This window comes from Aeromonas sp. MTB, assembly GCF_056632455.1.
The window spans coordinates 875,172-932,842 of sequence record NZ_CP147026.1 but is presented as its reverse complement, the minus strand read 5'-3'; the positions used below and the strand labels follow the sequence as shown (position 1 = coordinate 932,842).

At 59.5% G+C, this 57,671-nt stretch carries 42 protein-coding genes and 2 tRNA genes (2 of these 44 cut by a window edge); 24 read left to right on the top strand and 20 right to left on the bottom strand.

What is annotated here, in order from left to right; all coding sequences use genetic code 11:
* From WBR25_RS04395 to pepE, 8 genes are all read left to right on the top strand, one after another.
* Positions 1-251: the final stretch of a heme/hemin ABC transporter substrate-binding protein gene (locus tag WBR25_RS04395; protein WP_479749467.1), read on the top strand. The gene continues 601 nt to the left of window position 1, outside the view; 251 of the gene's 852 nt are visible here — the last part of the coding sequence; the start codon falls outside the window, past its left edge; its stop codon occupies positions 249-251.
* Positions 248-1,279, top strand: coding sequence for a FecCD family ABC transporter permease (locus WBR25_RS04390; protein ID WP_479749466.1), 1,032 nt, complete (start codon positions 248-250; stop codon positions 1,277-1,279). Before WBR25_RS04395 ends, WBR25_RS04390 begins: the two co-directional genes overlap by 4 nt.
* Positions 1,280-1,290: 11 nt before the next feature.
* Positions 1,291-2,103 (top strand): heme ABC transporter ATP-binding protein, encoded by an 813-nt coding sequence (locus WBR25_RS04385; RefSeq protein ID WP_421321062.1) that lies wholly within the window; start codon positions 1,291-1,293, stop codon positions 2,101-2,103.
* Between the two features lie 230 nt (positions 2,104-2,333).
* Positions 2,334-3,698 carry an endonuclease/exonuclease/phosphatase family protein gene (locus tag WBR25_RS04380; RefSeq protein WP_479749465.1) on the top strand — a complete coding sequence of 455 codons (1,365 nt, stop codon included), beginning with the start codon at positions 2,334-2,336 and terminating at the stop codon, positions 3,696-3,698.
* A 246-nt stretch (positions 3,699-3,944) separates the two neighbouring features.
* Positions 3,945-5,639 (top strand): LytS/YhcK type 5TM receptor domain-containing protein, encoded by a 1,695-nt coding sequence (locus WBR25_RS04375; RefSeq protein WP_479749464.1) that lies wholly within the window; start codon positions 3,945-3,947, stop codon positions 5,637-5,639.
* Entirely contained in the window at positions 5,633-6,370 is a 738-nt protein-coding gene (btsR, locus tag WBR25_RS04370; protein ID WP_129503400.1) for a two-component system response regulator BtsR, read from the top strand. Before WBR25_RS04375 ends, btsR begins: the two co-directional genes overlap by 7 nt.
* A 217-nt stretch (positions 6,371-6,587) precedes the next feature.
* Positions 6,588-8,396, top strand: a complete 1,809-nt coding sequence (locus WBR25_RS04365) for a carbon starvation CstA family protein (RefSeq protein WP_139411038.1) — start codon at positions 6,588-6,590, stop codon at positions 8,394-8,396.
* A 260-nt stretch (positions 8,397-8,656) separates the two neighbouring features.
* The gene (pepE, locus tag WBR25_RS04360; protein ID WP_129503398.1) at positions 8,657-9,394 is read left to right on the top strand and encodes a dipeptidase PepE; all 738 of its coding nucleotides are present in this window, start codon (positions 8,657-8,659) and stop codon (positions 9,392-9,394) included.
* 119 nt (positions 9,395-9,513) lie between these two features.
* Here pepE and WBR25_RS04355 read toward each other — a convergent pair whose 3' ends face one another.
* The 3 genes from WBR25_RS04355 to dnaB form a co-directional block, all read right to left on the bottom strand.
* Entirely contained in the window at positions 9,514-9,933 is a 420-nt protein-coding gene (locus WBR25_RS04355) for a secondary thiamine-phosphate synthase enzyme YjbQ (RefSeq protein ID WP_100653021.1), read from the bottom strand.
* Positions 9,933-11,006 carry an alanine racemase gene (gene alr, locus WBR25_RS04350; protein WP_204419506.1) on the bottom strand — a complete coding sequence of 358 codons (1,074 nt, stop codon included), beginning with the start codon at positions 11,004-11,006 and terminating at the stop codon, positions 9,933-9,935. The genes WBR25_RS04355 and alr overlap by 1 nt, the downstream gene beginning before the upstream one ends.
* Positions 11,007-11,205: 199 nt before the next feature.
* Positions 11,206-12,600 carry a replicative DNA helicase gene (dnaB, locus tag WBR25_RS04345; protein ID WP_026035132.1) on the bottom strand — a complete coding sequence of 465 codons (1,395 nt, stop codon included), beginning with the start codon at positions 12,598-12,600 and terminating at the stop codon, positions 11,206-11,208.
* A 363-nt stretch (positions 12,601-12,963) separates the two neighbouring features.
* Here dnaB and WBR25_RS04340 point away from each other — a divergent pair, with 363 nt between their 5' ends.
* Positions 12,964-13,824 (top strand): Tim44 domain-containing protein, encoded by an 861-nt coding sequence (locus WBR25_RS04340; protein WP_005335275.1) that lies wholly within the window; start codon positions 12,964-12,966, stop codon positions 13,822-13,824.
* 426 nt (positions 13,825-14,250) lie between these two features.
* On the opposite strand, the gene slyD is transcribed toward WBR25_RS04340, so the two are convergent.
* Both slyD and WBR25_RS04330 read right to left on the bottom strand, forming a co-directional pair.
* Positions 14,251-14,940, bottom strand: coding sequence for a peptidylprolyl isomerase (gene slyD / locus WBR25_RS04335; protein ID WP_479749463.1), 690 nt, complete (start codon positions 14,938-14,940; stop codon positions 14,251-14,253).
* A gap of 143 nt (positions 14,941-15,083) precedes the next feature.
* Positions 15,084-15,287 carry a YheV family putative zinc ribbon protein gene (locus tag WBR25_RS04330; RefSeq protein ID WP_005335287.1) on the bottom strand — a complete coding sequence of 68 codons (204 nt, stop codon included), beginning with the start codon at positions 15,285-15,287 and terminating at the stop codon, positions 15,084-15,086.
* A gap of 39 nt (positions 15,288-15,326) precedes the next feature.
* On the opposite strand from WBR25_RS04330, the gene WBR25_RS04325 reads away from it, so the two are divergent.
* The 3 genes from WBR25_RS04325 (at position 15,327) to WBR25_RS04315 (ending at position 18,092) form a co-directional block, all read left to right on the top strand.
* Positions 15,327-15,986 carry a hypothetical protein gene (locus WBR25_RS04325; protein WP_479749462.1) on the top strand — a complete coding sequence of 220 codons (660 nt, stop codon included), beginning with the start codon at positions 15,327-15,329 and terminating at the stop codon, positions 15,984-15,986.
* Positions 15,987-16,139: 153 nt separating this feature from the next.
* Positions 16,140-17,039 carry a chemotaxis protein gene (locus tag WBR25_RS04320; RefSeq protein ID WP_005335289.1) on the top strand — a complete coding sequence of 300 codons (900 nt, stop codon included), beginning with the start codon at positions 16,140-16,142 and terminating at the stop codon, positions 17,037-17,039.
* A gap of 66 nt (positions 17,040-17,105) precedes the next feature.
* Positions 17,106-18,092, top strand: a complete 987-nt coding sequence (locus WBR25_RS04315; RefSeq protein WP_479749461.1) for a hydrolase — start codon at positions 17,106-17,108, stop codon at positions 18,090-18,092.
* Here WBR25_RS04315 and WBR25_RS04310 read toward each other — a convergent pair.
* Entirely contained in the window at positions 18,071-19,222 is a 1,152-nt protein-coding gene (locus WBR25_RS04310; protein WP_429095017.1) for a GGDEF domain-containing protein, read from the bottom strand. The genes WBR25_RS04315 and WBR25_RS04310 overlap by 22 nt on opposite strands.
* Positions 19,223-19,319: 97 nt before the next feature.
* On the opposite strand from WBR25_RS04310, the gene WBR25_RS04305 reads away from it, so the two are divergent.
* From WBR25_RS04305 to WBR25_RS04295, 3 genes are read left to right on the top strand one after another with little or no spacing between them, the layout of a single operon-like run.
* Positions 19,320-19,544, top strand: a complete 225-nt coding sequence (locus WBR25_RS04305) for a YheU family protein (protein WP_005335298.1) — start codon at positions 19,320-19,322, stop codon at positions 19,542-19,544.
* A 52-nt stretch (positions 19,545-19,596) separates the two neighbouring features.
* Complete coding sequence (locus tag WBR25_RS04300) at positions 19,597-20,466, top strand: phosphoribulokinase (RefSeq protein ID WP_479749460.1); 870 nt, start codon at positions 19,597-19,599, stop codon at positions 20,464-20,466.
* Positions 20,467-20,482: 16 nt separating this feature from the next.
* On the top strand, positions 20,483-21,016 hold the full coding sequence (locus WBR25_RS04295; RefSeq protein ID WP_479749459.1) for a DUF4136 domain-containing protein: 534 nt from the start codon (positions 20,483-20,485) through the stop codon (positions 21,014-21,016).
* A gap of 141 nt (positions 21,017-21,157) precedes the next feature.
* On the opposite strand, the gene WBR25_RS04290 is transcribed toward WBR25_RS04295, so the two are convergent.
* The gene (locus WBR25_RS04290; RefSeq protein WP_368195994.1) at positions 21,158-21,454 is read right to left on the bottom strand and encodes an MliC family protein; all 297 of its coding nucleotides are present in this window, start codon (positions 21,452-21,454) and stop codon (positions 21,158-21,160) included.
* A 93-nt stretch (positions 21,455-21,547) separates the two neighbouring features.
* A complete protein-coding gene (locus WBR25_RS04285) occupies positions 21,548-21,952 on the bottom strand; it encodes an OsmC family protein (RefSeq protein ID WP_005362569.1) in 405 nt (134 codons plus the stop codon).
* A 300-nt stretch (positions 21,953-22,252) separates the two neighbouring features.
* Between WBR25_RS04285 and crp the strand changes: the two genes are divergently transcribed.
* From crp to WBR25_RS04265, 4 genes are all read left to right on the top strand, one after another.
* Positions 22,253-22,891: a cAMP-activated global transcriptional regulator CRP gene (gene crp / locus WBR25_RS04280; protein ID WP_005335304.1), complete on the top strand. Its 639-nt coding sequence runs from the start codon at positions 22,253-22,255 to the stop codon at positions 22,889-22,891.
* Positions 22,892-23,016: 125 nt separating this feature from the next.
* Positions 23,017-23,817, top strand: a complete 801-nt coding sequence (locus tag WBR25_RS04275; protein WP_144714282.1) for a putative RNA methyltransferase — start codon at positions 23,017-23,019, stop codon at positions 23,815-23,817.
* Positions 23,818-24,158: 341 nt separating this feature from the next.
* Positions 24,159-25,250 carry a porin gene (locus WBR25_RS04270; RefSeq protein WP_021230797.1) on the top strand — a complete coding sequence of 364 codons (1,092 nt, stop codon included), beginning with the start codon at positions 24,159-24,161 and terminating at the stop codon, positions 25,248-25,250.
* A 174-nt stretch (positions 25,251-25,424) separates the two neighbouring features.
* Complete coding sequence (locus tag WBR25_RS04265; protein WP_088868584.1) at positions 25,425-26,060, top strand: murein L,D-transpeptidase catalytic domain family protein; 636 nt, start codon at positions 25,425-25,427, stop codon at positions 26,058-26,060.
* Between the two features lie 77 nt (positions 26,061-26,137).
* Here the strand turns inward: WBR25_RS04265 and WBR25_RS04260 are convergent, their stop codons facing one another.
* Positions 26,138-26,569 (bottom strand): universal stress protein, encoded by a 432-nt coding sequence (locus tag WBR25_RS04260; protein WP_005335309.1) that lies wholly within the window; start codon positions 26,567-26,569, stop codon positions 26,138-26,140.
* Between the two features lie 188 nt (positions 26,570-26,757).
* Between WBR25_RS04260 and WBR25_RS04255 the strand changes: the two genes are divergently transcribed.
* On the top strand, positions 26,758-27,501 hold the full coding sequence (locus tag WBR25_RS04255; protein WP_479749877.1) for a hypothetical protein: 744 nt from the start codon (positions 26,758-26,760) through the stop codon (positions 27,499-27,501).
* A 120-nt stretch (positions 27,502-27,621) separates the two neighbouring features.
* Here WBR25_RS04255 and WBR25_RS04250 read toward each other — a convergent pair whose 3' ends face one another.
* Positions 27,622-28,074, bottom strand: coding sequence for an RNA methyltransferase (locus WBR25_RS04250; RefSeq protein ID WP_236381877.1), 453 nt, complete (start codon positions 28,072-28,074; stop codon positions 27,622-27,624).
* Positions 28,075-28,278: 204 nt separating this feature from the next.
* Here WBR25_RS04250 and WBR25_RS04245 point away from each other — a divergent pair, with 204 nt between their 5' ends.
* Together WBR25_RS04245 and WBR25_RS04240 are read left to right on the top strand one after the other, a co-directional pair.
* A complete protein-coding gene (locus WBR25_RS04245; protein WP_021230795.1) occupies positions 28,279-29,370 on the top strand; it encodes a PfkB family carbohydrate kinase in 1,092 nt (363 codons plus the stop codon).
* Positions 29,364-30,272, top strand: a complete 909-nt coding sequence (locus WBR25_RS04240) for a pseudouridine-5'-phosphate glycosidase (RefSeq protein ID WP_479749458.1) — start codon at positions 29,364-29,366, stop codon at positions 30,270-30,272. The genes WBR25_RS04245 and WBR25_RS04240 overlap by 7 nt, the downstream gene beginning before the upstream one ends.
* Positions 30,273-30,358: 86 nt before the next feature.
* Here WBR25_RS04240 and WBR25_RS04235 read toward each other — a convergent pair whose 3' ends face one another.
* The 4 genes from WBR25_RS04235 to WBR25_RS04220 all read right to left on the bottom strand — a co-directional run bounded on the left by WBR25_RS04235 (position 30,359) and on the right by WBR25_RS04220 (position 33,300).
* A complete protein-coding gene (locus WBR25_RS04235; protein ID WP_479749875.1) occupies positions 30,359-31,093 on the bottom strand; it encodes a carbonic anhydrase in 735 nt (244 codons plus the stop codon).
* 350 nt (positions 31,094-31,443) lie between these two features.
* Positions 31,444-32,718: an alpha/beta fold hydrolase gene (locus WBR25_RS04230; protein WP_371167972.1), complete on the bottom strand. Its 1,275-nt coding sequence runs from the start codon at positions 32,716-32,718 to the stop codon at positions 31,444-31,446.
* 426 nt (positions 32,719-33,144) lie between these two features.
* Positions 33,145-33,220 (bottom strand) — tRNA-Asn (locus tag WBR25_RS04225).
* A gap of 4 nt (positions 33,221-33,224) precedes the next feature.
* Positions 33,225-33,300 (bottom strand) — tRNA-Phe (locus WBR25_RS04220).
* A 265-nt stretch (positions 33,301-33,565) separates the two neighbouring features.
* On the opposite strand from WBR25_RS04220, the gene rraB reads away from it, so the two are divergent.
* Positions 33,566-33,901 carry a ribonuclease E inhibitor RraB gene (gene rraB / locus WBR25_RS04215; protein ID WP_026034893.1) on the top strand — a complete coding sequence of 112 codons (336 nt, stop codon included), beginning with the start codon at positions 33,566-33,568 and terminating at the stop codon, positions 33,899-33,901.
* A gap of 63 nt (positions 33,902-33,964) precedes the next feature.
* On the opposite strand, the gene WBR25_RS04210 is transcribed toward rraB, so the two are convergent.
* Positions 33,965-35,920: a sensor domain-containing protein gene (locus WBR25_RS04210; protein WP_204484184.1), complete on the bottom strand. Its 1,956-nt coding sequence runs from the start codon at positions 35,918-35,920 to the stop codon at positions 33,965-33,967.
* A 185-nt stretch (positions 35,921-36,105) separates the two neighbouring features.
* Between WBR25_RS04210 and WBR25_RS04205 the strand changes: the two genes are divergently transcribed.
* A complete protein-coding gene (locus WBR25_RS04205; protein WP_421284450.1) occupies positions 36,106-36,600 on the top strand; it encodes a hypothetical protein in 495 nt (164 codons plus the stop codon).
* 70 nt (positions 36,601-36,670) lie between these two features.
* Here WBR25_RS04205 and WBR25_RS04200 read toward each other — a convergent pair whose 3' ends face one another.
* The 5 genes in view from WBR25_RS04200 to WBR25_RS04180 are tightly spaced (each overlapping or abutting the next) and all read right to left on the bottom strand, a layout consistent with a single transcriptional unit that may run on beyond the window.
* On the bottom strand, positions 36,671-41,068 hold the full coding sequence (locus WBR25_RS04200) for a type I secretion C-terminal target domain-containing protein (RefSeq protein ID WP_479749457.1): 4,398 nt from the start codon (positions 41,066-41,068) through the stop codon (positions 36,671-36,673).
* Complete coding sequence (locus tag WBR25_RS04195) at positions 41,065-47,292, bottom strand: beta strand repeat-containing protein (RefSeq protein ID WP_479749456.1); 6,228 nt, start codon at positions 47,290-47,292, stop codon at positions 41,065-41,067. Before WBR25_RS04195 ends, WBR25_RS04200 begins: the two co-directional genes overlap by 4 nt.
* Entirely contained in the window at positions 47,289-56,651 is a 9,363-nt protein-coding gene (locus WBR25_RS04190; RefSeq protein ID WP_479749455.1) for an immunoglobulin-like domain-containing protein, read from the bottom strand. Before WBR25_RS04190 ends, WBR25_RS04195 begins: the two co-directional genes overlap by 4 nt.
* Entirely contained in the window at positions 56,645-56,947 is a 303-nt protein-coding gene (locus tag WBR25_RS04185; RefSeq protein WP_479749454.1) for an immunoglobulin-like domain-containing protein, read from the bottom strand. Before WBR25_RS04185 ends, WBR25_RS04190 begins: the two co-directional genes overlap by 7 nt.
* Positions 56,941-57,671, bottom strand: the end of a protein-coding gene (locus WBR25_RS04180; protein WP_479749453.1) for a retention module-containing protein. Its footprint extends 1,684 nt past the window's final position; 731 of the gene's 2,415 nt are visible here — the last part of the coding sequence; its start codon lies off the right edge, out of view; it ends in the stop codon at positions 56,941-56,943. The genes WBR25_RS04185 and WBR25_RS04180 overlap by 7 nt, the downstream gene beginning before the upstream one ends.

The following is a 57,671-nucleotide window of genomic DNA, read 5'->3' as shown; positions in this document are numbered from 1 at the left end:
ACTACAAGCCGGTATCCGCCGAATCCCTCATCGAGATGCAACCCGATCTGGTGCTGGTCAGCGGTCGTGACTGGCAGCAGTATGCCGATTCGGCCAAGGTGCTGGCAGAAGTGCCCGCCCTGGCGGCTACCCCGGCAGGCAAGCGCAACGCCATTCACGCCATCGACGGTCACGCCCTGCAAGGGGGCCTGAGCCTCAACTCCCTGCAGCAGGCGAACCAGATCGCCTATTGGATCAAGCAGGGGTCATGATGCGCTTGCCCCTCTCCTGGCTGCTGGCCTTCACCACTGCTGCACTGACACTGTTGCTGCTCGGTTCGCTGGCAACCGGCCCCATGACCCTCACCTTGGGCGAGAGTCTGCGGGCGCTGTTTGCCGGACAGGAGAGCGGGATAGAGTCGCACAAGCTGCTGATCGTGCAGGAAATTCGCCTGCCTCGTACCCTGCTCTGCATCGCCGTGGGCGGGATCCTCGGGCTCTGTGGCGCCGTGATGCAGGGGCTGTTTCGCAACCCTCTGGCTGACCCCGGCATCATAGGTGTCTCCGGCGGTGCGGCGCTCGGTGCGGCGCTCGCCATCGTGCTGCTGGCCCCCCTCGGCCAGCAGCTGCAAGCCACCATAGGGGTTGGCCTGCTGCCGCTGCTCGCCTTTCTCGGCGGCGCGCTCACCACCACCCTGGTCTATCTGCTCGGCACCCGTGAGGGCGGCACCTCGGTCACCGTCATGCTGCTGGCCGGGGTCGCCATCACGGCGCTCTCCGGCGCGGTGATCGGCCTGCTCACCTATCTGGCGGACGATCAGATGCTGCGCAACCTGAGCCTGTGGCAGATGGGAACGCTGGCAGCAGGCAAACCGGCCGATGTGGCGCTGGCCCTGCTCACCCTGACGGCCCTGCTGTGGCTCTTTATGCGCGATGCCAATCCCCTCAACGCCCTGCTGCTGGGTGAAGGGGAGGCCCGTCATCTGGGGGTCAATGTGCAATCCCTCAAACGCCGCCTGATCCTGCTCACCGCAGCGGGCGTCGGGGTAGCGGTGGCGGTAGCGGGGATGATCGGCTTCGTCGGGCTGGTAGTGCCCCATCTGGTGCGCCTGCTGGCAGGCCCCAACCACGTCAGGTTGCTGCCGCTCTCAGCCCTGCTTGGTGCCGCCCTGCTGCTGGCGGCCGATATGCTGGCGCGCACCCTGCTGGCCCCTGCCGAGCTGCCGGTGGGCATCATCACCGCCCTGCTCGGCGCCCCCTTCTTCATCTGGCTGCTGGTAAAAGGCCGCCGTGCCCTGTGATACGGACTGTTATGCAACCACTCTCATCCTCACTCTCCGCCCCCCTGTTGAGCTGCAGCCGACTCAGCCTGCGCCGTGGCCAGCGCCAGATCCTGGATGGGCTCAATCTCGACCTCGAGAGCGGAACCCTCACCGCGCTGCTCGGCCCCAACGGGGCGGGCAAGAGCTCACTGCTCAAGTGCCTGACCGGCGAGCTGGAATATGAGGGCGCCATCACCCTGTTTGGCGCGGATCGCCAGCAGTGGGACAGCAGCCAGCTGGCCCACCGGCTCGGGGTATTGCCGCAAAGCTCCTCCCTCAACTTCCCCTTTCTCTGCGAGGAGGTGATCGCCATGGGGCGCTTGCCCCACAGTGAACCGGCGGCGCGGCGTGACGAGATAGTGGCGGCGGCCATGACCCATGCCGGGGTCGAGCATCTGGCCAAGCGGCTCTATCCCGGGCTCTCCGGCGGCGAGCGGCAGCGGGTGCAGTTTGCCCGGGTGCTGGCGCAGATTTGGCAGGCACCCTCTCCGACCGAACAGGCTGAGCAACCCCGCTTGCTGCTGCTCGACGAGCCTACCTCGGCACTGGATCTGAAATACCAGCATCAACTGCTCACCATGGCGCGCGCCCTGGCCAGCCGCAATACTGCAGTGCTGGTGGTGCTGCACGACCTCAATCTGGCGGCGCGCTATGCCGATCGGCTGGTGATGCTGGAACGTGGCAAGCTGATGGCCGATGGCACACCTGCCGAGGTGCTCACCCCTGAGCTGATCGCCCGTCTCTATGACTATCCGGCACAGGTGATCCACCACCCCGAGAGCGGCCTGCCGATGGTGGTGTGACAAACTCAGAGTGCGGTAACGGCAGGAAGCGCGCCATTCATCCCGGAAACTGCAGCATATAAACCGGTTTTTCACACCCCATATCGCCCTGCTAACATTCATCATCGCCAGATATGTGGTGTGAATATCCTCACACTTTGCTCAGGCAAAACCCCCGCAGCATCACCGTCTACTTATAATGGCGCCGCCTCACAGAAGGCATAACTCATTGATGCTACGGAATAATTACAATGAAAAATATCAACAAGACCCTACTGGCTGCCGCCATCTCTCTCGGGATGCTGGCAGGCTGCGACAACGACTCAAAGGCAGCTGATCCCATGGTTCGTTTTGCCACCTTCAACCTCTCTTTTGACCGCACTGCCGCCGGTATGCTGACCGGTGAGCTGGCCTTGACCCGCACCGAGCAGGATGCCCTGCTGGCCCGCCTCGCCGAAGGGAGCCTGAGCGGCGCCACTGAAACCAAAGCCAAGAACGTGCAGCAGATCCGCAACGTGGCGGAGATCATCCAGCGCACCCGTCCGGATGTGTTCCTGCTCAACGAGTTCGACAACGACGGCAAAGGCGAGAGCACCGCCGATCTGAAAGCCTTCAACGACAACTATCTGGCTCACGCCCAGCACGCAGAGGTGACGGCCATCAGCTATCCGGTGATGCAGAACTTCGCCACCAACACCGGCCTGATGAGCGGTTATGACCTCAATCTGGATGGCAAGGTCAACAGCGGCCCCGACGATGCCTGGGGCTTTGGCAACTACCACGGCCAGTACGCCTTTGCGGTGATGTCCAAATACCCCATCGACACCAAGCAGATCCGCACCTTCCAAAACTTCAAGTGGAAGGATATGCCGGGCGAGCAGAACCCCATCATCGATGACTGCAACAATCCCAAGGTCAAGATCCCGGCCAGCCGCCGGTGTGGTGATGCCTGGTATTCAGACGCTGCCTGGCAGCAGTACCCACTCTCCTCCAAGAACCACGCCGATGTGCCGGTGCTGATCAAAACCGAGAAGGGTGAAGAGGTGATCCACTTCCTGATCTCCCACCCGACCCCGCCGATCTTTGCCAACGCGGCGCGTCACACCGTCAAGCACAACCGCGCCGAGATCGCCTTCTGGAACGACTACGTCAAGGGTCTCAACTACATGACCGATGACAAGGGCACCAAGGGTGGGCTGGCCAAAAACGCCAAGTTCGTCATCGCCGGGGATCTCAACGCCGATCCGCTCACCGGTGACGGCGACCTGACCGCCATTCAGGATCTGCTAAACAACCCGCTGATGAATCAGGCCATCACCAATGGCACCCTGATCCCGGTCAGCGAAGGGGGCCCGGAGTGTGTCAGCAAAGGGGCCGACTGCAAACGTAACCTCAATCGCCCCAGCCCGGAACGCATCACCAACTCCAGCGTGCTGCAGCTGGATCACGTCATCCCCTCCGCCAACCTCAACGCGGTCAAGAGCGGCGTCTTCTGGCCGGCCAGCTTCGAGGCCGGTTACCATCTGGTGTACAGCGTTATCGATGGCAAACCCAATATCGCCAAGGGTGTCAGTTCGGATCACCGCATGGTATGGGTCGATCTCAAACTCGATTGAACCACCCACTGACCGTCAATTCGGGGGTCTCTTGGCCCCCTTTTTGTTGCCGCAATATCGCCACGTCTGCCGCTGGCTCAAGCACCATGCTGAGTAACCAGACAGTTAGCGCCTGCCACGGCGGCAGACGATTCGGCAAATCGTGCGCTACGCCACCATTCCGATAACCCTGCCTTGCAAGGGGGTATGGGGTTTGCTAATACTCCGCGTCCATTAAATGACCAACCATTACCGGGGCAACGAGCCGTGGCGTTTGAACAATTCACTCTGGTGATCTCGCTGTTCCAGCAGCTCTGCGTCTATCTGGTGATCGCCTGGCTGCTCTCCAAGACGCCGCTGTTCATGCCGCTGACCCAGGTGACCCTGAGCTGGCCCCACAAGATCCTCTGCTACCTCATCTTCTCCGGCTTCTGCGTCATGGGTACCTACTTTGGCCTGAGGGTCGAGGACTCCATCGCCAATACCCGCGCCATTGGCGCCGTGCTGGGGGGCATAGTCGGCGGCCCGGCCGTGGGACTGCTGGTGGGGCTGACCGGCGGCATTCACCGCTACTCACTGGGGGGCTTTACCGCGCTGGCCTGCACCTTCTCCACCATCGCCGAAGGGCTGCTCGGCGGGCTGGTGCACCGCCACTTCGTCGCCCGCCACCGGCTTGATCTGCTGTTCAGCCCCTGGGTGGTGGGCTCGGTGGCCCTGGTCGCCGAGCTGATGCAGATGGGGATCATATTGCTGGTGGCTCGCCCTCTCGATGACGCCATCCACCTCATCGAGAACATCATCGCCCCCATGCTGGTGGCCAATACGCTGGGGGCCGCCATGTTCATGAGGATGATCCTCGATCACCGCGCCATGCTGGAGAAGTACTCAGTTGCCTTCTCCGCCCGCGCCCTCAAGATCGCCGAGCGGGCGATGCGGGTGCTGGACAAGGGCTTCACTCAGGAGGCGTGCCAGCAGATGGCGCGCATTCTCTACGAGGAGACCGGGGTCGGCGCAGTGGCCATCACCGATCGGGAGAAGCTGCTCGCCTTTATCGGCATCGGCGAGGATCACCACCTGCCGGGCACCGCCATCAACTCCCGGCACACCTTCAAGGCGATCCAGTACAACGAGGTGGTCTATGCCGACGGCAACCTCATCCCCTACAGCTGCACTATCCATCCCGGCTGCAAACTTGGCTCCTCGCTGGTCATTCCGCTGCGGGGGGAAGAGGGCTCCGTGGTGGGCACCATCAAGCTCTACGAGCCCAAGCGCAAGTTCTTCTCCTCCATCAACCGCACCCTGGGAGAGGGGATCGCCCGGCTGCTCTCCGGCCAGATCCTGGCGGGCAAATACAACGAGCAGAAGCGGCTGCTGGCCCAGTCGGAGATAAAGCTGTTGCAGGCGCAGATCAACCCGCACTTCCTGTTCAACGCCCTCAACACCCTGTCGGCGGTGATCCGGCGCGATCCCGAAAGCGCCCGTACTCTGGTGCACAACCTCTCCACCTTCTTTCGCAAGAACCTCAAACGACAGGGGGACGAGGTGACCCTGGCCGACGAGCTGGAGCACGTGAACGCCTACCTGCACATCGAGCAGGCCCGTTTCGCCGAGCACCTGAGCGTGCAGATCGACATTCCAGAGCCGCTGCTGGAGTACCGGCTGCCCACCTTCTCCCTGCAACCCATCGTCGAGAACGCGGTCAAGCACGGCATCTCCCAGATGTTCGAACCCGGCCTGCTGACCCTGACTGCCCGGGTCGAAGCACAGCGGGTGGTGCTGGAGGTGTGCGACAACGCCGGGCTCTATCAGACGAAACAGGAAGGAAGCGGCCTTGGCATGAACATAGTGGATCGGCGCATCAAGGCCCGTTACGGCGCCGAGTACGGGGTCGCCATCGACTGTGTCCCCCATCAATCAACCCGGGTGAGGATCACCCTTCCCCTGCAGGAGAGCCCATGCTGACCGCCCTGATCGTTGACGATGAACCCCTCGCCCGCGAGGAGCTGCGCCTGCTGCTGGAGCAGGCGGGCAATATCCGCCTGCTGGGAGAGTGTGCCCACGCCATGGAGGCGCTGCCCGCCATCCATCGCCTCAAACCCGATCTGCTGTTTCTCGACATCCAGATGCCGCGCATCAACGGGTTGGAGCTGGTGAGCATGCTGGACCCGGACTTGCGCCCCCACATCGTCTTCATCACTGCCTACGACGAGTTTGCCCTGCGCGCGTTCGAGGAGAACGCCCTCGACTACCTGCTCAAACCGGTCACGGCAGAGCGGATGAACAAGGCGCTGGAGCGCATCCAGCGGTTGCTTTCGCCCAAAGGTGAATTAGCTGGCCAACCGCTGCCGGATCCAACCCGCATCGCCCAGCCCCTGCGCAGCATCCCCTGTAGCGGCCACAACCGGATTCTGCTGCTGCCTCTTGGCGAGGTGGAGTTCATCCACAGCGATCTCACCGGTAACCGGGTGATCAGCGGCCAGCAGCAGGGCACCACCGAGCTGACCCTGCGCACCCTGGAAGAGAAGACCGGCTTCGTGCGCTGTCACCGCCAGTACCTGCTCAATCCGGGCCAGATCCGCGAAATCCTGCTGCTGGACGGCGGGCTGGCGGAAGTGGTGACTCAGGGCGGCCACAAGGTGCCGGTGAGTCGCCGCTACCTTAAGCCCCTCAAGGAGCTGCTCGATATTCCCTGATGGCGCGCTATGCTTCACCCCGCTCCCGCTCTGCCAGCGACCACTCACCCGCTGACCACGGCCGTCGACACTCCCGCCAAACCACTCGGGGTCGCTTTTCAGCCACTCGCGGGCAGAACCCGGCCACTGACCTTTTCTTCGCTCCCCTTTCCCCACCGCATGGATAGAGTACAGCCTGAGCCCGGCCAGACTGGCCACAGGAAAAGGAAACTCCCCCATGCAACACGCAATCACTTTTGTCATTGCGGCCCTCTGCATCCTCGCCATCGCATATCGCCTCTACGGCGTGTTCTTTGTGCGCAAGGTGCTGCAGGCTGACGACAAGCAAGTCACCCCCTCCCACCAGCTGGAAGATGGCAAGAACTATGTGCCGACCAACAAGTGGGTCAACTTCGGTCAACACTTTGCCGCCATCGCCGCCGCTGGCCCGCTGGTCGGCCCGGTTCTGGCGGCCCAGTACGGCTACCTGCCGAGCTTTCTCTGGCTGCTGATCGGCTGCGTCATCGGCGGCGCGGTACACGACACCGTGGTGCTGTTCGCCTCCATGAAGCATCAGGGCAAGTCCCTCTCCGAGGTGGCCAAGGCCGAACTCGGTCCCATCGCCGGCTGGTGCACGGGGCTCGCGATGCTGTTCATCATCACCATCACCATGGCGGGTCTCTCCATGGTGGTGGTACACGCACTGGAGCGTAACGCCTGGGGCGTGTTCGCGGTGTTCATGACCATCCCCATCTCCATGGTGGTGGGAATTTGGCACAAGCTGACCGGCAACCTGCAAGCCGCCTCCTGGGTCGGCTTTGCCGCCGTGCTGGCCTGCGTCTTCTTTGGCCCCTACGTGCAGGAAAGCGCCTTCGGTGCCTGGCTGACCCTGCGTGCCGAGACCATCAGTCTGGCGCTGCCCATCTACGCCTTCTTCGCTACCGCGCTGCCGGTCTGGCTGCTGCTCACCCCGCGCGGCTACATCTCCAGCTTTATGAAGATCGGCGTGTTCGGCGCGCTGGTGATCGGCGTTATCTGCATCAACCCGGAGATCCAGTTCCCCGCCATGACCCAGTTTGTCCACGGCGGCGGCCCGGTACTGGGTGGCCCGGTCTGGCCCTTTATCTCTATCACCATCGCCTGTGGCGCCATCTCAGGCTTCCACGCCTTTATCGGCTCAGGCACCACCCCGAAACTGGTGGACAAGTGGAATGACATTCTGCCGGTCGCCTTCGGTGCCATGCTGGCCGAGTGCGTGGTGGGCGTGATGGCGCTGATCGCCGCCACTGCCCTGCACCCGGCTGACTACTTCGCCATCAACGCCACCCCGGAGGCCTTCGCCAAACTGGGGATGCAGGTGGTGGATCTGCCGTTCCTCTCCCAGGAGATCGGTATGGACCTGAACGGCCGCACCGGCGGCGCCGTCACCCTAGCGGTGGGCATGTCCTACATCTTCACCAAGGTGCCCTGGTTCAGTAACCTCGCCTCCTACTTCTTCCAGTTCGTGGTGATGTTCGAAGCAGTCTTTATCTTAACCGCCGTCGACTCCGGCACCCGGGTCTCCCGTTACCTGATCCAGGACTTCTTCGGCGAGTTCTACCCGCCCCTCAAGCGCATCGACTGGATGCCGGGCGCCATCGGGGCCAGCGTGCTCGCCTGTGTGATGTGGGGGTATCTGCTGATGTCCGGTGATATTGGATCTGTGTGGGCGCTATTCGGGGTCTCAAACCAGCTGATGGCATCGGTGGGCCTGATCATCGGTGCCACCATCATCTTGCGACTGGCCAGCAAGCGCCGCTACATGCTGACCTGCCTGATCCCGCTGGCCTATCTGTTCGTCACCGTCAACTACGCCGGTTACTGGATGATGAGCAACGTCTACTTCAACGCCGCGGCCAAGGGCTACAACCCGATGAACGGCATCATCTCCCTCATCATGCTGGTGCTGGGAATGCTGATCCTGCTCTCCGCCCTGCGCAAATGGAGCGAGCTGTGGAAGCTGCGCCAGCAGCCCTCCTACAAGGTGGTTGAAGCGACCGCATCCTGATGGACGAGTGGCTTTTCCCCTGACATGACCCCGCTGCGGCGGGGTCTTTTATTGGCGATGGCAGCGAGCGGAGCGCTGCTTATTAATCCACCACTTGGCAGTGAGTTATCCATCCATAGCTCCTCAATGGCCGTTGAATGGGCCTCGCGATCACAGAACCGCCACGCCAATGGTGGTAGCATGCCCGCTCTTGCCATCCGGCCGCACGGCGGTTCCGGTGGCCCTCCCTCCTCCGCTTTCACTTTTTGAGGACGTATCTGATGGAACTGCTTCTGCTTAGTAACGGTAAAGCCAACGAATTTCCGGGTCTGCTCGGCTGGACCCGGGATCGGGTTCAAAGCCTGCTGGCTCGCAAACAGGTCAAACGCATCCTGCTCATCCCCTACGCGGTGATCCGCAGCGACTGGGATGCCCGTGCCAACGAACTTACCGAGAGCCTCGGGATCGAGACCATCAGCATCCACCACTTCGATGATCCGGTCGAGGCCGTCAATCAGGCCGACGCCATCTTTATCAGCGGCGGCAACACCTGGCGCCTCAACCAGATGTTGCATGAAAACGGCCTGATCGTGCCGATCCAGCGCGCCGTGCGTGAGCGGGGCGTCCCCTATGTGGGCTGGAGCGCCGGTTGCAACGTAGCGACCCCGAGCATCCGCACCACCAACGACATGCCGGTTTGCAGCGCCGCCGTGCTGCCCGCGCTGGGCCTGTTCCCGCTGCAGATCAACCCGCACTATCTGGATGCCAGCATCAGCGGCCACATGGGCGAGACCCGCGACGAGCGTCTGGCGGAGTTCTGCGCCATCAACCCGAGCGAATACGTGGTGGCCCTGCGCGAAGCGAGTCTGCTGCAAATCACCGGAGAAAACGGCAGCGAGCGTCTGGAGTACTGGAGCGCCCGCGAGCAGGACTTCAAGATCTTCAAACACGGCCAGGAGCCGCAAGCCTTTATGGACGCCGCCCCGCTGGCCGAGCTGACCCCCTTCAAGGTCGGCTAAGCCACGAAGAGCGCTTCACTACTGGCAAGCAGATAGCTCGCAAAATCGTAAAAACAAAAGAGGGATGGCTCGGCGCCATCCCTCTTTTTATCTTCATCTTTCAGCTGGTTGCAGCCTGATTACTCACCCTGCAGGGTCACCAACACCTTGCGGGCACCGCCATCGATGCGATGCTCGCCAAGCCAGATCCCCTGCCAGGTGCCGAGCGCCAACTGACCATCGCGAACTGGCAGCAGCAGGCTCACCCCGAGCAGGGAGGATTTGATGTGGGCGGGCATGTCATCCGCCCCCTCATAGGTGTGGCGATAGTAGGGGGCATCTTCCGGCGCCAGCCGGTGCAGATGGGCCTCCATATCGCTGCGCACGCTGGGGTCGCAGTTCTCATTGAGAGTGAGCGAGGCAGAAGTGTGTTGCAGCAGCAGGTGCGCCATGCCAATCCGGTAATCCGCCAGCATCGGCAGCTTGGCCACCAGCTCGTCCGTCACCAGATGAAAGCCCCGCGAACGGGGCTTCAACGTCAGCAGGCACTGCTGCCACATCAGACGTACTCCATAAAGACGCGGGAGGTGAGTTTGGTGATGAGTTCGTAGGGGATGGTGCCAATCTCGTCTGCCACCCGCTCCACCGGCAACCCCTCGCCCCACAGCACCGCTTCGTCGCCGGGCTTGTCGGTCGCGCCCGGGCCCAGATCGACCGTGCTCATATCCATGGAGACACGCCCCACCAGCGGCACGATGCGGCCGTTGATCAGCACGGAAGTACCATTGGGCGCCATGCGCGGATAACCGTCACCGTAGCCGATGGCGATCACCCCGAGCCGGGTATCGCGATCCGACACCCAGTTGGCGCCATAGCCCACCGGCTCGCCCACTTTGTGATCCCGCACCGCAATCAGCTGGGTCTTCAAGGTCATCACCGGCTGCAGGTCGTAATCGGCCGCCACCGTGTTGGGGAAGGGCGACACGCCATAGAGGATGACACCGGGGCGAACCCAGTCGCAGTGGGAGTCTGGCCAGGCCAGAATGCCCGCCGAGTTGGCCATGGCCCGCTCGCCCGCCAGCGGTGCGGTCAACTTGCTGAACAAGTCGATCTGCTCGCGGGTAGTGGGCTGCTCCAGCTCATCGGAACGGCTGAAGTGGGTCATGATGTTGAACGGCTGCACCACGTTCTTGCACTTGCCGAGTCGTTCGATAAAGGCGGGCATCTCGTCGGCCCGCACCCCGAGGCGGTGCATGCCGGTGTCGAGCTTGAGCCAGGCGACCACGGGCGCTGGCAGCTCAACCTGCTCCAGCGCTTCGAGCTGCTCCCAGGTGTGAACCGCCGTCTGCAGATTGTTGGCCGCCAGCACCGGCAGATCATCGGCAGAGAAGAAGCCCTCCAGCAGCACTATGGGCTTGACCACGGCGCAGGAGCGCAGCATCAGCGCCTCTTCGATACGGGCCACAGCGTAGGCATCCGCATCCACCAGGGTGCGGGCGACCGGCAGCAGTCCGTGGCCATAGGCGTTGGCCTTGACCACAGCGATGATCTTGCAAGCGGGGGCGTGGCGCTTGACCACGGCGAGGTTGTGGCGCAAGGCCGCAGTGTTGATTTGGGCAGTAGCCGCTTTCATGGTTTTCCCTTACGAGGGCACAAATGGTCTCCCCCTCATCGGGCCGAAGACCGCCACTCACTTATCGTCGTCGAAGGCCGGACCGGCATAATTGTCGAACCGGGAAAACAGGCTCTGACGGGCTGCCTTGCAGTGAATGGCAAGCGGGTCAGAGCGGTGGTGGCAATCCTGACCACAGGATTGCCATGATTGTTACTTATCAATAATCATCGTCAAACGCAGGACCGGCGTAGTTGTCGAACCGGGAGAACTGACCCTGGAAGGTGAGGCGCACCCGGCCGATAGGGCCGTTACGCTGCTTGCCGATGATGATCTCGGCAATCCCCTTGTCCGGGCTGTCATCGTGATAAACCTCATCACGATAGATAAACATGATCAAATCCGCATCCTGCTCGATGGAGCCCGATTCACGAAGATCCGAGTTGACCGGGCGCTTGTCGGCCCGCTGTTCCAGACTTCGGTTCAGCTGGGAGAGCGCCACCACAGGGCACTGCAACTCTTTCGCCAAGGCCTTGAGGGAGCGGGAGATCTCGCCGATCTCCAGGGTACGGTTATCAGAGAGCGCCGGCACCCGCATCAGCTGCAGGTAGTCCACCATGATCATGGATAGGCCACCGTGCTCGCGCGCCACCCGACGGGCACGGGAGCGCACATCGGTCGGGGTGAGGCCGGAGGCGTCATCGATATACATCTTGCCCTTCTCGAGCAGCAATCCCATGGTGGAGGATAGGCGCGCCCAATCCTCGTCATCGAGCTGACCGGTACGCACCTTGGTCTGATCGATGCGACCGACCGAGGCAAGCATACGCATGATGATCTGCTCGGAGGGCATCTCCAGCGAGAAGATAAGCACCGGCTTGTCGGCAGTGAGGGCCGCATGCTCGCACAGGTTCATGGCAAAGGTGGTCTTGCCCATGGAAGGACGGGCCGCCACGATGATCAAATCCGAACGCTGCAAACCGGCGGTCATCTTGTCGAGATCGTTGTAACCGCTCGATACCCCGGTAACACCGTTGTGCGGCGTCTTGAACAGCTCTTCAATCTTGTCGACAGTCTGCTCGAGGATCAGCTTCAGGGGCTGGGGCCCCTCGTTGGCGCTGGTGCGCTGCTCGGCAATCTTGAATACCTTGCTCTCGGCCAGATCCAGCAGATCGCCTGATGTACGGCCCTGTGGCTCGTAACCCGCTTCGACTATCTCGTTGGCGACCGAGATCATCTCCCGCACCACCGCCCGCTCGCGCACGATTTCGGCGTAGGCGTTGATGTTGGCGGCACTCGGGGTGTTCTTGGCGATCTCCACCAGATAGGCGAAGCCGCCCGCCTCTTCCAGCTGTTCGGAGCGTTCCAGCTCCTCCTGCAGGGTGATGAGGTCAATGGGGTTGCCCGCGTTGGAGAGGCGGGTCATGGCCTGGAAGATCAACCGGTGCGGACGGCTGTAGAAATCCTGATCGATCACCCGTTCGGCAACCCGATCCCAGGCATCGTTATCCAGCATCAGGCCGCCCAGTACGGACTGTTCGGCCTCAAAAGAGTGGGGAGGAACTTTCAGCTGTTGTGTCTTGGCGTCTTTTTTCGCCGTCACTTGCTCTGCCATACACATAAAAACCGCAGCGGGAAGGGGACGGGAATTTTACAAAAGAAAGCCAACTACGGCGAGCCCTATCTGGCGGCTCATACCATCATAAAGGGCCAAACCAGAGTCTGCTCTACCTTGACCATTTTGATTTTGCTTCGCATTTTGCGCTCCTTGCGACTCAATCTTCTGCTTTTCATCCGGTTTACTCCTCTTGTTTGACGCCGTATCGCGGCAACCTCGTTCATGAATAATTCATGCCAGAGGTGATATTGATGAATACAAGCTGCGACACAATTAGGGACAGGCAGCCTGCCATGCGCCTTGCTGAGCTTGCCAAAGCGGAGCATGCCCCACCCACAGACGAGAGTGAAAAGAGTCAAAATGAAAAAGATGCTGACCCTGTTTGCCGTGATCCTGGCCATTGGCCTGGGGGCACCTCACGCCGAAGCCAAGAAATTTGGCGGCGGCAAATCCTTTGGTAAAAGTTACAAAACTGCGCCGGCCCAGCCTGCGGCCAAACCGGTCGACAACAAGAATCCGACACTGAATGCCCAGACTCCGCCGAAAAAGAGCGGCATGATGGGTGGCCTGCTGGGCGGCCTGCTGGCTGGCGGCCTGTTTGCCTACCTGCTGGGCAGCGGTGCCTTTGAAGGTCTGCAAGGAATGGACTTCCTGCTGATCGCCCTGCTGGCGCTGGGTGCCGTCTTCCTGATCCGTACCCTGCGCAAGGGCAAGGTCGCGACGCCACAGCCACAACAGGCGGCCTATGCGGGCTATCAGCCGCCGCAATCTGCTGCCCCGCAGCAGTTTGAGCAGAGCAACAGCGCACCGCAAGCCACCGGCTTTGCCGACAGCGACGTGCCGTTCCGCCTGCCGCCGGGCTTTGACATGAATAGCTTCCTGGCCGGTGCCCGCGATCACTATCGCACTCTGCAAGAGGCGTGGAACAAGAACGATCTGGAAAAAGTGCGCGAATACGTCAGCCCCGAGCTGTTTGAACAGCTCAAAGCCGAGCGCGCCGAACTGACTGGCGACCAGCACACCGAAGTGATGTACGTCGACACCCAGCTGGTACGCGCCGACTACGGCAGCGACTGGGCTCAGGTGAGCGTGCGCTTCAGCGGCCGCTACATGGACCGTCAGGAGCAGGTCGAAGAAGACATCAAAGAGGTGTGGCACCTCGAGCGCGATCTGGCCAAGAACAATGCCCCCTGGCATATCGTCGGTATCGAGCAGCTGTAAGGCTTCGCGCCTATCAGTTAGTCACTAGGCAATAGCCAGTCAGTTAAGCCTGACTGGCTATTTTTTTATGGGGCACAACGAGACCAAATAGAGAGTGACGCTGGCTCGTTATAGCTGTTGGGACATGAAGTAACTTGGTCATATTGTGCTGATGAATACACCGATTTGATGACTCGTTTGTAGATGACGTTTGCGCTACGCGCAAAAGCCCCATCGCGGAACCGAGAGGGAATAATGTTGAGCATTAACCAAAAATAAGCGCCCCTGTTAGCTTGGGAAAAGCCGCGAGCCTATTTGACAGACATAAAAAATCCGAAGCCAGAACAACCGGCTTCGGATTTCATCATCCAAGGAGGCGCAATTAATGAGCATTAATTGCTCGGTATGACTCCTACGGCAGATTTCTTATCATCGGCATGGCCGTGATCAGTGGTGATGGCCCTTGCCACCACAACCGCCGCCACCGCAGCAGCCGCCGTGACCATGGTCGTCACCGTGATCGTGGCCATGATCGTGACCGTGGCCATGATCGTGACCGTGGCCAGCACCGCCGCAGCAACCGCCCTGGCCGTGATCCTCATCGTGGTCGTGACCATGACCGCCACAGCAGCCGCCGTGATCGTGGTCATGACCGTGATCGTGACCGCAACCACCGGCACCGTGAACGTGGCCGTGAGCCAGCTCTTCGGCAGTGGCAGCGCGCACATCCTTGATCTCGACCTTGAAGCCCAGGGTTACGCCTGCCAGCGGATGGTTGCCATCCACCTTGACGAACTCTTCGGACACTTCAACCACGGTCACAGGACGGTGGCCATCGTCGGTTTCAGCCACAAAAGTATCCCCTTCGGAGACTTCCATGCCGTCGAACAGCTCGCCCGGTACTTCTTGTACCAGTGTCTCGTCATATTCGCCGTAGGCCTGGCTCGGTGCCAAAGTCACTTCGAAGGCTTCACCTACCGCGCGACCTTCCAGCTCGGCTTCCAGGCCAGAGACCAGGTAACGGGTGCCGTGCAGATAGACCAGCGGCTCTTTGCCGACAGTGCTGTCGATGACTTCACCGTGCTCGTCGGTGACTGTGTATTCCAGCGTAACCACGCTCAGAGGAGCTACTTTCATGTCAGGATCCTGCGGATAGAAAAAAACGGGCTCAGAATACCCTAAAAAGCGGGCCGCGCATATGCCGTGCCGCGCCACGGAGTGACGAAAAAAACGGCAACAGCGTCAGCGAGGAGACCCGCATTCCACCCGCCGTTCCCTTATCAGGGGCGAAACACCCCGATCACCTCTTCCGCCTCGCGAGTCTGCTTGTCGACCTCGGCAGGCGTTTGTACCTGGGTATCGCCACAGGCGACACAGGTCACCTTCTCGACTCCATGCTCCAGATACAGCATCATGTTGTCCAACTTGCCGCACGCCGGGCAAACTGCACCGGCAATGAAGCGTTTTTTACGTCTGGTTTCCATATTTGTTACCTCCAGGCAGCATCATATCAGGGTTTTTACATGCATCACGCCATCGAGTATCACCATTTTTCCTGCCAGGGCCTGCACGCCGGCAACCGCAAACGGACCCCGGTCGGGCAGCTGTTGCGGATCACCCGGGGCGCCGCGCTGCTGAGACTGGGCCAACATGAGCTGTTGCTGCCGGCAGGCAGCAGCTTCTGGCTCTGCGCCGATGCCCTCGCGGCCTTCAGCCCCCTCAGCGGTTGCGAGTACGATCAGCTGAGCGTCTCTTTGCGCGTGGCTCAGCCGCAGCAGGCAGGCTGGCTGCAGGCCACGCCCCTGCTCGATGCCCTGCTCGGCTCGCTGGCCCGGTGGCAACGTCCAAAAGAGTGGCAAGGGGCCTACGGTCAGCGACTGCAGGTGATCCTGGATGAGCTGCAACAGTGCGCCATCAGCCAGCAGGGCCACGGTGAGCTGCAAGCCTGCTGGCAAGCGCTGGCCAATGGCCAACCGGAGTCTCTGCAACTGTGGGCACAACAAGCCGATGCGCCGGTGGAAGGGAGTGAATTGCAACAACAGTGGCAACTGCTGCAAGCGCTCAGATTGCTCAAGGGCGGCAGCAAACCCGCGCAGGTGGCCAGCAAGCTGGGTTATGCCGATGAGACCGCATTGCAAGCGGCCTGCCAGCAGTGGGGCGTTGGCGAAGATGGTGATCAATAACCGGACGCTGGTGTGAATGCGCGAACTAAATTAGCTGAATGAGTCCAGTTTTTTGCCAGATGGTCGTTAACAAGGAAGGGCCATTCCCCCCGTAATCCTTTATGCTAGAGGCCTGAAGTGACTGCCAACGTTTCGACCAACAGGACATCTGCCATGACGAGCAAAGCCAATCAATCCCAGGGCATGTTGCTGTTTCACCTTTCAGCCAAACAATCCTTTGCCATCGGTACCCTCAAGGTGAAGGAGATAGTGCCCTACACCCAGCTGACGGCAATGCCCCACTCGCACCCGACCGTGTTGGGGGCCGCCAATATGCGCGGCTCCACCATTCCGGTGATCGACATGGCGATGGCGGTGGGCTATCGCCCCATCAGCAAGGAGGAGATGCCCCACTGCTTCATCATAATTACCGACTGCCGCCGCACCCTGGTGGGCTTTCTGGTACGGGGCATCGACAAGATCACCGAGTGCAACTGGCGCGATATCGAATCGCCCCCCGCCTCTCTCGGTCACAATGTGTTCGTAACCGGAGTGACCCGGGTCAATGACCAGCTGATCCAGCTGCTGGATGTGGAGCTGATCCTCTCCCGGGTCTATCCGGATGATCCGAGCCACCTCTACCCGGTGCTGACCGATGTGCAGCGGGAACGGATCAAGCCGATGCGGATCCTGCTGGTTGATGACTCTTCGGTCGCCCGCCGTCAGCTGATGGCCGCGCTGGACTACATCAATATCCCCTATGAGGTCTGCACCAATGGCAAGGATGCACTGACCCTGATGCAGACACGGGCGAGCCAGAAGACCCCGATCGATATTCTGGTGAGCGATATCGAGATGCCAGGGCTCGATGGCTATGAGCTGGCCTTCGAAGTGCAGAGCGACAGCAAACTGGCGGGGGCCTACATCATCCTGCACACCTCGCTCTCCAGCGAGATCAGTGTGGAGCGAGCCCATCAGGTGGGTGCTCATGAGGCGCTGACCAAGTTCGAAGCCAACGAGCTGATCCAGGCCATGCTGCGCGGTGCCGAACATCACGATCGCCTGCTGAAATAAGCCAATGACTGGCGGGAGGAACACTCCTCCCGTCCTCCTTATCTTCGACCCAGACCGACTGACCCCATGCTGACCGAGAGCCACTTCCACGCCCCCTGGTGGGCACGCAATCCTCATCTGCAGACCATATTGCCCAAATGGCTGCGCCGCCCCCCTGCCCGTTTTGTGGCGGAGCGGTTTGAACTGCAGGATGGGGACTTTGTCGACCTCGCCTGGAGCGGGGAAGTCAGCCTTGATGAACGGCCGCTGATAGTGGTGTTTCACGGGCTGGAGGGAAGCATTCACTCCCACTACGCCAAGGGATTGTTCGCCCACCTGCAGCAAGAGGGCAGAGAGGCCGTGCTGATGCACTTTCGCGGTTGCAGTGGCGAGCCCAATCGCCACCTGCAGGCCTATCACTCCGGCTCCATCGGTGATGCGCAGGAGCTGATTGCCGAGCTGAGCCAGCGCTTCCCGGGCAAACCGCTGATCGCCATCGGCTTTTCACTGGGTGGCAATATGCTGGTCAATCTGCTGGCGCGGGGCTGTCCTGCGGCATTGAAAGCGGCGGTGGTGGTCTCGGCCCCGCTGCAACTGGCGAGCTGCGCCGAGCGGGTCAATCAGGGCTTCTCGAAGGTCTATCAGAACTATCTGCTGCGAACCATGCGCCGCAATTTGCTCAGCAAGATCCGCCAGCAGCAGAAAGCGAGTGAACGCTGGCAACCTAGACAAGTGGAACAGATTGCTACCCTGCGCGATTTTGACGAGCTGGTTACCGCGCCTCTGCACGGCTTTCACAGCGCCAGCCACTACTACCAGAGCTGCTCGGGACTACCGCTGCTGGCTCAAATCCCCATCCCTACCCTTATCCTGCACGCCGCCGACGATCCCTTTATGTCACGCGCGGTCATTCCCCGGCCGGAGCAACTCTCGCCCACGGTGCGCTATGAATTGAGCCAGCGCGGCGGCCATGTCGGCTTTCTGCACGGCACGCCCTGGCGGCCACGGTTTTGGCTGGATGAACGGATCAGTCGCTGGATTGCCGAACAGAGTCACTCCGCAACACAGAACTGATTGCGTCCCGACTCCTTGGCCCGATAGAGCGCCTGATCGGCCCGCTCCAGCAACTGGCTCGCCCCTTCGCCGGACACATTGCTGGCAATCCCCTGACTCACCGTCACCCAGGGGGCAACCTCGGACGCCAGATGCTCCAGCCGCAGGCTGGCCAAGCCATCTTGGAGCCGCTGCGCCACGCTGGCCGCCGCCTGACGGTCGGTATTGGGCAGCAGCAGCACAAACTCCTCTCCGCCATAGCGGGCCACCAGATCAGATGGTGTGCGTACCGCACGGTTGAGCGCTTGTGCCACCTCCTTGAGGCACATATCTCCCACCTGATGGCCGTAGTGGTCGTTGAAGCGCTTGAAATAGTCCACATCGATCAGGATGAGCGATAGCGGAGCGCCGCTCTCCTGGCTATAGGCTAACGCGCGATCCAACTCGATATTGAAATGCCGCCGGTTGGCGACACCGGTCAGAGGATCTTGCTTGGCGAGCTGATCAAGTTGGCGCAGAAGCGTCAGATTTTCATGCTCCCGCATGATCGCCAACTCAAACCAGCGGTGCAGCATGCGGCGGCCGACCTCCAGCGCAATCACGCCAAACAACACGCCAAGCAGGTAGATCTGGGGAAAATCGACGCGTAAAAAGAGTTCCAACCCCACACCCACCGTCATCGGGCCCAAGAGATAGCCATACAACACCTTGCGATCGGGATAAAACGCGATGAGCGCGGCCAGCAGGTTGAGCCGCATGATCCCGTTGGCATAGCTGACTCCTCCCCGCAGCTCCACCTGACCAATCGTATAGATATGCAGCGTCCAGAGTCCGCCCCATAGCACCATCACCAGTGCAGCCATCCGTAACCAGAGGCGGTCCTGCAGATGGTCACAAAACAGGCTGACAACAGGTAGCAGCAATAACACCACCATGACCAGGGCCAGCTCACTCTGAAAGCGCCAGGGCAAGCTGTCATCACTGGCTAGCCCGACCTGGCTGTAAACCTCGTAGCGTATCGAAAGAAACAATACCACCAGCCAGTTCAACAACCAGAACCACACCATGCCTCGGGCAATCGCCTCTCGACGTGCGCTGTCCAGATGCTCAGTCAGGGTTAACGGCGCGCTGCGCTGCGCTTCAGACAACATCTCTCAGACTCCGGTGAAAAGGTAAAAAGTGATTGCATTCGCGGGATTCAACACAACAATAGCCTGACGATCACCTCTTTTGCTGTGAGACCTTTAAATGATCATTCCCTGGCAAGAACTGGACGGCGACACCCTGACCAACCTGATCGAACACTTTGTGTTGCAGGAGGGAACAGAATATGGAGAGCAGGATGTACCGCTTGGCGTCAAAGTCGATGCAGTGAGAGAACAATTACAGCAAGGCAAAGCTGTCATCGTCTATAGCGAGCTGCACGAATCGGTGAATATCGTGATGAAAGACCGCTTCATCGAGCAGTCTTGACCCAACCGCAATCCGGACCTTATAACGGAATTCCCAAGGAAGAGAGAATCCCATGTCGGCCAAGCACCCCATTATTGCTGTTACCGGTTCGTCCGGTGCCGGCACCTCCACCTCCACCAACGCCTTTCGCTCCATGTTCCATCAACTGGGATATACCGCGGCTGTGGTGGAAGGTGACAGTTTTCACCGCTACACCCGACCGGAAATGGATGTAGCGATCCGCAAGGCGCGCGAACAGGGGCGTCATATCAGCTATTTTGGCCCTGAGGCCAATGACTTCGGGCTGCTGGAGAGCTTTTTCCAAGGCTATGGGCAGGATGGCAATGGCCAGTATCGCCGCTACCTGCACAGCTTTGACGAGGCGGTGCCCTTCAACCAGATGCCCGGCACCTTTACCCCCTGGCAGCATCTGCCCAGCAATACCGATCTGCTGTTTTATGAAGGGCTGCACGGCGGCGTGGTCACCGAGGCTCACAATGTGGCGCGCCACGTGGATTTTCTGATAGGTGTAGTGCCCATCGTCAACCTAGAGTGGATCCAGAAGCTGATCCGCGATACCTCGGAGCGAGGGCATTCCCGCGAGGCGGTGACCGACTCCATCGTGCGCTCCATGGATGACTACATCAACTTCATCACCCCGCAGTTCTCGCGCACCCATATCAACTTCCAGCGAGTACCGACGGTGGATACCTCCAACCCCTTCAGCGCCAAGGTGATCCCGAGTCTGGACGAGAGTATGCTGGTGATCCGGTTTCGCGGTATCAAGCAGGTGGATTTCCCCTACCTGCTGTCGATGATCGATGGCTCATTCATGTCGCGGATGAACACCATAGTGGTGCCGGGTGGCAAGATGGGCTTTGCGATGGAGCTGATCCTGCGCCCGCTCATCCAGCAATTGATCGAAACCGGCAAAATAACCTGATTCAAAGGAGTTCACGATGCGGCTTGCTTATCTCTCTGTGGCACTGCTCACCCTGCTTGGCGGTTGCAGCAGCGGGCCGGCGGCCCCCACGCTGGAGTCCGGCACCATGCTGGTTCGCCCGATGGGCAACTGGACCTATGGTGCAACCCCGCTCTACGCCCTGGCCGAGCAGTATCAATTTGCCGGTGAGTTGGCGGAAGGGTGGCTGGAGCCAATGCAGCAGGCGGTAAGCCGGGAGCTCAATAGCAAGGGGTGGCAGAGTGCACCGCTCGACGATGCGGATCTGTGGGTCGCCATAGGCGTCGCGGGCGGCAAGGATATGAGTGACGGCGAGATTTTCGCCCGTCTTGGCATGACGCCCGGGGTATATGCCTCGGCCAACCAGCGCAAAGGGTCGCTGGCCATCGTGCTGCTCGATCGCAAAACCCAGAAAGCGGTCTGGAGCAGCATCATCCAGCTGACCAGCGATGTGAACATTGCAGACAGCCAGCGTCAGGCACTCAGCCAGCAGCTCGCTGCCGAGCTGCTCAATCGCGTCCCCACCAACTAGCGCTTGTTTAGTGATAACGGATGGATAGAAAAACGGCTTGCCTCCCGGCAAGCCGTTTTTTGTGGTCTCAACCTCTTGACCCCATCCGGCCTAGGCCAGACCCGGGCACAAAGCCGCACACCTTCAGCTACCTGTGGTCACTTATTTAAGCGTACAGGTCAGCAGTGTAACCCCTTTCTGGGTGAGGAGAGCTTGTTTCTCCTGATTCCAGAAAGTGGTGACGCTGTCGGAATATTTGGCGCCAGATTCAGACTCAACACGCGTCAGCTTGTGGTAAACCCCGGCATAGGGAAACTGCACCATGTCAGCCTGGGCATCATAGGTAACGGCCAGCATCTCTTCGCCACACTGGTATTGGCTGTATTGATACTGGGTAGGTTGCGGGCTGCTGCATGCCGCCAGACCCAAAAGGGGAAGCAGAGCGATCAATTTTTTCATTGCACTTTCCTTATGTAATGGCTTTATGTCATGGCCTTGTGCAGTGGCCTTACGTAACGGCCTTATGCCAGGGTACCAACGAAACTATCGTTATCAAGCTTCAACAATTTGATAACTATGGGTAATTTGTACCGCTTTTTCCAACATCAGGGAAACAGAACAGTATTTTTCCATCGACAGATCGACCGCTCTGGCAACCTGTTTCTCTGCCAATCCCTTGCCCGTCACCACGAAGTGCAGATTAATCTTCTCGAAAACCCGGGGCACGCTATCGACCCGTTCGCCACTGACATCGACATGGCATGCGGTTACCGACTGGCGCGCTTTTTCGAGGATGGAAACCACATCAATGGAGCTGCAGCCACCGACCGCCAGCAGGATCATCTCCATCGGGCTGGCTCCCTCACCGGGGTTGGCACCATCCAGGATCACCTTGTGACCGGATTCACTCTCACCCACAAACTTCATCCCTTCCACCCAGCTGACCTTGGCTTTCATCTCGCACTCTCTCCTGTTAATCATGATGATGGATCCCTAGCATAACCCAGTCGCTTATCTCTGCCGAACAGGGCGAGTTGGGATGGAAATAGATCAAAATCAACATCTCCGACCTCTATCTTCCCTAGAATGGCCGGAGCGGCGCAGCAGGCATTACTCAAAGGGCTCTGTCAAAAGCCCGCAAAGCCTTGTCAGCACAGGCAAAGGCTCTTATCCTACTGCGACCAATACAAGGAATGGCAAGATTGGCAGCTTGCCCGGACGCACAAGTCCATAAAAAGACACTACAGAGGAATTCTCATGGTCATTGGCAAACCGCAAAGCGATCCCACCCTGGAATGGTTCTTGTCGCACTGCCACATTCATAAGTATCCCGCCAAGAGCACCCTGATCCATGCGGGTGAAAAAGCGGAGACCCTCTACTACATCGTCAAGGGCACTGTGGCCGTCTTGATCAAGGACGATGAGGGCAAAGAGATGATCCTCTCCTATCTGAACCAGGGTGATTTCCTGGGCGAGATGGGGATGTTCGAGGAGAACGAGAATCCCGAGCGCTCCGCCTGGGTTCGCGCGAAAGGCTCTTGCGAAGTGGCAGAGATCTCCTACAAGAAGTTCCGCCAGCTGATCCAGGTCAACCCGGACATTCTGATGCGTCTCTCTGGCCAGATGGCCAAGCGCCTGCAACACACCAGCCAGAAAGTGGGTAACCTCGCCTTCCTGGATGTGACCGGCCGGATCGCCCAGACCCTGCTCAACCTGGCCAAACAGCCGGATGCCATGACCCACCCGGATGGCATGCAGATCAAGATCACCCGTCAGGAGATCGGCCAGATCGTCGGCTGCTCTCGTGAAACCGTGGGCCGCATCCTGAAGATGCTGGAAGAGCAGGAGCTCATCTCTGCTCACGGCAAGACCATTGTGGTATTTGGCACTCGCTGATGACCCGTCCGCAGGCCTGACTGAGGCCTTGGGATAAAAAAGGCTGCTACGGCAGCCTTTTTTGATCCTCTCCCCTATAATCCCGAACGCCCTTCACTGTTCCGGCATTCGCCCAGAGAGTTACTATGCATCTTCAATGTCCCCGTTGCCGCAGTCCGCTCCATCTTCATGAAGCCTCCCAGGGGCGATATTGCGACAACAAGCATCACTTCGATCCGGCACCGGAAGGTTATCTGGATCTCATCCCCGGCAAGAAAAACCCCAAAGACAGCGACAGCCGTGCCCTGATGCGCGCCAAGCACCATTTCCTGGAAGCCGGCCACCAACTGCCGCTGGTCGAGGCCATGGCCGCCCTGCTCGCTCCGCTGGCCCCACAAGAGCTGATCCATCTTGGGTGCGGTGAAGGCTACTACTGCCGCGCGCTGGCAGAGCGCCTGCCCGGCTGGCAGTTTGCTGGGGTTGATATCGCCAAGAACACTATCTTTGCCGCCAAAAAAGCGCAGCCGGACGGCCAGTTTGTCATTGCCGATCCCGCTCGTGCGCCGTTGCAACCGGGCTCTGCTCAGGTGCTGCTGGTCAACGATCTCAAGGTCAAGACCGAACAGCTGGTCAGCTGGCTGGCCCCCGGTGGCTATCTGCTCTATCTGCAGCCGGGCCCGCGCCATCAGTGGCAACTGCGGGTCAGCCTCAATCCGGTGAGCATGGAACACCCCCTCAGCTGGCCCACCCTCGGCGGTCTCAATCCGATGGTTCAACAGCGCTGCCAGTTCAGCCTCACCATGGATCAGGCCATGCGCAGCTTTATTCTGGAGACCAGCCGTCTTGGCTGGCGGGCAACCGGTGAGCAGCGTCATGCTTTCGCTCAACAGGGCCCGAATGAACTGGAACAGGATCTGCTGCTGACCCTGTGGCAAAAGCCCATCTGATCACTGGGGGGAGCCTTGCAAGGCTCCCGCCCCGTTTTTCCCGCCCCGCCCCATTCTCCCCTGCGTGATCTAGCTCACAACTTGAGCCATCGACCTTGTTGCTCAGAACAGCCTTGATGTCAAAAAAGTCACTAGAAAATAATTCATTGAATTTAATCTTCTTTTATCTTGTCAAAAACCGTCACACCCAGTCTTGATAACGACTTCGTCACCTCAATTAAACAACGATGGATTCAGGCCCAGTCAAGGTTGGGACGCCTACCGTGTGGCTATCGGACTATTTCCGATTTCACAGAACCGACAACAAGTTCGGAAGTGTTTACATCAGAGGAATAACGCATATGAAGAAGTCTGCACTGACTATTGCTATCTCCAGCCTGCTGCTGGCGAGCGGCGCCCATGCTGCTACCGTTTACAACCAGAACGATACCAAGCTGGAAATCGGCGGCCGTGCACAAGGTGCTTACTACGGTACTGACGACAACGGTTCCGAAGGTGACCAGAGCTACTTCCGTCTGCACGTTGCTGGCGAGACCAAGATTGCTCCCGAGATGAAGGCGTTCGGCTTTGCCGAGTACAACCTGCCGACTTCCGGTTCTGACAACGACGAGCTGCGTTATGCCTATGCCGGCATCAAGCACGACCGTTTCGGCGCATTCAGCTATGGTCGTCAGGATGGCCTGTTCACCAAGGCCGTCAACAACTATACCGACGTCCTGCCTGAGTGGGGCGGTGACGGCCTGGGCAAAGATACTGAAGTATTCGGTACCGGCCGTACCAACGGTCTGGCCCAGTACATCTATAACTACCAGGGTCTGACTCTGGGTGCCCAGTTCACTGGTAACAATGATCCGCAGAATGCAGATCGTTCCAACTTCAAAGATGTAAATGGCCAAACTACTTGGAACAAGAAAGGTTCCAAAGAAGGCTTCGCAGTATCTGCCAACTACGATTTCGATATGGGCCTGAGCCTGGGTGCTGCCTATAACCAAGCTGGCAAGACCGACGAGCAAGCTCGCTATGCCGCCTTCGGTGGCGACAAGGATGCCAAGCTGATGGGCTTCGGCGCCAAATATGCAACTGGCGACCTCTACCTGGCTGCAACCTACTCCCACGGTGAAGACCACCTGTTCGTCAACAACGGCTACGCCGAGAAGATGGATGGCTACGAAGCCGTTGCCCAGTACACCATCGGCAAGTTCAAGCCTTCTCTGGCCTACCTGCGCACTGACGTGAAAGACTCCGCTCGTGGTATCGATGATACCTACACTGAGTACGTATCTATCGGTGCCTGGTACAACTTCACCGAGAACTTCAACGCCTACGTTGATTACAAGCTGAACCTGCTGGACTCCGTAGATGGCAAGTCCACCAACTCTCTGGGCAAGAACACCGATGACGTAGTCGCGGTTGCCCTGCAGTACAACTTCTAAGTAATTGGAAGTCAGTTATACCCTGTGATACCAATGTCTACTGTTTGAATTACTTCCGGCCGCTCTGCGGCCGGTTTTTTTATTGCGCCTTTTCAGCACCTTGCATATAACTATCGAGCGGATTGATGGCAATATCCGCGCCGTTGACAGGGAGTGACAAGGAGATATTCACGGATGAGACAAGCGCGCGGTAACATAGACTGGCAACGCGGGTGGCTGTTGTTGCCACTGCTGTTGATATCGCTCATCTGGAGCAGCACGGCAGATGCCAGCTGGGATCAGAGCCTCTATCGTCAACTGGGTCTGGCCGGCAAACTGGATAAACAGACCTTTCGTCAGGCACTCAACAGTTATCAAACTGTGCGCCACAAACGCAAACCCATTCTCACCATCATCGATTACAGCAAGCCATCCACCCAGCGCAGGCTGTTTGTCATCGATATGAAACGCCACAAGCTGCTCTATCACACCTGGGTCAGTCATGGCCGCAACTCAGGTGAACTGGCCGCAAAACGCTTTTCCAACCAGCTCAACTCCCGCCAAAGTTCCCTTGGCGTCTATCGCACCGCAGAAACCTATCTGGGCAAGCATGGCTACTCCCTGCGGCTGGACGGACTCAGCCCCGGCAAGAACAGCAATGCCCGCAAGCGTGCCATCGTAGTACATGGCGCCGCCTATGCCAGCCCGACCCATCTGCGCAAATATGACAAGCTGGGCCGCAGCTGGGGTTGCCCCGCCCTGCCCAAAGAGCAGGCCAGAGCCATCATAGATACCATCAAGGGGGGGAGTGTCATCTACGCTCACGGCTAGCGGGCACAACACCAGAAAACGCAAGGCCAGCAATCGCTGGCCTTGTTTGTTACGCTTTTCACACTAAACGTGGCGCGTTATTGGCGCACCACCAGTACCGGACAGGGTGCATGACGCACCACAGACTCGGCGACACTGCCTACCAGCAGATGACTGATACCAGAGCGACCGTGGCTGCCCATCACGATCAGCTCAACCTCATCCTCCTTGGCCTGAATGACAATTTCATCGGCGGCGCGGCCAAAGCGAATATCAAAGGTGGCCGGGATCGGCAGGGTGGCAACCAGCTCTTTGAGCTGGGTTCTGGCCTGACGCTCCATCTCGTGAGTGATCTCGATGGCCGTCATATGAAGGATCTTGTAACTGTCAAAACCGTGTAGTTGATCAACCACGTGGATCAGCTTGAGCTGGGCCTGATGGCTCTGTGCCATGAAAACGGCATAGTCGAGTACCGCGCGAGACATTTGGGAAAAATCGACGGGACAGAGCAGAGTCTTGATCGATGGCATAATACAGTCTCCTCTACTGATTGGGGTGCTATTGAATCTTTACTCGATCATAACGATCCGACCGCAAATAACCCTCGACCCTGTCGCAAAATGGAGATGCGAGATGTTTTCTCCGCCCGCCGCGATCAATGCATGGTATAAATCAGGTGATAAATGCTCTCCTCACCCCTGCGAGGATAATGCTGACCATGCTGCGCATCGGTTGTTTGCTGCTTTACTGTCTGTGTGCGATCGCCCACGCTAGCACAGCCGATATTCACGTCTATTGCGATGGCTGGGCCGGTTTCTGCCAACCGGATGGCCGCGGTATCTATCTCGATCTGGTGCGAACCATCTACCAACCCCACGGCTATCAGATCGTGCCCCATATCGTGCCCTACAAACGCGCCGTCGCCATGGTAGCCAGGCAAGAGGGGGATATGGCGATGAGTGTCTATCTGGACGAGATCAAAGGGGTCAAACAGCCCCGTCAGCCAGCCTCCGCCGATGATGTGACCGTCTTCATGCTCAAGCAGTGGCAGCCACAATGGCGGGGAGAGCGCAGCCTGGAGGGAGAGACCGTGCTCTGGCGTAGAGGATGGGTGCTGGATAAATATCTTCCGGTCACCATGCGATGGCATGAGATCGACAACCATGAGATGGCCCTGCAGCTGATTGGCAAGGGGCGCTATCGCTATTACCTGACCGCTGGCGTGCTCCATTCTACCGATGAGACCCCGGCCAATATGTACCGCACCATTTTGCGCTGGATCCCGACTTACCCCATTTTTGCCGATACCGAGCAGGGCGACCGGCTACTGCAGTTGTGGGATCAAGAGATGGTGAATCTGATCCGTCGCGGCACGCTGGCCGAGATATATCGCCGTTATCACCTCTATGACTACTACCGCGACTTTCTCGAGGAGCAGGCGGTCAAGGCCGGCGAAAACTGATCCCACCATAGGGGAAAGAGAAGGATGCCGCAGCCCCATCAACAGCAGCCACTGCCAGCAACCAGCCCATAAGCAACACCTTGTCCATTGCGGTTTGAGTCACCGTTGCCACGCCACAACTCAGGGCTGCCGGTATCCCTTCGCCAAGCGGTCATAGAGGATCACATTGACCGAGGCGGCCAGATTCATGCAGCCTTGAGTCGGCACATAGACCACATCTTTCACCGCGCCATAGAGGGCGGGATCGAGCGTACCATCCTCCGGCCCGAAGATATAAAAAGCGCGTTCCGGATGGACATAGTCGGGGAGCGGCGTGGCTCCGTCGATCAGATCGACCACCACGGGCACGCATCCCTGCGGGATAAACGCCATCAGATCATCCACCCCGAGCAGCGGGATCTTCTCCACCATCTGCTTGGTATCAGTGGCAAAGCGGCGCGCCAGCTCGAAGCGGTTGCCGGTGTAGTAGACCTCGTCCACCCCGTAGCAGCCCGCAGCCCGCATCACTGAGCCGACATTTTCCGGAGACTTGGGATTGACCAGCCCCACGCAGCAGAATGCACTCTTTTCCATCATCTCTCCTCATCTTGCGGCGGCCATTATAAGCCGTTGCAGGGCCACCGACCCGTTAAAAGTCCCCTCCCCGGCTAAACCGCTTGCCAACCCAGCTTTGAATGTCGATTTTTTGTGCGCAAGCCGACAAATTTTGTACAAGCCGATAGCCAGCAAACGTTTCCCAGCAATAATAGACAAACGTTTGTAAATGGATGTTTGTCTATGACTGAGCGTGAACAAGAGATCCTCGCCCTGCTGCGTCAGGATCCCATGATTGCCCAGCAGGAGCTGGCCGATCGCCTCGGCATCAGCCGCTCCGCGCTGGCCAGCCACATCTCAAGCCTGATCCGGCAGGGATATGTGCAAGGCAGAGGTTATGTACTGCGAGAGGGCCCCTACGTGGTGGTGATCGGCGGTGCCAATATGGATATTTGCGGCACCAGCCATGACAACCTGCTGCTTGGCGACTCCAACCCGGGCAAGGTACGCACCTCGGCGGGCGGCGTTGGCCGCAATATCGCCGAGAATCTGGCGCGGCTCGGCAGCGACACCCGGCTGCTGACAGCGGTCGGCAACGACCAGTATGGCCACCATCTATTGGAAGTGAGCCAGCGGGCCGGCGTCGATGTGCGCCAGACTCTGGTGCTCGATGGTCACGCCACCTCCTGCTATCTCAGCCTGCATGATGGTAGCGGCGAAATGAGCTGCGCCATCAACGACATGGCCATCATAGAGCAGCTCACCCCTGCCCGCCTGACACCCCTCGCAGGCTTTCTCGGCGGCGCCCGGCTCTGGGTACTCGACACCAATCTGGCCATCCACACCCTCGACTGGCTGTTCGAGCGACAGGGGGAGCACGCCATCTTTGTCGATACCGTTTCGGTGGCCAAGGTGGAGAAGATCCGCCCTTGGCTCGGCAAGATCCACACCCTCAAACCCAATCGCAGCGAGGCCGAACAGCTGTGCGGCATGACCATCGCCGGGCCCGAAACCTGGCCCATGGTGGCCGCCTGGTTCCACCGCGCCGGGGTCAAGCGACTGTTCCTCAGTCTGGGTGAACAGGGGATCTTCTACAGCGATGGCGAGCAGCAGGGCCACCTGCCGGTGCTGGGCAGTCCGGTGCTCAACGTCACCGGCGGCGGGGATGCCTTTATGGCTGGCCTCGCCCACGCCTGGCTGCAACAGCTCGACATTGCCCAAACCACCCGCTTTGCCTTGGGCTGCGCCGCCCTCACCGTCAATTGTTCCGATACCGTTTTTTCCGGTCTGAGCAAGACCGCCGTTGACCGCATACTGGAGGAGTACTCATGCTGAACGCTTACCTCGATATCCAACCGGAAGTGGCTGCCGCACTGGCCGCTGGCAAACCGGTCGTTGCCCTCGAATCCACCATCATCTCCCATGGCATGCCTTATCCGCAGAACGTGGAGACGGCCCGTCAGGTGGAGCAGGTGGTGCGCGATAACGGCGCCATTCCGGCGACCATCGCCATCCTCGACGGCCGCCTCAAGGTGGGTCTGGATGCGGGTGCACTGGAAGCGCTCGGCCGGGCAGGCCACAGCGTGACCAAGTGCAGCCGCCGCGACATTCCGTTCGTACTGGCGCGCAAGGGGATGGGGGCCACCACGGTCGCCTCCACCATGATCATCGCCGCCATGGCGGGGATCCGGGTCTTTGCCACCGGTGGCATTGGAGGGGTACATCGCGGCGCGCAGGAGACCTTCGATATATCGGCCGACCTGCAGGAGCTGGCACAAACGCCGGTGGCCGTAGTCTGCGCCGGAGCCAAGTCGATACTCGATATCGGGCTGACCCTGGAGTATCTGGAGACCCAGGGCGTACCGGTGATCGGCTATCAAACCGAGGAGCTGCCCGCCTTCTACACCCACGAGAGCGGCTTCAAGGTCGATTATCGCCTCGATACCCCGGCAGCCATCGCCGAGGCGCTACGCCTCAAGTGGGAGCTGGGACTGGCGGGCGGCGCCGTGGTGGCCAACCCCATCCCGAGCACACACGCCATGCCGAAAGCCGATATCGACGCAGCCATTGCCCAAGCGCTGCGTGAAGCCGATGAGCAGGGGATCAAGGGCAAGGCGTCAACCCCCTTCCTGCTGGCCCGCGTCTGCGAGCTGACTGGCGGCAACTCGCTGGCGGCCAATATCCAGCTGGTACTGAACAACGCGGCACTTGGCGCCCGCATCGCCGCCGCGCTTTAATTGCACACCGATACCTCACCATGTAAAAGAGGGCCTCGCGGCCCTCTTGTTGTTTTTGCTATCTGCAGCGCTATTGCAACGCTGTGTTATTGCAGTACCACGCGCCCATTGAGTGGCTGCACCGGCCGGTTGTTGGGGTGGTGCATCACCGCCTTGAAGGCGTCGATCTGGGCCTGACTGACCTCGACAGGCTGCTTCATCACCAGCCAGCGCACTCCTTCCGAGCAGGGAGGCGTAGTAAGGGAACCGCTAAAGCGATAGTAGTCACGGTTCTCGGGCAGCAGTTGCTCCGCAACGAGCGGCGTCTTGAGGGCCTGGGTCTCCCCCACCTTGGCAGGTAATGCACTCCAGGCTGCCGCCAGCGCCGGATTGGCCTTGCCAGCCTTGCCAGCCTCGAACATCACCGCCACCACGGCGATCTCTCCCTTGTCACTGACATGCACCAGATGCCCTTCCAGCGGATAGGATTTGCCCTCGATGAGGTTTTCACTCGGGGCGTGGAAGTGGAACTGCTTGAGTTCAAACGTGGTGCCATCGAGTTGCAAGGTGCTACCCGGGGCATAACCGACCTGCACGGTATGACCGTTGTTGACCACTGTGTTGCCACCCGCCTGATAGTGGAGTACCAGCGGGGCCAGTTTGGCCTCGACCAATCCGCGCAGGTCAACCGGCGACTGATTGCTGCCCGCACACTGGCCAAACTCCGGGGTCAGCTTGGCCCAGTGGGCAGGCCCCGCCTCACCGCTATATTCCCAATGGGGGGTGGCAGCAAACACGACAGGGCACAGCAACAGGGAGCAGGCCAACAGAGACTTTCTCATCATACATCCTTATTGTGATTGAAAAGCACGACCATCCCCTCCCCCGGATAGCGGGGCATGCAGAGATGGCATATCAGATACGCGGGATACAGAGCATCGGAGCGACTTTCTAATGGTAACGAGCACGGGTTGGTCAATCGGTTTGACCGCTGCTCAATACAGAGTCGTTTGGCAAGTATATGGTGAGGGATCGACAGAGACAGTGAAAGAGGGGGAAATTAATCAGCCGGCTATCCACTCATCGTCTGGCGGATACGGGTCAAGGTTCAGGGAGTCACGCTTTCATAACAACTATCCATCACAACCATCGCGGGAGTCCGGGCTCCCGCGATAGTTGCCGATAACGGCAATTAACGGTCGCGATTCAACGCGATCAGACGATCAAGAATCGCCTCACCATCGGCACGCAAACCGTTGTGCTCATACTCATTGGTGATCCAGGCGCGACTGTTGCCAAGGCCACGCAGGGTCTCGCGACTGTAGTCAAACTCCACATACATATCCTCGGCATAGACGGCGCAGGCGACCGGCACCTGGTTGCGGGCCAGCTGTGCCGGATCATAGAGCGCCCCCCAGTCCGCCTTGTTGGCCAGCAGATGAGCCGCCTCTTTCAGGGGCAGCAACTCGCGGAACTGCTCGAACATCCAGGGGTAAACCATCTCGCCGGTGAAGGCGAAATCCTTGCCGGGTGCCCAGTTCACCGCCGGGAATTCCACTCTGACCCGATCAGCCGCCCAGCGAGTCGCCTCCCCTTCGGCGTAGATAGCCTCGTGCAGAATGGCAAACAGCGGGTTGGTATTGAATGGCTGCATGCTCTGCACCTGATAGAGAAAGGCCGGGCTCAGCTTGTCGCCGATAAAGGCCTCTTCCAGCAGGTAATAAAGCTCCTCGAAAGCACCCGTAGCGCCGAGATCCAGCCCCTGCTGCTGGAACTGCTCCACCGTCAGGCGCTGGCCGTTGGGCAGTCGCACATCGTGCTGGTGCAGATGGTTGGCCAGCCGGTTGGCAATCCCCTGAGCATGGGGGAAGCGGGCGAAGAAGGCTCGGTTCTTGTCAGCCACCCGCTGGTAGGTGGCGCGGTAAACCTCCTCGGCGCTGCGGCCAATCGGCGCGATGCCGCCGGTGATATAGACCTCCCGCAGGCTATCGGGGAAGAGCGAGAGATAGGTCAGGCAGCAAAAACCGCCAAAGCTCTGACCAAGCAGGCTCCAGCGATGCTTGGGGCTAAGCTCCTGCCGGATGAACTCGGCATCTTGCACTATGCTGTCGGCGCGAAAATGGCCGAGATACTCCGCCTGCTCGGTCGGGGTCATTTTGGCCAGACTATGCCCGTGGATGGGGCTCGACATCCCGGTGCCACGCTGATCCAGCAGCAGCACTCTGAACTCCTGCAACGCCCGCTTGAGCCAACCACTATTGGCCGTCGGGCGCGGCGCCCCGAATCCCGGCCCACCTTGCAGAAACAGCAGCCAGGGCAACTTCTCATCGAGCTTGTCTTTACGGCAGAGGGTGCGGGCAAACAGGGTAATGCTGTCACCATCCGGCTCATCATGATCGAGGGGAACGGTAAAAAAGTGCGGCTCGCAATGAATGCCGTCCAGTACATAGCTCAAGGGGCTGTTCATCTGGGATCTCTCCGTCAGGATGGGAACATCATTGACCCCATCATATCCCCGCCCGGCCACAGGGTCACTCCAGTTTTCCAAAATGTTAACAATGGCTTAAAGGTCGAAACATCACCAGACAAGCCGCTCTTCAACGGTGCTGAATTAATTGTTTTGCGGGGGAGATTGACGCCATGGCGCCATTCAACAAAGATGGCTCGCCTGCACAGGAGTGCAGCCATTCAGGCCGACAAAATGGATAAGGGAATGTGATGAAACCGAAGTGGATCAGGGCCAGAAAAAGAGAGAAGAAGCCATGCCCTGGCAGCATGTTGCAGACCGGAATGCTGCTGTTCAGTGCCACCTGTGGCGCAACGCTCTTTTTGGCAGCATGCAACAGCAACTAGAAATGAAAAAGCCCGCTCGATTGAGCGGGCTTTTCGAATTTGGCTCCTCCTACTGGACTTGAACCAGTGACATACGGATTAACAGTCCGCCGTTCTACCGACTGAACTAAGGAGGAATTGTGGTGCCCAGAGACGGAATCGAACCGCCGACACGGGGATTTTCAATCCCCTGCTCTACCGACTGAGCTATCTGGGCAACGGCGCGCATTAAACCCTTTCCAGCGCAGAGTGTCAACCATGATGGCACGATAAAAAGCGCGTTCGCTCAACAACCGAACGAAGCGGCCATTTATTATCCATTTCAGTCCTGTTTGCCGTACTTACTGGCCTCTGAACACCCTGCAGGCTGCGCCAATATGATGGAAATTCGAGGTTCAGTGGGTCCGCCGCATTGAGCCGAATCCACTCTGCGAGTATGCTTTGCCGCAATGATACCGCCTGGAGGCAACATGAGTCTGAATATGCAAGAGTGGCGTGATGAGACCACCGAGATCGTCAACGAACTGCTGGCCGATGGCAGCAATCCCGATGCGGATTACGACATCGAGCACCACTTCGCCTGCCAGGATTTCGACCGTCTGGAAAAAGCAGCGGTTGACCTGTTCAAGGCCGGTTTTGAAGTGACCGATGCCGAAGAGATGGAGCTGGATGACGGCGCCACCATCTTCTGCTTCGATGCCACCATCGAGTGCAAGCTGAATGTCGAAGCGATCGTTGCCGATATCGCCAAGATGCTGCCCATCCTGGAAAAATATGGGGTGGATTACGATGGCTGGGGCACCTACTTCCAGGATTGATCCTGCCTCCATCGTAAAACAACAAGGCCACCTTGCGGTGGCCTTGTTGTTTCTGACGATCTCTCACGCCAGATAGCTGGCAGCAAACTCCGCCGGCGGCAGTGGGCGACTGAACAGATAGCCCTGGAGCCGATCACACCCCGCCTCGGTCAGCCACAGCTGCTGCTCGGGTGTCTCTACCCCTTCGGCCGTAATCCGGATCCCAAGCTCATGGCCCAACCCGATGACCGAACGCACGATAGCGGTAGTCGCGCTATTGCTGGCGAGCCCCTGAGTGAAGCTGCGATCCAGCTTGAGGGTCGCCACCTGCAAACGCGGCAGATAGGCCAGCGAACAGTAACCGGTACCAAAGTCGTCGATGGCCAGCTGAAAACCGGCGGCAATCAGGTTGTCGAGGTTGGTCTCAATCTCGTCGGCGTTCTCCATCAACACCCCTTCGGTGATCTCCAGCTCCAGTTGACTGGCCTTGAGACCATGGCGAGCGATGCAGGCAGAGACCCGTTCACAGAGCGCCGGATCACGGAACTGCAGCGGCGAGAGGTTGATGGAGAGCACCATATCCGGCTGCGCAGTTTGCCACTGCGCCAGCTGGGCACACCCCTGCTCCAGCATTAACTGGCCAAGCTGACCGATGATCCCCATCTCTTCCGCCAACGGAATAAACTCGTCGGGGGAGATCATCCCAAGCTCAGGATGGGGCCAGCGACAGAGCAGCTCGGCGCCATGCAGCCGGTGAGTGCGGGTACAGATGATCGGCTGATAGACGGCAACCAGCTGGGCGGACTTGATGGCGAGCGGCAACTGGGCGGCGATCAACTGACGCCGCTTGAGCCGGGCATGCAGCTCGGGATCAAACAAGGTGCAGTACTGCTGCTGCCGTTTGCCCTGCGCCAGCGCAGCCTCGGCATGACTGAGCAACCGCTCGGCATCGCTTGCCCGCCCCTGGGCCAGCCCCAGAAACACCGGGATCTGGATGCGGTGATCTTCCACCTGATAGTGCTCCATCAACTGCTGCTGCAGATGCTGGCTCCACCCCTGCAATGGCTCGTTGAAATCTGGCAGCAGCAGGCTGAAGTCATCGGCAGCGACCCGACAGAGCAGGGAACGCGGCGGTACCAACTGCTGCAACCGCTTGGCCACCTGGCTGAGCAGGCGATCGGCAATCCGGATCCCGAAGCGATCGTTGATTTCACGAAAATGATGCAGATCGACCAGCACCAATGTGGCACTGCGTCCCCCAAGATGGCGGCTGGTCTGCAAGAACCGGGAGAGTTTGAGCAGCCCGGTCAGACTGTCGTAGTGCTGCTCCTGCTGCAACTGCGCCTGAGTGGTGCGCAGGCCGGTAATGTCACGCCCCAGCGTCAGGATCCCGAGGGAGTGGCCGTCACCATCGGGGACATCGACCCGGGTGATCTCCATGTGTCGCCCCTGCCCGCTGGCATCCAGCAGACAGCACTCGCCATGCCCCATCCCCTGCGGCGCCGCCAACCGGAACGGCAGTTGCTGACCCAGCACCTCATCCGCCCCTTGGCCGATAAAGTCGAGAAACGCCTGATTGCACTCCAGCAACACCCCGTTGTGATCATCAAAACGGATCAGGTCAGGAATGGCATCGAGCAGAAAACGCTGCAACAACTGCTGCTGTTTGACCGTTTGTTCTAGGCTCTTGCGCTGGGCAATCTCATTAACCACCCCGAATACTGCGCACGCTTCCCCCTGCGGGGTGTAAAGAGGCACCTTGTGCACCTCCATCCAGCAGGTATCTCCACCCCGGTTGCAATGGAGCTGCTGATACAGCATCGGCACGCCTCCGGCAAGCAGCTGCTCATCCTCACTGCGAAAGAGATCGCCCCAGGGCATATCTGCATCTGTCTTGCCGACAACCTCGGCAGGCGACTCCAGCTTGGCTTCACGGGCGAACTCACGATTGGCGAACAGGTAACGCCCATGACTATCCCGACAGAAGATACTCATTGGCAATTGGTCGATGATCTGCTGCAGCAGATCCGGGGTGAGCATGTTGGTCACAGGGGTGCTTATGGAGGAATTTCGAGCAAATCTATGATAGCAAACCAATTTTGTAAAGCACCCCGATCACCTCCCCATAACATCGAACGCTGGATGGTTGCTGACAGAGATTGTCGCTCCGGCGATAATAGGCGCCGGTTGGCCAATGGCCTGGTGATATGGATGAGAGAAACAAGATGAAAAAGATTATGGGGAGCGCATTGGCGCTGCTGCTGGTTGGTTGTGCTGGTGACAATAACGGCGGTGAGGAGTATCGCTACAACCCGCCAATTGCCAAGGCAACCAACAACACTCAGGAAATGGCGATCCCGGTGGATCTGGTGTGGGCTCGCGCCGAGAAGTGGTTCACCGATCACGGCCTCACCATCGAAAACAGCCAGCGTGGCTCCGGCCTGATGACCGCCAACGTCAACCAGTCAACCGACGGGCTGGAGTGGCTGGACTGCGGCACCATGGGTTCCAAAGTTGTACTGGGCAACCCGAACCTGCAGATCAACCTGATCATCACCCAGAGCGGCAACAGCAGCGTGGCAACCGTCAACGTCAAGGGCAACACCGAACTGTTCTTCGTTGAATCCTCAGGCGAACGCGTACCGGCCCCGTCCATCAAGCCGGTCTGCGTTTCCCGCGGCACCCTGGAGCAGAGCCTGTTCGCCACCCTCGGCAACTGATTTCGCTTCCCTGCAAAGATAAAAAAAGCGGCAGATTGCTCTGCCGCTTTTTTATTGCCCCGAGTTAGGCTTACTTGTCGATATCGAGCATGTTGTTGGTCAACATGTAATCGATCACCTGGTTGGCCGTGGTGCCAGAACCGCCCGTCAGACTGTCGAAGGTATGGTTCATCAGCACAATTTCCTGAGTCACCGGCGCAGTACTGTTCTCCTTGACTTGCAGGTGCACCCCTTCATTGTCCTGGAACACCGAGAGCAGACTCTTCAGATCAGTCGTACTGTGAGAACCATCGTGATCCAGCAGATCGCTCAGATCCAGCTTGTCACCTTCCAAACGGTTGATGGTGCCTGACCCCTTGTTGAAGTCCATGATGTAATCCTTGGTCAGGGAGCCTGATACGGTATCCCCCTTGTTCCAGACAAAGGTATCAGCCCCTTCCCCACCAATCAGGATGTCATTGCCCAAACCACCGATCAGATAGTCATTACCAGTTCCACCATCCAGCACATCGCTTCCACTCCCTCCACGCAGCGCATCTTTGCCGTCACCACCGTAGAGATGGTCGTTACCCGAACCACCAAAAATGGCATCAGAGCCATTTTGACCATAGATTCGGTCATCTCCACCACCACCATGAGCAATGTCCAGATAGGCATTGCTGTTTGCAGTGATTTTCAGGTCGCTGTTTTCATTGTTGGGGTCTTGCAGCAGAAGCGAATCTGCTCCACGGCTGAAGTTATCCACGGCAAGCTCTGCTGCATCCTGTTTCTGCTGGGAATTGCTATCGAAACCGGATACATGGCTGTCTCCCAGATAGATAATATCGTTACCCTTACCCAGGTAGACCTTGTCGCCACCGACACCCACATCGACAACTATGCCGTTTTCAACGTGCTGCAGCGTCTTGTCGATCGGGGTACCAGTTCCGGATGTCGACCATTGCACTTTCTGATTACTGGCTGTGGGGTCATACATCTGCACAGAGTCGATCATATCGCCCGTTGACTTGATGTCATAACCCACAACAAAGGTCAGCGTACTTGCACTGGTGTCACCATCGAGATCTTTCAAGGTGTAACCGAAATCAAGCTTGACCGAGGGCGACACTGCAGCACCAAAGAACTGGTAACTGCCGTTATCAAGATCGACAATCAGCGAATGCTTGTTATCGATGTAGATAGTCAGCGTTTTGGTTGCAGCATCAAAGCTATGGCTGAGCGCACTCGAATTGCCTGCAGTAGTAACTGTGCTGCCGTCAAAGTTATACGTCACGCCGCGGATAGTAAGTTGGCCAACAAAACCACCATCAGCACCAACACCATATCCCTCAACACCGCTCAACAAATTACCGCCTATCGGCTGCACCACAGATTGCAACAGAATGGGAGGCAACTTGGTCACGTCCGGGACAATTACCGCATTGCCATCCACATTCAAGTAACCATCAAATGCAACTTTGTTCAGCTCGCCAGCTGGCACACTGTTCCCCATGCCGTATGCAAGCGCAGTCACCTTATTGTTCTGCAGATGCTTCGTCCACGCTGCCAGTTCACTCGCCTCAATGGTGTTGGGATTGCCGCCATCGCTACCTTCCGGTACGCCATCAGAGAGGAAATAGCTTACGTTGGAAGCACCGGTTAACGGTTTCGCATTATTAGTACCAATCCAATTCGTCTCGGCCAATTTAATAGCATCGTCATAATCCGTGCCCCCATTTGCAGTCAAACCGTTGATCCATGTTTTGGCTTGTTCAACAGTCATCCAGTATATCGGGTTGCTACTCGTGCCCTGATTAACCATACGAGCTGCATCACTGAACAGTACCAACTGCACCCGAGTTTGCCCTTGTGCCAGATATTGATCCAGCAACTGGTTGGCAGACTCCTTCATGACATCAAGGCGAGTCTTCCCATTGCCAGCATCTCGCCCCATCGAGCCGGAAATATCCAAAATCAGCTGCACATTGGCGCCAACCTTGGTTTCTGACTCCACGGCATGGAAGATCGGGCCAGCAACCGGTACATCGTCACGCACAGCCAAGTCAAACGAGCCAGTGGCAGTCTCAGCTCCAGATTTGCTTACCTCATAGTTGACGGTAAAGCGCAGTTCATCCTGGCTGGTCAACACTGTGCTCTGACCATCCACTGTGTGGCTAAGCGGCTTGAGCAGAGTAAAGGTGTAGCTCGGTGGATTGGCACTGTTATCCACCGTCACAGTAAAGGCCACATTGGCAGGGTTGTTACCAAAGTACCCTTTGAGCCCGGCGCCATCCTGAACAACGTTGACCGGCTGACCATCAATACCCGTCACCCCGCTCAGACCCGCGATGCCAACCAGTTTGAGTTGTACGCCAGAGACACTGCTACCAGTGCCATCCGTCACCTGCAGCGACTGAGTCACAGAAAGCGGGCCGCTAGCAGGCATACCCACAGGCTCAGGCAAGTGTGCATTTCCGCCAGACAAACCATCCTCATCAACCAGACCATTGCCCAGTCGCACAGAGAGATCGTTGTCAGTAATGGTTCCGGCTCCGGTCGCACCACCTACAGTCAGAGACAAGGTTTCAGTCTGTTCTACCAGCTTGTCATTCACTGTCGGCACTGACACGGTAAAGCTCGTCACACCGGCTGGTACTGAGATTTTGCTTGTGCTGCTGTTATAGGTAACACCGTGACTGAACTGCAGAGTTCCCCAGTCAGAGTTAGAGGCAGCATGAGTACCACTGCCCGCGATTGAGAGGCTGTACTCAGTCGCTACATTAGTCGCACCACTCAAGGTCACAACATGCTGCAAGGTAGCCCCTTCAACCACAGTGGCACTCGATACGCCGGTTACATCAGGGCGCGCCAGCGGGTTGACTGCAAAGCTGCCTTGCGAGCCGTCACCGTCCCGATCATAGGCCTTGAAGGTGAAGTCGATGTCGCCATCACCAACCGGACGCTGCATCTCTGCATACTGGAAGAATTCCCACTTGCCGGTAGCAGGGGTAAATTCCAGACGGAACACCAGGGTGCCATCGCTGGCTTCGCCATACAGGGTATTGGGTAAGCCCGGTTTGCTGGAAATGGAAATCTCTTTACCAGTAGCTGTCATCAAACCCACTTCATTGGATCCCAAAAGCCCTATATGTCCCTTGCCATCAGCCCCCCATTGCGGTGCCGCGGTCCCCGAGCCATAGGCAATTGCCTGCGGAGTAGAGGAGCCAAGGAACTCGATAGACTTGACGGTAAAGTCGCTGTTGTCCTTGACGTTGAACGAATTGCCGTTATCGGTTGCTTTGATCACCATGGTGTCAAAACCACCCTGCTGCACTTGGAAGTTCTGGTTGTACTCTCCCCCCGCAGCATCCGACCTAAAGGGAAGTGTTGAGATCAGTACTCCGTCACGGTAGAACTCGACCACGCCGCTCTCCAGCTCACCACCGAACATCTTGCTGAACTCGATCTTGGCACCGTAAGCCACAGTGCCAGCATCCAGTTTGATCACCAGCTCTTCAGATACCCCTGAGCCGTCTGCCAGTTTGCGGAAATCGACCTCGTTCTCAATATTGTGGTAAGGGGCTGTCGAGCTCTTGACACCAATGCCTTCGCCCGAGCCATTAACCAGAGCACCGGTCAAGACAGTAGACGTTGAAGAGAGGAACCCTTTAGCCGTAATGGTGAACTTGCCACCATCAATGCTGGTGCGATCCCCGCTATAACCAGTCATGCTGAACTTGCCGGTCAATACATCAGGAATACTGGTTTTCACCAGCGAAACCGCGGCAGCATCGCCAGCAATGGGGGCATCATCCTCCACAGTGATGGACAGCGAACCAATCGTAGTACTCTGACCATCAGAAACAGAGACTCCGATGTTGAGACTCAGCGTGTCCTCGGCAGTAGTCACCGGATGATCGAGGGCGCCTTTCAGAGTAACGTCATAACCCCAATCTCCTTTGGTACTACCTGCTGGTGAAGTCAGCTTGACATCAAGCACAGCCTTGTAGTCCGCACCACCCAAGGTACCGGTATACCCGGTCAACACTTTGCCTGATGCATCCCAGTTCCACTTCACATCCAGACCGCCGGACTTGAGTCCGGATGGACCAGAGAGGCTGACCGTCACACTACTGCTATCGACATCCCCCACAGTAATAGTGCCGCTGGCGACGGTCGCATTGGTGGTATCTGTATTACCTGCGTTATCAGGCAACCCGTTGGCCAGCCCCTCTTCGGACACCACCGCAGGTTTATTGATCACCACGGTAGGAGGAGCGTCGTTGTCGGTGATGGTGGCCGTGCCGGTCACGGTGCTGCTGGTGCCTGCACCGCTCAGGGTGTAGTTCTCGCTCGCCTCGAACACGGTGTCATTCACGGTGCTCACCTTGACGCTGAAGCTGCCGGTGTTGGCCGGTACCGTCACGTTGAAGGTGCCGTCTGCATTGACGTTCACAACCTGATCTACCCCGCCGATAGTGACGGTCACCTGGGTGCCGCTGAAGTCAGCCCCTTGGTGGCCGTGCCGCTGGCCAGGGTCAGCGTCAGCGTGGTCGGGGTGCTCGAGGTGTTGGTCAACCCCACCGCAAAGCTGTTGGCATTCCCTTCCACCACAGTGTCACCCACGATGGTCGCCACCTTCGGTGCACTGTCGTTGTCGGTGATGGTGGCCGTGCCGGTCACGGTGCTGCTGGTGCCTGCACCGCTCAGGGTGTAGTTCTCGCTCGCCTCGAACACGGTGTCATTCACGGTGCTCACCTTGACGCTGAAGCTGCCGGTGTTGGCCGGTACCGTCACGTTGAAGGTGCCGTCTGCATTGACGTTCACAACCTGATCTACCCCGCCGATAGTGACGGTCACCTGGGTGCCGCTGAAGTCGGCCCCCTTGGTAGCCGTGCCGCTGGCCAGGGTCAGCGTCAGCGTGGTCGGGGTGCTCGAGGTGTTGGTCAGCCCCACCGCAAAGCTGTTGGCATTCCCTTCCACCACAGTGTCACCCACGATGGTCGCCACCTTCGGTGCACTGTCGTTGTCAGTGATGGTGGCCGTGCCGGTCACGGTGCTGCTGGTGCCTGCACCGCTCAGGGTGTAGTTCTCGCTCGCCTCGAACACGGTGTCATTCACGGTGCTCACCTTGACGCTGAAGCTGCCGGTGTTGGCCGGTACCGTCACGTTGAAGGTGCCGTCTGCATTGACGTTCACAACCTGATCTACCCCGCCGATAGTGACGGTCACCTGGGTGCCGCTGAAGTCGGCCCCCTTGGTAGCCGTGCCGCTGGCCAGGGTCAGCGTCAGCGTGGTCGGGGTGCTCGAGGTGTTGGTCAGCCCCACCGCAAAGCTGTTGGCATTCCCTTCCACCACAGTGTCACCCACGATGGTCGCCACCTTCGGTGCACTGTCGTTGTCAGTGATGGTGGCCGTGCCGCTGACGCCAGCAGCGCCATTGGTGGTGATGCCATTGGCCTCGGTCACCTTCAGGCTGAAGGTTTCAGGGCCTTCGTAGACGCTGTCCTGGGTCGTGGCGACGGTCACGGTCAGGTTGGTGACACCCGCCGGAACAGTCACATCGCCATTGGTGGCCACAGTCAAGGTTTGGGTCTGACCATTGCCGTCCACATAAGTGACGGTCATGGTGCCAAGGTCGGCAGCTTCGGCAGTGCCGTACACCAGGCCGAGGTTGATGACCAGCGGTGCTTCGGTGGCATTGGACAGGCTGACGTTGAACACGGCATTGCTGCCTTCATTCACATTGCCCGCATCGCTGACGGCCAGAGCTGGCTTGTCATTGTCCGGATTCGGGCCCGGGCCGGTGCCATCGTCTTTGATGGTGGCATTGCCGCTGACGCCAGCAGCGCCATTGGTGGTGATGCCATTGGCCTCGGTCACCTTCAGGCTGAAGGTTTCAGGGCCTTCGTAGACGCTGTCCTGGGTCGTGGCGACGGTCACGGTCAGGTTGGTGACACCCGCCGGAACAGTCACATCGCCATTGGTGGCCACAGTCAAGGTTTGGGTCTGACCATTGCCGTCCACATAAGTGACGGTCATGGTGCCAAGGTCGGCAGCTTCGGCAGTGCCGTACACCAGGCCGAGGTTGATGACCAGCGGTGCTTCGGTGGCATTGGACAGGCTGACGTTGAACACGGCATTGCTGCCTTCATTCACATTGCCCGCATCGCTGACGGCCAGAGCTGGCTTGTCATTGTCCGGATTCGGGCCCGGGCCGGTGCCATCGTCTTTGATGGTGGCATTGCCGCTGACGCCAGCAGCGCCATTGGTGGTGATGCCATTGGCCTCGGTCACCTTCAGGCTGAAGGTTTCAGGGCCTTCGTAGACGCTGTCCTGGGTCGTGGCGACGGTCACGGTCAGGTTGGTGACACCCGCCGGAACAGTCACATCGCCATTGGTGGCCACAGTCAAGGTTTGGGTCTGACCATTGCCGTCCACATAAGTGACGGTCATGGTGCCAAGGTCGGCAGCTTCGGCAGTGCCGTACACCAGGCCGAGGTTGATGACCAGCGGTGCTTCGGTGGCATTGGACAGGCTGACGTTGAACACGGCATTGCTGCCTTCATTCACATTGCCCGCATCGCTGACGGCCAGAGCTGGCTTGTCATTGTCCGGATTCGGGCCCGGGCCGGTGCCATCGTCTTTGATGGTGGCATTGCCGCTGACGCCAGCAGCGCCATTGGTGGTGATGCCATTGGCCTCGGTCACCTTCAGGCTGAAGGTTTCAGGGCCTTCGTAGACGCTGTCCTGGGTCGTGGCGACGGTCACGGTCAGGTTGGTGACACCCGCCGGAACAGTCACATCGCCATTGGTGGCCACAGTCAAGGTTTGGGTCTGACCATTGCCGTCCACATAAGTGACGGTCATGGTGCCAAGGTCGGCAGCTTCGGCAGTGCCGTACACCAGGCCAAGATTGATGACCAGCGGTGCTTCGGTGGCATTGGACAGGCTGACGTTGAACACGGCATTGCTGCCTTCATTCACATTGCCCGCATCGCTGACGGCCAGAGCTGGCTTGTCATTGTCCGGATTCGGGCCCGGGCCGGTGCCATCGTCTTTGATGGTGGCATTGCCGCTGACGCCAGCAGCGCCATTGGTGGTGATGCCATTGGCCTCGGTCACCTTCAGGCTGAAGGTTTCAGGGCCTTCGTAGACGCTGTCCTGGGTCGTGGCGACGGTCACGGTCAGGTTGGTGACACCCGCCGGAACAGTCACATCGCCATTGGTGGCCACAGTCAAGGTTTGGGTCTGACCATTGCCGTCCACATAAGTGACGGTCATGGTGCCAAGGTCGGCAGCTTCGGCAGTGCCGTACACCAGGCCGAGGTTGATGACCAGCGGTGCTTCGGTGGCATTGGACAGGCTGACGTTGAACACGGCATTGCTGCCTTCATTCACATTGCCCGCATCGCTGACGGCCAGAGCTGGCTTGTCATTGTCCGGATTCGGGCCCGGGCCGGTGCCATCGTCTTTGATGGTGGCATTGCCGCTGACGCCAGCAGCGCCATTGGTGGTGATGCCATTGGCCTCGGTCACCTTCAGGCTGAAGGTTTCAGGGCCTTCGTAGACGCTGTCCTGGGTCGTGGCGACGGTCACGGTCAGGTTGGTGACACCCGCCGGAACAGTCACATCGCCATTGGTGGCCACAGTCAAGGTTTGGGTCTGACCATTGCCGTCCACATAAGTGACGGTCATGGTGCCAAGGTCGGCAGCTTCGGCAGTGCCGTACACCAGGCCAAGATTGATGACCAGCGGTGCTTCGGTGGCATTGGACAGGCTGACGTTGAACACGGCATTGCTGCCTTCATTCACATTGCCCGCATCGCTGACGGCCAGAGCTGGCTTGTCATTGTCCGGATTCGGGCCCGGGCCGGTGCCATCGTCTTTGATGGTGGCATTGCCGCTGACGCCAGCAGCGCCATTGGTGGTGATGCCATTGGCCTCGGTCACCTTCAGGCTGAAGGTTTCAGGGCCTTCGTAGACGCTGTCCTGGGTCGTGGCGACGGTCACGGTCAGGTTGGTGACACCCGCCGGAACAGTCACATCGCCATTGGTGGCCACAGTCAAGGTTTGGGTCTGACCATTGCCGTCCACATAAGTGACGGTCATGGTGCCAAGGTCGGCAGCTTCGGCAGTGCCGTACACCAGGCCGAGGTTGATGACCAGCGGTGCTTCGGTGGCATTGGACAGGCTGACGTTGAACACGGCATTGCTGCCTTCATTCACATTGCCCGCATCGCTGACGGCCAGAGCAGGCTTGTCATTGTCCGGGGTCGAGCCAGGGCCGGTGCCATCGTCTTTGATGGTGGCATTGCCGCTGACGCCAGCAGCGCCATTGGTGGTGATGCCATTGGCCTCGGTCACCTTCAGGCTGAAGGTTTCAGGGCCTTCGTAGACGCTGTCCTGGGTCGTGGCGACGGTCACGGTCAGGTTGGTGACACCCGCCGGAACAGTCACATCGCCATTGGTGGCCACAGTCAAGGTTTGGGTCTGACCATTGCCGTCCACATAAGTGACGGTCATGGTGCCAAGGTCGGCAGCTTCGGCAGTGCCGTACACCAGGCCGAGGTTGATGACCAGCGGTGCTTCGGTGGCATTGGACAGGCTGACGTTGAACACGGCATTGCTGCCTTCATTTACGTCGCCGGCGTTGCTGACGGCCAGAGCTGGCTTGTCATTGTCCGGGGTCGAGCCAGGGCCGGTGCCATCGTCTTTGATGGTGGCATTGCCGCTGACGCCAGCAGCGCCATTGGTGGTGATGCCATTGGCCTCGGTCACCTTCAGGCTGAAGGTTTCAGGGCCTTCGTAGACGCTGTCCTGGGTCGTGGCGACGGTCACGGTCAGGTTGGTGACACCCGCCGGAACAGTCACATCGCCATTGGTGGCCACAGTCAAGGTTTGGGTCTGACCATTGCCGTCCACATAAGTGACGGTCATGGTGCCAAGGTCGGCAGCTTCGGCAGTGCCGTACACCAGGCCGAGATTGATGACCAGCGGTGCTTCGGTGGCATTGGACAGGCTGACGTTGAACACGGCATTGCTGCCTTCATTCACATTGCCCGCATCGCTGACGGCCAGAGCTGGCTTGTCATTGTCCGGATTCGGGCCCGGGCCGGTGCCATCGTCTTTGATGGTGGCATTGCCGCTGACGCCAGCAGCGCCATTGGTGGTGATGCCATTGGCCTCGGTCACCTTCAGGCTGAAGGTTTCAGGGCCTTCGTAGACGCTGTCCTGGGTCGTGGCGACGGTCACGGTCAGGTTGGTGACACCCGCCGGAACAGTCACATCGCCATTGGTGGCCACAGTCAAGGTTTGGGTCTGACCATTGCCGTCCACATAAGTGACGGTCATGGTGCCAAGGTCGGCAGCTTCGGCAGTGCCGTACACCAGGCCGAGGTTGATGACCAGCGGTGCTTCGGTGGCATTGGACAGGCTGACGTTGAACACGGCATTGCTGCCTTCATTCACATTGCCCGCATCGCTGACGGCCAGAGCTGGCTTGTCATTGTCCGGATTCGGGCCCGGGCCGGTGCCATCGTCTTTGATGGTGGCATTGCCGCTGACGCCAGCAGCGCCATTGGTGGTGATGCCATTGGCCTCGGTCACCTTCAGGCTGAAGGTTTCAGGGCCTTCGTAGACGCTGTCCTGGGTCGTGGCGACGGTCACGGTCAGGTTGGTGACACCCGCCGGAACAGTCACATCGCCATTGGTGGCCACAGTCAAGGTTTGGGTCTGACCATTGCCGTCCACATAAGTGACGGTCATGGTGCCAAGGTCGGCAGCTTCGGCAGTGCCGTACACCAGGCCGAGGTTGATGACCAGCGGTGCTTCGGTGGCATTGGACAGGCTGACGTTGAACACGGCATTGCTGCCTTCATTCACATTGCCCGCATCGCTGACGGCCAGAGCTGGCTTGTCATTGTCCGGATTCGGGCCCGGGCCGGTGCCATCGTCTTTGATGGTGGCATTGCCGCTGACGCCAGCAGCGCCATTGGTGGTGATGCCATTGGCCTCGGTCACCTTCAGGCTGAAGGTTTCAGGGCCTTCGTAGACGCTGTCCTGGGTCGTGGCGACGGTCACGGTCAGGTTGGTGACACCCGCCGGAACAGTCACATCGCCATTGGTGGCCACAGTCAAGGTTTGGGTCTGACCATTGCCGTCCACATAAGTGACGGTCATGGTGCCAAGGTCGGCAGCTTCGGCAGTGCCGTACACCAGGCCGAGGTTGATGACCAGCGGTGCTTCGGTGGCATTGGACAGGCTGACGTTGAACACGGCATTGCTGCCTTCATTCACATTGCCCGCATCGCTGACGGCCAGAGCTGGCTTGTCATTGTCCGGATTCGGGCCCGGGCCGGTGCCATCGTCTTTGATGGTGGCATTGCCGCTGACGCCAGCAGCGCCATTGGTGGTGATGCCATTGGCCTCGGTCACCTTCAGGCTGAAGGTTTCAGGGCCTTCGTAGACGCTGTCCTGGGTCGTGGCGACGGTCACGGTCAGGTTGGTGACACCCGCCGGAACAGTCACATCGCCATTGGTGGCCACAGTCAAGGTTTGGGTCTGACCATTGCCGTCCACATAAGTGACGGTCATGGTGCCAAGGTCGGCAGCTTCGGCAGTGCCGTACACCAGGCCAAGATTGATGACCAGCGGTGCTTCGGTGGCATTGGACAGGCTGACGTTGAACACGGCATTGCTGCCTTCATTCACATTGCCCGCATCGCTGACGGCCAGAGCTGGCTTGTCATTGTCCGGATTCGGGCCGGGCCGGTGCCATCGTCTTTGATGGTGGCATTGCCGCTGACGCCAGCAGCGCCATTGGTGGTGATGCCATTGGCCTCGGTCACCTTCAGGCTGAAGGTTTCAGGGCCTTCGTAGACGCTGTCCTGGGTCGTGGCGACGGTCACGGTCAGGTTGGTGACACCCGCCGGAACAGTCACATCGCCATTGGTGGCCACAGTCAAGGTTTGGGTCTGACCATTGCCGTCCACATAAGTGACGGTCATGGTGCCAAGGTCGGCAGCTTCGGCAGTGCCGTACACCAGGCCGAGGTTGATGACCAGCGGTGCTTCGGTGGCATTGGACAGGCTGACGTTGAACACGGCATTGCTGCCTTCATTCACATTGCCCGCATCGCTGACGGCCAGAGCAGGCTTGTCATTGTCCGGGGTCGAGCCAGGGCCGGTGCCATCGTCTTTGATGGTGGCATTGCCGCTGACGCCAGCAGCGCCATTGGTGGTGATGCCATTGGCCTCGGTCACCTTCAGGCTGAAGGTTTCAGGGCCTTCGTAGACGCTGTCCTGGGTCGTGGCGACGGTCACGGTCAGGTTGGTGACACCCGCCGGAACAGTCACATCGCCATTGGTGGCCACAGTCAAGGTTTGGGTCTGACCATTGCCGTCCACATAAGTGACGGTCATGGTGCCAAGGTCGGCAGCTTCGGCAGTGCCGTACACCAGGCCGAGATTGATGACCAGCGGTGCTTCGGTGGCATTGGACAGGCTGACGTTGAACACGGCATTGCTGCCTTCATTCACATTGCCCGCATCGCTGACGGCCAGAGCTGGCTTGTCATTGTCCGGATTCGGGCCCGGGCCGGTGCCATCGTCTTTGATGGTGGCATTGCCGCTGACGCCAGCAGCGCCATTGGTGGTGATGCCATTGGCCTCGGTCACCTTCAGGCTGAAGGTTTCAGGGCCTTCGTAGACGCTGTCCTGGGTCGTGGCGACGGTCACGGTCAGGTTGGTGACACCCGCCGGAACAGTCACATCGCCATTGGTGGCCACAGTCAAGGTTTGGGTCTGACCATTGCCGTCCACATAAGTGACGGTCATGGTGCCAAGGTCGGCAGCTTCGGCAGTGCCGTACACCAGGCCGAGATTGATGACCAGCGGTGCTTCGGTGGCATTGGACAGGCTGACGTTGAACACGGCATTGCTGCCTTCATTTACGTCGCCGGCGTTGCTGACGGCCAGAGCTGGCTTGTCATTGTCCGGGGTCGAGCCAGGGCCGGTGCCATCGTCTTTGATGGTGGCATTGCCGCTGACGCCAGCAGCGCCATTGGTGGTGATGCCATTGGCCTCGGTCACCTTCAGGCTGAAGGTTTCAGGGCCTTCGTAGACGCTGTCCTGGGTCGTGGCGACGGTCACGGTCAGGTTGGTGACACCCGCCGGAACAGTCACATCGCCATTGGTGGCCACAGTCAAGGTTTGGGTCTGACCATTGCCGTCCACATAAGTGACGGTCATGGTGCCAAGGTCGGCAGCTTCGGCAGTGCCGTACACCAGGCCGAGATTGATGACCAGCGGTGCTTCGGTGGCATTGGACAGGCTGACGTTGAACACGGCATTGCTGCCTTCATTCACATTGCCCGCATCGCTGACGGCCAGAGCTGGCTTGTCATTGTCCGGATTCGGGCCCGGGCCGGTGCCATCGTCTTTGATGGTGGCATTGCCGCTGACGCCAGCAGCGCCATTGGTGGTGATGCCATTGGCCTCGGTCACCTTCAGGCTGAAGGTTTCAGGGCCTTCGTAGACGCTGTCCTGGGTCGTGGCGACGGTCACGGTCAGGTTGGTGACACCCGCCGGAACAGTCACATCGCCATTGGTGGCCACAGTCAAGGTTTGGGTCTGACCATTGCCGTCCACATAAGTGACGGTCATGGTGCCAAGGTCGGCAGCTTCGGCAGTGCCGTACACCAGGCCGAGGTTGATGACCAGCGGTGCTTCGGTGGCATTGGACAGGCTGACGTTGAACACGGCATTGCTGCCTTCATTCACATTGCCCGCATCGCTGACGGCCAGAGCTGGCTTGTCATTGTCCGGATTCGGGCCCGGGCCGGTGCCATCGTCTTTGATGGTGGCATTGCCGCTGACGCCAGCAGCGCCATTGGTGGTGATGCCATTGGCCTCGGTCACCTTCAGGCTGAAGGTTTCAGGGCCTTCGTAGACGCTGTCCTGGGTCGTGGCGACGGTCACGGTCAGGTTGGTGACACCCGCCGGAACAGTCACATCGCCATTGGTGGCCACAGTCAAGGTTTGGGTCTGACCATTGCCGTCCACATAAGTGACGGTCATGGTGCCAAGGTCGGCAGCTTCGGCAGTGCCGTACACCAGGCCGAGATTGATGACCAGCGGTGCTTCGGTGGCATTGGACAGGCTGACGTTGAACACGGCATTGCTGCCTTCATTCACATTGCCCGCATCGCTGACGGCCAGAGCTGGCTTGTCATTGTCCGGATTCGGGCCCGGGCCGGTGCCATCGTCTTTGATGGTGGCATTGCCGCTGACGCCAGCAGCGCCATTGGTGGTGATGCCATTGGCCTCGGTCACCTTCAGGCTGAAGGTTTCAGGGCCTTCGTAGACGCTGTCCTGGGTCGTGGCGACGGTCACGGTCAGGTTGGTGACACCCGCCGGAACAGTCACATCGCCATTGGTGGCCACAGTCAAGGTTTGGGTCTGACCATTGCCGTCCACATAAGTGACGGTCATGGTGCCAAGGTCGGCAGCTTCGGCAGTGCCGTACACCAGGCCGAGGTTGATGACCAGCGGTGCTTCGGTGGCATTGGACAGGCTGACGTTGAACACGGCATTGCTGCCTTCATTCACATTGCCCGCATCGCTGACGGCCAGAGCTGGCTTGTCATTGTCCGGATTCGGGCCCGGGCCGGTGCCATCGTCTTTGATGGTGGCATTGCCGCTGACGCCAGCAGCGCCATTGGTGGTGATGCCATTGGCCTCGGTCACCTTCAGGCTGAAGGTTTCAGGGCCTTCGTAGACGCTGTCCTGGGTCGTGGCGACGGTCACGGTCAGGTTGGTGACACCCGCCGGAACAGTCACATCGCCATTGGTGGCCACAGTCAAGGTTTGGGTCTGACCATTGCCGTCCACATAAGTGACGGTCATGGTGCCAAGGTCGGCAGCTTCGGCAGTGCCGTACACCAGGCCGAGGTTGATGACCAGCGGTGCTTCGGTGGCATTGGACAGGCTGACGTTGAACACGGCATTGCTGCCTTCATTCACATTGCCCGCATCGCTGACGGCCAGAGCTGGCTTGTCATTGTCCGGATTCGGGCCCGGGCCGGTGCCATCGTCTTTGATGGTGGCATTGCCGCTGACGCCAGCAGCGCCATTGGTGGTGATGCCATTGGCCTCGGTCACCTTCAGGCTGAAGGTTTCAGGGCCTTCGTAGACGCTGTCCTGGGTCGTGGCGACGGTCACGGTCAGGTTGGTGACACCCGCCGGAACAGTCACATCGCCATTGGTGGCCACAGTCAAGGTTTGGGTCTGACCATTGCCGTCCACATAAGTGACGGTCATGGTGCCAAGGTCGGCAGCTTCGGCAGTGCCGTACACCAGGCCGAGGTTGATGACCAGCGGTGCTTCGGTGGCATTGGACAGGCTGACGTTGAACACGGCATTGCTGCCTTCATTCACATTGCCCGCATCGCTGACGGCCAGAGCTGGCTTGTCATTGTCCGGATTCGGGCCCGGGCCGGTGCCATCGTCTTTGATGGTGGCATTGCCGCTGACGCCAGCAGCGCCATTGGTGGTGATGCCATTGGCCTCGGTCACCTTCAGGCTGAAGGTTTCAGGGCCTTCGTAGACGCTGTCCTGGGTCGTGGCGACGGTCACGGTCAGGTTGGTGACACCCGCCGGAACAGTCACATCGCCATTGGTGGCCACAGTCAAGGTTTGGGTCTGACCATTGCCGTCCACATAAGTGACGGTCATGGTGCCAAGGTCGGCAGCTTCGGCAGTGCCGTACACCAGGCCGAGGTTGATGACCAGCGGTGCTTCGGTGGCATTGGACAGGCTGACGTTGAACACGGCATTGCTGCCTTCATTCACATTGCCCGCATCGCTGACGGCCAGAGCTGGCTTGTCATTGTCCGGATTCGGGCCCGGGCCGGTGCCATCGTCTTTGATGGTGGCATTGCCGCTGACGCCAGCAGCGCCATTGGTGGTGATGCCATTGGCCTCGGTCACCTTCAGGCTGAAGGTTTCAGGGCCTTCGTAGACGCTGTCCTGGGTCGTGGCGACGGTCACGGTCAGGTTGGTGACACCCGCCGGAACAGTCACATCGCCATTGGTGGCCACAGTCAAGGTTTGGGTCTGACCATTGCCGTCCACATAAGTGACGGTCATGGTGCCAAGGTCGGCAGCTTCGGCAGTGCCGTACACCAGGCCGAGGTTGATGACCAGCGGTGCTTCGGTGGCATTGGACAGGCTGACGTTGAACACGGCATTGCTGCCTTCATTCACATTGCCCGCATCGCTGACGGCCAGAGCTGGCTTGTCATTGTCCGGATTCGGGCCCGGGCCGGTGCCATCGTCTTTGATGGTGGCATTGCCGCTGACGCCAGCAGCGCCATTGGTGGTGATGCCATTGGCCTCGGTCACCTTCAGGCTGAAGGTTTCAGGGCCTTCGTAGACGCTGTCCTGGGTCGTGGCGACGGTCACGGTCAGGTTGGTGACACCCGCCGGAACAGTCACATCGCCATTGGTGGCCACAGTCAAGGTTTGGGTCTGACCATTGCCGTCCACATAAGTGACGGTCATGGTGCCAAGGTCGGCAGCTTCGGCAGTGCCGTACACCAGGCCAAGATTGATGACCAGCGGTGCTTCGGTGGCATTGGACAGGCTGACGTTGAACACGGCATTGCTGCCTTCATTTACGTCGCCGGCGTTGCTGACGGCCAGAGCTGGCTTGTCATTGTCCGGGGTCGAGCCAGGGCCGGTGCCATCGTCTTTGATGGTGGCATTGCCGCTGACGCCAGCAGCGCCATTGGTGGTGATGCCATTGGCCTCGGTCACCTTCAGGCTGAAGGTTTCAGGGCCTTCGTAGACGCTGTCCTGGGTCGTGGCGACGGTCACGGTCAGGTTGGTGACACCCGCCGGAACAGTCACATCGCCATTGGTGGCCACAGTCAAGGTTTGGGTCTGACCATTGCCGTCCACATAAGTGACGGTCATGGTGCCAAGGTCGGCAGCTTCGGCAGTGCCGTACACCAGGCCGAGATTGATGACCAGCGGTGCTTCGGTGGCATTGGACAGGCTGACGTTGAACACGGCATTGCTGCCTTCATTCACATTGCCCGCATCGCTGACGGCCAGAGCTGGCTTGTCATTGTCCGGATTCGGGCCCGGGCCGGTGCCATCGTCTTTGATGGTGGCATTGCCGCTGACGCCAGCAGCGCCATTGGTGGTGATGCCATTGGCCTCGGTCACCTTCAGGCTGAAGGTTTCAGGGCCTTCGTAGACGCTGTCCTGGGTCGTGGCGACGGTCACGGTCAGGTTGGTGACACCCGCCGGAACAGTCACATCGCCATTGGTGGCCACAGTCAAGGTTTGGGTCTGACCATTGCCGTCCACATAAGTGACGGTCATGGTGCCAAGGTCGGCAGCTTCGGCAGTGCCGTACACCAGGCCGAGGTTGATGACCAGCGGTGCTTCGGTGGCATTGGACAGGCTGACGTTGAACACGGCATTGCTGCCTTCATTCACATTGCCCGCATCGCTGACGGCCAGAGCTGGCTTGTCATTGTCCGGATTCGGGCCCGGGCCGGTGCCATCGTCTTTGATGGTGGCATTGCCGCTGACGCCAGCAGCGCCATTGGTGGTGATGCCATTGGCCTCGGTCACCTTCAGGCTGAAGGTTTCAGGGCCTTCGTAGACGCTGTCCTGGGTCGTGGCGACGGTCACGGTCAGGTTGGTGACACCCGCCGGAACAGTCACATCGCCATTGGTGGCCACAGTCAAGGTTTGGGTCTGACCATTGCCGTCCACATAAGTGACGGTCATGGTGCCAAGGTCGGCAGCTTCGGCAGTGCCGTACACCAGGCCGAGATTGATGACCAGCGGTGCTTCGGTGGCATTGGACAGGCTGACGTTGAACACGGCATTGCTGCCTTCATTCACATTGCCCGCATCGCTGACGGCCAGAGCTGGCTTGTCATTGTCCGGATTCGGGCCCGGGCCGGTGCCATCGTCTTTGATGGTGGCATTGCCGCTGACGCCAGCAGCGCCATTGGTGGTGATGCCATTGGCCTCGGTCACCTTCAGGCTGAAGGTTTCAGGGCCTTCGTAGACGCTGTCCTGGGTCGTGGCGACGGTCACGGTCAGGTTGGTGACACCCGCCGGAACAGTCACATCGCCATTGGTGGCCACAGTCAAGGTTTGGGTCTGACCATTGCCGTCCACATAAGTGACGGTCATGGTGCCAAGGTCGGCAGCTTCGGCAGTGCCGTACACCAGGCCAAGATTGATGACCAGCGGTGCTTCGGTGGCATTGGACAGGCTGACGTTGAACACGGCATTGCTGCCTTCATTCACATTGCCCGCATCGCTGACGGCCAGAGCTGGCTTGTCATTGTCCGGATTCGGGCCCGGGCCGGTGCCATCGTCTTTGATGGTGGCATTGCCGCTGACGCCAGCAGCGCCATTGGTGGTGATGCCATTGGCCTCGGTCACCTTCAGGCTGAAGGTTTCAGGGCCTTCGTAGACGCTGTCCTGGGTCGTGGCGACGGTCACGGTCAGGTTGGTGACACCCGCCGGAACAGTCACATCGCCATTGGTGGCCACAGTCAAGGTTTGGGTCTGACCATTGCCGTCCACATAAGTGACGGTCATGGTGCCAAGGTCGGCAGCTTCGGCAGTGCCGTACACCAGGCCAAGATTGATGACCAGCGGTGCTTCGGTGGCATTGGACAGGCTGACGTTGAACACGGCATTGCTGCCTTCATTCACATTGCCCGCATCGCTGACGGCCAGAGCTGGCTTGTCATTGTCCGGATTCGGGCCCGGGCCGGTGCCATCGTCTTTGATGGTGGCATTGCCGCTGACGCCAGCAGCGCCATTGGTGGTGATGCCATTGGCCTCGGTCACCTTCAGGCTGAAGGTTTCAGGGCCTTCGTAGACGCTGTCCTGGGTCGTGGCGACGGTCACGGTCAGGTTGGTGACACCCGCCGGAACAGTCACATCGCCATTGGTGGCCACAGTCAAGGTTTGGGTCTGACCATTGCCGTCCACATAAGTGACGGTCATGGTGCCAAGGTCGGCAGCTTCGGCAGTGCCGTACACCAGGCCAAGATTGATGACCAGCGGTGCTTCGGTGGCATTGGACAGGCTGACGTTGAACACGGCATTGCTGCCTTCATTCACATTGCCCGCATCGCTGACGGCCAGAGCTGGCTTGTCATTGTCCGGATTCGGGCCCGGGCCGGTGCCATCGTCTTTGATGGTGGCATTGCCGCTGACGCCAGCAGCGCCATTGGTGGTGATGCCATTGGCCTCGGTCACCTTCAGGCTGAAGGTTTCAGGGCCTTCGTAGACGCTGTCCTGGGTCGTGGCGACGGTCACGGTCAGGTTGGTGACACCCGCCGGAACAGTCACATCGCCATTGGTGGCCACAGTCAAGGTTTGGGTCTGACCATTGCCGTCCACATAAGTGACGGTCATGGTGCCAAGGTCGGCAGCTTCGGCAGTGCCGTACACCAGGCCAAGATTGATGACCAGCGGTGCTTCGGTGGCATTGGACAGGCTGACGTTGAACACGGCATTGCTGCCTTCATTCACATTGCCCGCATCGCTGACGGCCAGGGTTGGACGGTCTGCATCATCAGTGATAATCGTCTTGATTTTCGCGTCTGACAGATCCAGTTTCTCAAAACCTAAAGTACCTGCAGGCACTTGAATGCCGCTGACAGAGACCTCAAAAATTTCGTTTCCTTCATAAGTAGAGTCAACCAACGTCGCAATGCTAAACATTGCCGTCTTGCCATCGGCACCAATAACCGCCTGTGTGGTCTCGGTGATGTCAGCACCACTGGCAGTAGTGTAGGTGTAGCTCAGGGTCACGATGCTACCGACCGGTGCTGCATTGCTCAGGGTCACGGTGTAGGTCGCCGTAGCCTCGCCCTCCACCACACTGCCTGGCCCGCGCAGGGTCACGGTGGTCACGTCGCTGTCGTCCACCACGGTGTTGCTGACGCTGCCGGCGGTGGTCACGCTCTCGTAGTTGCCGCCGCTGATACCGCTGATACTGACGCTCAGCGTCTCGTTACCCTGCTGATAGGCATCGTCGGCCCGCACCGGCACCGGCTCGCTGTTGGCGCTGCTGCTGCCCACCGGAATGGTGATCACCACCCCGTTGGAGAGGGTTACGGTCAGCGGACTGCCGGTCACCGGGTTGCTGACGCTGGCGGTGTAGACAATGCTGCCGCCCTCGGTCACGGTCTGGCCATTGGTGGCCGAGCTCAGGGTCACCGTGGTGGTGTCCACGGTGTCGGCCACCTCGGTGGTCACCTTGCTGCTGGTGTCCAGCTGCTCGTAGTTGCCACCGCTGCTGCCGGTGATGCTCACCGTCAGGCTGCTGCCATCTTTGTAAACGTCGTCACTCGGGGCATCGACCGTCACGCTGCCGCTCAGCTCGCCCGCCTTGATGGTGATGCTGGCGCCGTTGGACAGGGTCAGCACCAGGTCACTCTGCGGGGCGTTGTTGACACTGGCGCTGTAGGTGATCTGCCCACCTTCGTTGACCTGCGCCGGTGCGCTCAGGGTCACCGTGGTGGTGTCCACGGTGTCGGCCACCTCGGTGGTCACCTTGCTGCTGGTGTCCAGCTGCTCGTAGTTGCCACCGCTGCTGCCGGTGATGCTCACCGTCAGGCTGCTGCCATCTTTGTAAACGTCGTCACTCGGGGCATCGACCGTCACGCTGCCGCTCAGCTCGCCCGCCTTGATGGTGATGCTGGCGCCGTTGGACAGGGTCAGCACCAGGTCACTCTGCGGGGCGTTGTTGACACTGGCGCTGTAGGTGATCTGCCCACCTTCGTTGACCTGCGCCGGTGCGCTCAGGGTCACCGTGGTGGTGTCCACGGTGTCGGCCACCTCGGTGGTCACCTTGCTGCTGGTGTCCAGCTGCTCGTAGTTGCCACCGCTGCTGCCGGTGATGCTCACCGTCAGGCTGCTGCCATCTTTGTAAACGTCGTCACTCGGGGCATCGACCGTCACGCTGCCGCTCAGCTCGCCCGCCTTGATGGTGATGCTGGCGCCGTTGGACAGGGTCAGCACCAGGTCACTCTGCGGGGCGTTGTTGACACTGGCGCTGTAGGTGATCTGCCCCCTTCGTTGACCTGCGCCGGTGCGCTCAGGGTCACCGTGGTGGTGTCCACGGTGTCGGCCACCTCGGTGGTCACCTTGCTGCTGGTGTCCAGCTGCTCGTAGTTGCCACCGCTGCTGCCGGTGATGCTCACCGTCAGGCTGCTGCCATCTTTGTAAACGTCGTCACTCGGGGCATCGACCGTCACGCTGCCGCTCAGCTCGCCCGCCTTGATGGTGATGCTGGCGCCGTTGGACAGGGTCAGCACCAGGTCACTCTGCGGGGCGTTGTTGACACTGGCGCTGTAGGTGATCTGCCCCCTTCGTTGACCTGCGCCGGTGCGCTCAGGGTCACCGTGGTGGTGTCCACGGTGTCGGCCACCTCGGTGGTCACCTTGCTGCTGGTGTCCAGCTGCTCGTAGTTGCCACCGCTGCTGCCGGTGATGCTCACCGTCAGGCTGCTGCCATCTTTGTAAACGTCGTCACTCGGGGCATCGACCGTCACGCTGCCGCTCAGCTCGCCCGCCTTGATGGTGATGCTGGCGCCGTTGGACAGGGTCAGCACCAGGTCACTCTGCGGGGCGTTGTTGACACTGGCGCTGTAGGTGATCTGCCCACCTTCGTTGACCTGCGCCGGTGCGCTCAGGGTCACCGTGGTGGTGTCCACGGTGTCGGCCACCTCGGTGGTCACCTTGCTGCTGGTGTCCAGCTGCTCGTAGTTGCCACCGCTGCTGCCGGTGATGCTCACCGTCAGGCTGCTGCCATCTTTGTAAACGTCGTCACTCGGGGCATCGACCGTCACGCTGCCGCTCAGCTCGCCCGCCTTGATGGTGATGCTGGCGCCGTTGGACAGGGTCAGCACCAGGTCACTCTGCGGGGCGTTGTTGACACTGGCGCTGTAGGTGATCTGCCCACCTTCGTTGACCTGCGCCGGTGCGCTCAGGGTCACCGTGGTGGTGTCCACGGTGTCGGCCACCTCGGTGGTCACCTTGC

Coding starts and splice junctions, on each gene's coding strand:
- WBR25_RS04315 (WP_479749461.1), top strand. CDS start 17,106: ATGCTGACCGAGAGCCACTTCCACGCCCCCTGGTGGGCACGCAATCCT.
- WBR25_RS04320 (WP_005335289.1), top strand. CDS start 16,140: ATGACGAGCAAAGCCAATCAATCCCAGGGCATGTTGCTGTTTCACCTT.
- WBR25_RS04245 (WP_021230795.1), top strand. CDS start 28,279: ATGACTGAGCGTGAACAAGAGATCCTCGCCCTGCTGCGTCAGGATCCC.
- slyD (WP_479749463.1), bottom strand. CDS start 14,940: ATGAAAGTAGCTCCTCTGAGCGTGGTTACGCTGGAATACACAGTCACC.
- rraB (WP_026034893.1), top strand. CDS start 33,566: ATGCAAGAGTGGCGTGATGAGACCACCGAGATCGTCAACGAACTGCTG.
- WBR25_RS04390 (WP_479749466.1), top strand. CDS start 248: ATGATGCGCTTGCCCCTCTCCTGGCTGCTGGCCTTCACCACTGCTGCA.
- WBR25_RS04300 (WP_479749460.1), top strand. CDS start 19,597: ATGTCGGCCAAGCACCCCATTATTGCTGTTACCGGTTCGTCCGGTGCC.
- WBR25_RS04365 (WP_139411038.1), top strand. CDS start 6,588: ATGCAACACGCAATCACTTTTGTCATTGCGGCCCTCTGCATCCTCGCC.
- WBR25_RS04325 (WP_479749462.1), top strand. CDS start 15,327: ATGCATCACGCCATCGAGTATCACCATTTTTCCTGCCAGGGCCTGCAC.
- WBR25_RS04275 (WP_144714282.1), top strand. CDS start 23,017: ATGCATCTTCAATGTCCCCGTTGCCGCAGTCCGCTCCATCTTCATGAA.
- pepE (WP_129503398.1), top strand. CDS start 8,657: ATGGAACTGCTTCTGCTTAGTAACGGTAAAGCCAACGAATTTCCGGGT.
- WBR25_RS04305 (WP_005335298.1), top strand. CDS start 19,320: ATGATCATTCCCTGGCAAGAACTGGACGGCGACACCCTGACCAACCTG.
- WBR25_RS04260 (WP_005335309.1), bottom strand. CDS start 26,569: ATGCCATCGATCAAGACTCTGCTCTGTCCCGTCGATTTTTCCCAAATG.
- WBR25_RS04235 (WP_479749875.1), bottom strand. CDS start 31,093: ATGAGAAAGTCTCTGTTGGCCTGCTCCCTGTTGCTGTGCCCTGTCGTG.
- WBR25_RS04250 (WP_236381877.1), bottom strand. CDS start 28,074: ATGGAAAAGAGTGCATTCTGCTGCGTGGGGCTGGTCAATCCCAAGTCT.
- WBR25_RS04255 (WP_479749877.1), top strand. CDS start 26,758: ATGCTGCGCATCGGTTGTTTGCTGCTTTACTGTCTGTGTGCGATCGCC.
- WBR25_RS04230 (WP_371167972.1), bottom strand. CDS start 32,718: ATGAACAGCCCCTTGAGCTATGTACTGGACGGCATTCATTGCGAGCCG.
- alr (WP_204419506.1), bottom strand. CDS start 11,006: ATGAAAGCGGCTACTGCCCAAATCAACACTGCGGCCTTGCGCCACAAC.
- WBR25_RS04265 (WP_088868584.1), top strand. CDS start 25,425: ATGAGACAAGCGCGCGGTAACATAGACTGGCAACGCGGGTGGCTGTTG.
- WBR25_RS04380 (WP_479749465.1), top strand. CDS start 2,334: ATGAAAAATATCAACAAGACCCTACTGGCTGCCGCCATCTCTCTCGGG.
- WBR25_RS04285 (WP_005362569.1), bottom strand. CDS start 21,952: ATGAAAGCCAAGGTCAGCTGGGTGGAAGGGATGAAGTTTGTGGGTGAG.
- WBR25_RS04290 (WP_368195994.1), bottom strand. CDS start 21,454: ATGAAAAAATTGATCGCTCTGCTTCCCCTTTTGGGTCTGGCGGCATGC.
- WBR25_RS04295 (WP_479749459.1), top strand. CDS start 20,483: ATGCGGCTTGCTTATCTCTCTGTGGCACTGCTCACCCTGCTTGGCGGT.
- WBR25_RS04340 (WP_005335275.1), top strand. CDS start 12,964: ATGAAAAAGATGCTGACCCTGTTTGCCGTGATCCTGGCCATTGGCCTG.
- crp (WP_005335304.1), top strand. CDS start 22,253: ATGGTCATTGGCAAACCGCAAAGCGATCCCACCCTGGAATGGTTCTTG.
- WBR25_RS04270 (WP_021230797.1), top strand. CDS start 24,159: ATGAAGAAGTCTGCACTGACTATTGCTATCTCCAGCCTGCTGCTGGCG.
- WBR25_RS04240 (WP_479749458.1), top strand. CDS start 29,364: ATGCTGAACGCTTACCTCGATATCCAACCGGAAGTGGCTGCCGCACTG.
- WBR25_RS04330 (WP_005335287.1), bottom strand. CDS start 15,287: ATGGAAACCAGACGTAAAAAACGCTTCATTGCCGGTGCAGTTTGCCCG.
- WBR25_RS04310 (WP_429095017.1), bottom strand. CDS start 19,222: ATGTTGTCTGAAGCGCAGCGCAGCGCGCCGTTAACCCTGACTGAGCAT.
- WBR25_RS04210 (WP_204484184.1), bottom strand. CDS start 35,920: ATGCTCACCCCGGATCTGCTGCAGCAGATCATCGACCAATTGCCAATG.
- WBR25_RS04385 (WP_421321062.1), top strand. CDS start 1,291: ATGCAACCACTCTCATCCTCACTCTCCGCCCCCCTGTTGAGCTGCAGC.
- dnaB (WP_026035132.1), bottom strand. CDS start 12,600: ATGGCAGAGCAAGTGACGGCGAAAAAAGACGCCAAGACACAACAGCTG.
- WBR25_RS04205 (WP_421284450.1), top strand. CDS start 36,106: ATGAAAAAGATTATGGGGAGCGCATTGGCGCTGCTGCTGGTTGGTTGT.
- btsR (WP_129503400.1), top strand. CDS start 5,633: ATGCTGACCGCCCTGATCGTTGACGATGAACCCCTCGCCCGCGAGGAG.
- WBR25_RS04355 (WP_100653021.1), bottom strand. CDS start 9,933: ATGTGGCAGCAGTGCCTGCTGACGTTGAAGCCCCGTTCGCGGGGCTTT.